Source organism: Streptomyces sp. NPDC001617, from assembly GCF_053596855.1.
Map to the genome: position 1 here is coordinate 1 of NZ_JBSFHA010000082.1, position 50287 is coordinate 50287.

Sequence of the window (50287 nt, forward strand, 5' to 3'; positions counted from 1 at the left end):
ACGCCTCGGCCGGCGTCACCACGGTGCCCGTGCCCATGGACGACGAGGGACTCCTCCTCGCCCCGCTGCGGCAGTCGGGCGTACGGGCCGTGGTGCCCGATCGGGAGCGCCCCCGGCGTCGTATGCGATGAACCGTCAGCCCATGAACTTCTTGAACTCGTCCGGCAGCTCGAAGTCCTGCGGGGCCTGCTGGCCCGGCACGCCGAACGCGTTGCCGCCCTGAGCGGCGGCGGCGCGGCGGGCGGCCTCCTCCTGCTCCTGCTGCTTGCGCTTCATCGGGTTGCCGGAGCGCTGCTTGCCCTTGGCCTGCTTCGGCTGCTTCTTGGCACGGCCGGGACCGCCGCCCATGCCCGGCATCCCGGGCATCCCCGGCATGCCGCCGCCCTGGGCCATGCGGGACATCATCTTGCGGGCCTCGAAGAACCGCTCGACCAGGTTCTTGACCGCGCTGACCTCGACGCCGGAACCCTTGGCGATACGGGCGCGGCGCGAGCCGTTGATGATGTTCGGGTCCTGGCGCTCGCCCGGGGTCATCGACTTGATGATCGCGGCGGTGCGGTCGACGTCCCGCTCGTCCAGGTTGTTGATCTGGTCCTTGATCTGGCCCATGCCGGGCAGCATCCCGAGCAGCTTGGAGATGCTGCCCATCTTCCTGACCTGCTCCATCTGGGCCAGGAAGTCGTCCAGGGTGAAGTCCTGGCCCTTCTTGGACGCCAGCTTGGAGGCCATCTTCTGGGCCTCTTCCTGGCTGAACGTCTTCTCCGCCTGCTCGATCAGGGTGAGCAGGTCGCCCATGTCGAGGATGCGGGAGGCCATCCGGTCCGGGTGGAAGGCGTCGAAGTCCTCGAGCTTCTCGCCGTTCGACGCGAACATGATCGGCTTGCCGGTGACCTGGCGGATCGACAGGGCGGCACCACCGCGGGCGTCACCGTCGAGCTTGGAGAGCACCACGCCGTCGAAGCCGACGCCGTCGCGGAAGGCCTCGGCCGTGGTGACGGCGTCCTGACCGATCATCGCGTCGACGACGAAGAGGATCTCGTCCGGGCTGACCGCGTCCCTGATGTCCGCGGCCTGCCGCATCATGTCCTGGTCGATGCCCAGGCGGCCGGCGGTGTCCACGATCACGATGTCGTGGACCTTGGACTTCGCGAAGTCGATGGAGTCCTTCGCGACCTTGACCGGGTCGCCCACGCCGTTGCCCGGCTCGGGCGCGTAGACCGCGACGCCGGCGCGCTCGGCGACGACGCTCAGCTGGTTCACGGCGTTCGGGCGCTGGAGGTCGGCGGCGACGAGCAGCGGCGAGTGGCCCTGCTCCTTCAGCCAGCGGCCGAGCTTGCCCGCGAGGGTGGTCTTACCGGCACCCTGCAGACCCGCCAGCATGATCACGGTGGGCGGCTGCTTGGCGAAGCGCAGACGGCGGGTCTCGCCGCCGAGGATCGTGACGAGCTCCTCGTTCACGATCTTCAGGACCTGCTGGGCGGGGTTCAGTGCCCTGGAGACCTCGGCGCCCATGGCGCGGTCCTTGACGTTCTTGATGAACGTACGGACGACCGGCAGGGCGACGTCCGCCTCCAGGAGCGCGATGCGGATCTCGCGCGCGGTGGCGTCGATGTCCGCCTCGCTCAGACGCCCCTTGCCGCGCAGATTCTTGAAGGTCGCTGACAGGCGATCGGAGAGAGTGTCGAACACGGCGGCGTCGGTCCTCGGAGTCGGGAGCAGTGTGAGCGTCTTCCAGGGTATCCGGCCGCGCAAGACAATCGTCCCCGCCCTGCGTACGGCGGGCGGGGACCGTGTCCCGCGTCAGCCGCGCAGCGTCTCTTCCAGCTTCCGCGCCACGGAGGCCGCCTCCTCGCCCGGCAGGGGCGCGCCCTCGGGGCCGGTCACATAGAAGGCGTCCACGGCGTTGGCACCCAGCGTCGACACATGCATGCTGCGCACCCGCACCTTCGCGTCGTCCAGCGCCCGTCCGATCCGGTGCAGCAGGCCGGGCGCGTCCTGGGCGCGCACCTCGATGACCGTGGCGTGCCGGGACGCGGCCGACGCGACCGCCACCCGGGGCGGCGGCGCCACGACACCCCTACGGCGCGGATAGGCGGCGTCGCGCTCGGCCAGGCGCCCCGCGATGTCCAGGGAGCCGTCCAGGGCTCGTACGAGATCGGCGCGCAGACGCGCGGCCTGCGGCAGGGAGCCGTACTCCGCCGCGACCCGCCAGTCCAGCAGCAGGACGGAGCCGTCGACCCCGTCCGGCAGGTCCAGGGCCCGAAGCTCGGCAGTCCGTACGGTCAGTCGGTGCATCGCCAGCACACCGGCCACCGCGGGCAGCACGCCCGGCTGGTCCGGTACGGCGATCAGGAGCTCCACGCCGAGCGGTTCCGGGTCACCGGAGGGCTGGTCCTCCGTCGGCGGCTCGGTCTGGGCGCGCAGGGAGAGCACCGGGCTGCCGGTGGCGACCGCCTCGATGGCGAGCCGTTCCTGCTCGGCGGTGGGCGCGGCGGGCTCGGGTTCGTCGAGGACGTCCCCGGCGAGGGCGGCAGCGACCCGCTTGACCAGGTCGGCGACGAGCGAGCCCCGCCAGGACGACCAGGCCGCCGGGCCGGTGGCCAGGGCATCCGCCTCGGTCAGGGCGTGCAGCAGCTCCAGCGTGCCCTGCGAGCCGACCGCCTCGGCGACCGCGTGCACGGTGGCCGGGTCCTCCAGGTCACGCCGGGTGGCGGTGTCGATCAGCAGCAGATGGTGTCGTACCAGCGTGGCGAGTACGGCGACGTCGTCCCGGTCGAAGCCGATGCGCGCGGCGACGTCCTTGGCGATGATCTCGCCGGCCACCGAGTGGTCGCCGGGCCAGCCCTTGCCGATGTCGTGCAGCAGGGCGGCGACGAGCAGCAGGTCGGGGCGGTGGACGCGGCGGGTGAACTCCGAGGCGCGGACGGCCGTTTCGATGAGGTGCCGGTCGACGGTCCAGATGTGCACGGCGTTGCGCTGCGGGCGGCAGCGGACCCGCTCCCAGTCGGGAAGCAGGCGCGTGATCAGGCCCTCGGCCTCCAGGGCCTCCCAGACCTCGATGGTGGGGTGGCCCGAGCCGAGCAGGGTCACCAGCTGTTCGCGCGCCTCGGCGGGCCAGGGCGTGGGCAGAGGGCGCGCGATGGTCGCCATGCGCCGTACGGCGTGCAGAGAGAGCGGGAGGCCGGCCTGTGCGGCGGCGGCCGCGGCGCGCAACGGCAGCACCGGGTCGCGCTCGGGGCGCGCGGCGCGGGCGAGCACCACCTCGCCGTCCTGCTCCACCACGCCCTCGGCGAGCGGAGACCGATCGACGACCGGCTTGCCGCCGCCCAGCATGGCGCGCAGGCGCGGCCGCACGGCGCGCGAGCGCAGCACGCGCCCCACCTCGCGCCAGGTGACGTCACTGGCGTACGAGATGACGCGCGCGGCCTCGTAGACCTGGCGCAGGAGCGTGTCGGCGTCCAGCAGTCCGAGCTCGGCGGCGACCTGGTCCTGTTCCTGGAGCGCGAGCCGGTCGGTCGCGCGCCCTGTGGTGAGGTGGAGCGCGTCACGTACGTCGAGCAGTCGGCGGCGGGCGTCGTCGAGGCCCTCGCGCGGGGCGTCCGCCAGCCAGGAGGCGGCGACGGCGCGCAGGGCGGTGGCGTCGCGGAGGCCGCCGCGCGCTTCCTTGAGGTCGGGTTCGAGGAGGTACTGGAGCTCGCCCTGGCGTTCGGCTCGCTCGGCGCACAGCTCCTGGAGTTCGGGGAGACGTTTCGGCGCCTGGTTGCGCCAGTCGGCGAGGACGGCCGTCCGCAGTCCGGCGGTCAGCCCCAGGTCGCCGGCGATGTGGCGGGCGTCGAGCAGGCCGAGTTGGACCTTCAGGTCCTCTCCGGCCGTCTTGCGGGCCTCCGCCGGTGTGCGCACGGAGTGGTCGAGGGCGAGGCCCAGGTCCCAGACGGGGTACCAGATGCGGTCGGCCAGGGCGGCGACCGCCTTGGGGTCGCTGCCGTCGTGGAGGAGGAGCAGGTCCAGGTCGCTGCGCGGGGACAGCTCACCGCGGCCGTAGCCGCCGACGGCGACCAGGGAGGCGCCGCGCAGGCCCCCGGAGCCGGCGGCGAACAGGCCGGTCAGCCAGTCGTCCGTCAGCTCGGAGAGGGCGGCACGGCGCGGCGGCCCGGACTGCGCCCCCTCGGTGAGGAGACGCAGCCGGGCCGCCGCATAGCCGCTGGGTCCCGAGTCTTCAGCTTCGTCACGCACGTCCGTACTCGACACCCAGCGACTCCTGTCCTTCTTCTGTTTAGAGCGCGTCCGGGCCGCGCTCGCCGGTCCGGACCCGGACGGCCGTCTCGACCGGGAGGGACCAGACCTTGCCGTCACCGATCTTGCCGGTGCGGGCGGCCTTGACGATGACGTCGATCAGCTGGTCGGCGTCGTCGTCCTCGGCCAGGACCTCGATGCGGATCTTGGGGACCAGGTCGACGGTGTACTCGGCACCGCGGTAGACCTCGGTGTGGCCCCGCTGACGACCGTAGCCGCTCGCCTCGGTGACCGTCAGGCCGTGGACCCCGAAGGCCTGGAGGGCCTCCTTGATCTCGTCGAGCCGGTGGGGCTTCACGACGGCGGTGATGAGCTTCATGCGTCCACCTTCTTCGTCTCCGTCGCGGCGACGGACGGGGAGCTGCCGAGGCCGCCTCCGGCTCCGCTGAAGTCGTATGCGGTCTCGGCGTGCTCGGCCTGGTCGATGCCGGAGATCTCTTCGTCCTCGGTGACCCGCATACCGATGGTCTTGTCGAGGAGGAAGGCGAGGATCGCGGAGACGATGAGGGAGTAGAACAGGACCGCGAAGACACCGGCGCACTGGATCCAGAACTGGTGCATGCCGCCGCCGTAGAAGAGGCCCTTCACTGCGGACTGGCCCTTGCCGCTGGCGAAGAGGCCGATCAGCAGGGAGCCGGCGATACCGCCGACCATGTGGACGCCGACGACGTCGAGGGAGTCGTCGAAGCCGAACTTGTACTTCAGGCCGACGGCCGCGGCACAGGCGACACCGGCGATGACGCCGACCGCGATCGCGCCCATCGGGGAGACCGCACCACCGGACGGGGTGATGGCGACCAGACCGGCGACGGCACCGGAGGCGGCGCCCAGCGTGGTGAACGCGCCGTGGCGGATCTTCTCGTAGGCGAGCCAGGCCAGCATGGCGGCGGCGGTGGCGACCTGGGTGTTGACGAACATCAGCGCGCCGACGCCGTCGTCGTTACCGAGCCACGAACCGGCGTTGAAGCCGAACCAGCCGAACCACAGCAGACCGGCGCCGAGCATCACCAGCGGGAGGCTGTGCGGACGCATCGGGTCCTTCTTGAAGCCGACGCGCTTGCCGATGACCAGGATGACACCGAGGGCGCCGGCACCGGCGTTGATGTGAACCGCCGTACCACCGGCGAAGTCGATCACACCGAGCTTGTAGGCCCAGCCGTCGGCACCCCACACCCAGTGGGCGACCGGGACGTAGACGAGCGTGAGCCACAGGGCGACGAAGAGCGACCAGGCCGAGAACTTGACGCGGTCGGCGAGGGCACCGCTTATCAGTGCCGGCGTGATGACCGCGAACATCATCTGGAAGACCATGAAGACGAAGATCGGGATGGTGTAGCCCGGCCAGAGATCCGTCAGACCGACCTTGCTGAGGCCGAACCAGTCGGAGTCCCAGCCGATGAGGCCGTTGTGCGTGCCAAAGGCAAGCGAGAAGCCGTAGAGCACCCACAGGATGGTGACGATCCCGATGCTGATGAAGCTCATCATCAGCATGTTCAGGGTGCTCTTGACCCGAACCATGCCTCCGTAGAAGAAGGCCAGGCCCGGCGTCATGATCAGCACCAAGGCGGATGCGATAAGCATGAACCCTGTGTTTGCGGAGGACAGTTTGGGTGCCTCCGCCGCAAGCGTGATGGCGGCTGATGCCATCGGCGTCTCCTCGTCGGTTGTACGGCCCCGTGCGGGTCGGAGCGTGTGAGCGGTCCGGTCTTGAGGGGTGGGCCGGTTATGCGCCATGAGATTGGCGCAGCGCGGTTTCGATGGAAGCCCCTGGTTGTTTCACCGGCGTGACGAAGGCGCTCTGCGTGTTACGGGTCGATGAACTGCGAGATGTCCGGCTGCGCGATCGTTATCGTGGCGCAACCTTCCCGGGAGGCCGAAACCGGCCACGGGCGGCCTTCCGATGACCTGGCACGGGGGAGCCGAGTCGGGCAGTTCGGGAGGGCCGGCCGCGGCCGGGGCTCAAGGGATTCAGACCGCCTCGGCGGTCTCCGGGAGCTCGATCGCGAGCTTCTCGGTGAGGTCCACGACCGCGGCGAGATCCCCGAAGTCGCGTACAGCCGTGTCGACGGTCTTTCGAATACGAGTGTTCACCCGCTCGGAGCGGACCTTCTTGGCGACACGCATGGCCTGCTCCGCCAGCACCGCGCTCCGCTCGGGCTCGCGCCGCAGCAGGTGAACGGTGGCCATGCCGATCAGGTTGAGTGCGTACGACCGCTGGTGCTCGGAGTCCTTGGCGAACAGGTCGACGGCCTGCTGCATCACGGGCTCGGCCAGGGAGGCGTACGCCGGGCTGCGGCCCGCGACATAAGCGAGGTCGCGGAAGGAATGGCTGTTCTCGCCGTGCAGCTCGGCCTCGGAGAAGAAGCGGATCCAGTCGGGCTCCGGGTCGTCCCACTCGTCGATGTCGGCGTAGGTGTCCTCGGCCATCCGCACGGCCCGCTTGCACTTGCCGGGCTGCCCCATGTTGGCGTAGGCGCGGGCCTCCATCGCATACAGCATCGACTGGGTGCGCGGGCTCGCGCAGTCCCGGCTGCCGTACTGCGCGAGGTGGATCAGTTCCAGGGCGTCGTCGGGCCGGCCGAGGTGGATCATCTGGCGGCTCATGCTGGAGAGGACGTACGAGCCGAGCGGCCGGTCGCCGGCCTCCTTGGCGGCGTGCAGCGCGAGGACGAAGTACTTCTGGGCGGTGGGCTGCAGCCCCACGTCGTACGACATCCAGCCCGCGAGTTCGGCCAGCTCGGCGGCGACCTTGAACAGCTTGCGGGTGGTGGTCTCGGGCTGGGATTCCTGGAGGAGGTCGGTCACCTCGTGCAGCTGGCCGACGACCGCCTTGCGGCGCAGGCCGCCGCCGCACTGGGCGTCCCACTGGCGGAACATCACCGTGGTGGACTCCAGGAGGTCCAGCTCCGGCCTGGACAGACGCCCGCCGCGGCGGCTCGCGGCGGCCGACTCGGGCTCCGGCTGCGGGGCCCCGGGGCCGGGCACCAGCCAGCGCTGCATCGGCTCGATGAGGGACGGGCCCGCCGACAGGACCAGCGAGGTCCCGAGGAAGCCGCGCCGCGCCAGCATCAGGTCGCTGCGCGAGAACTCGCTGAGCAGCGCCACTGTCTGCGGGCCCGTCCAGGGCAGGTCGACGCCGGTCGCGGAGGGTGACTGGCGTGCCGCGCGCAGGCCGAGGTCCTCGACGGAGACCACGAGGCCGAAGCGCTCGGAGAACAGCTCGGACAGGATCCTGGGGATGGGCTCGCGGGGGTTCTCGCCGTCCAGCCAGCGGCGCACCCGGGAGGTGTCCGTGGAGATGTGGTTGGCACCCAACTGGCGTGCCCTGCGGTTGACTTGACGGGCGAGTTCGCCCTTCGACCAGCCGCTGCGCACGAACCACGAAGCGAGCAGCTCGTTCGGGCGCTTCTCCGTGCTGGTCGCGGTCGCCCCGCTTCCGCCGTTGCCGCTCACTGGAACGCCCCCATCCCTGAGACCACTTGTCGCTGAGTGCGCCAAGCCCTATCAGAATGCCGGTAAATAGGTCCGCCCGTCCGGTAGTTCTCACCCTTCGAACGGAAAGCCGAGTTGCCTCCGGCATACTCACGAGTGCATGTGCCCCCAGGACTCGTGCACTCAAAGTAATCCTACGATCACGGGTCCGGCCATGGCGATCCCGGAAACGCCACCATTCGCCACCCCTTCGAATGAACTCACGGTGGCCTCCACGCGATTCACTTGACATAGGACGGCCGGGAGTAGGCGGAGCGATGCACTCAGGGGCGCGCGCCGCCGAGTTCACCACCCGGGGCACTTCGGAGCGCCGCCTGGGCCGAGCGGAGCCGGTGAGCCCGGAACACACAGGGTCACGTTCCGCATTCGTGTCGTAACCACCGACGCGTCGGACACGTTGGAGGGGGCATGGGCTTCACGATCGGCGGCATCCGGGAGATCCGCTCCGGCACGCGCAGGCGCGGCCGCTCCTCGGAGTGCACCGCCGTCGCCGAGTTCACCGGCCTGTGGGGCTGGGACGTCGTGGCGGGCGCACGGGCCGCCGGGGGCGCGTGTTCCTGCGGTGACAGGAAGTGCCCCGCGCCGGGCGCGCATCCGCTGGACTTCGCGCCCCAGGTCAAGGCCGGCGCCACCCTCGACGAAGTGACCAAGACCTGGGGCGAGTACCCCGGCGCATCGGTCATGCTCACGGTCGGCCGCGCGTTCGACGTCATCGAGGTGGCCGAACCGGCCGGCCGCAACGCGCTGGCCCGCCTGGAGCGCATGGGCCTCCCCCTCGGCCCGGTCACCGCCACCCCCGACGGCCGCGCCCAGTTCTTCGTCGCCCCCGACGCCGCCGCCGAGCTCCCCGACCTCCTCTACCGCATGGGCTGGGACGACCCGAGCGCCCTCGACCTGCGCGGCCTCGGCCCCGGCGCGCACATCACGGCTCCGCCGTCCGACCGGGGCGGACTGGGGCCGGCGCGATGGCTGCGCCCGCCGTCCCTGGACACGGCGACGAAGCCGCCGGCGGCGAGGCTGCTGCTGGGGACCTTGGCCTACGTGGCGCACAGGTCACGCGCATAGACCCGTAGCCGTACACAAAGAAGCGCCCGTCTCCCAACTGCACCTTGGGAGAACGGGCGCTTCTTTGACCACATGGACCACATGGACCACATACCAATTTTGGTAGGTGGGGTCACTCTCCGATAAGGGCGTCAACGAACGCCTCCGGCTCGAACGGCGCGAGGTCGTCGGCGCCTTCACCCAGGCCGACCAGCTTGACCGGCACGCCCAGTTCGCGCTGGACCGCGATCACGATGCCGCCCTTCGCCGTACCGTCCAGCTTGGTGAGGACGATGCCGGTGATGTCGACGACCTCGGCGAACACACGGGCCTGGACGAGACCGTTCTGCCCGGTGGTCGCGTCGAGGACGAGCAGGATCTCGTCCAGCGGGGCCTGCTTCTCCACGACCCGCTTCACCTTGCCGAGCTCGTCCATGAGCCCGGTCTTGGTGTGCAGCCGCCCGGCGGTGTCGATGAGCACCACGTCGGACCCCATCTCCTTGCCCTCCTTCACCGCGTCGAAGGCGACGGAGGCGGGGTCGCCGCCCTCGGGGCCGCGCACGGTGTAGGCGCCGACCCGCTCACCCCAGGTCTGCAGCTGGTCGGCGGCGGCGGCACGGAAGGTGTCGGCGGCGCCCAGGACGACCGAGCGGCCGTCGGCCACCAGGACACGGGCGAGCTTGCCGGTGGTGGTGGTCTTGCCGGTGCCGTTGACGCCGACGACCATCACGATGCCCGGCTTGCTGGTCTCGGGCTCGGTCTTCACGGTGCGGTCGAAGTCGGTGCCGAGCAGCTTGAGCAGCTCCTCCCGCAGGAGGCCGCGCAGCTCCTCGGGGGTCCGCGTACCGAGCACCTTCACGCGCTCGCGCAGGCCGTCGACCAGCTCCTGGGTGGGGGCCACACCGACGTCGGCGGTGAGCAGGATGTCCTCGATCTCCTCCCAGGTGTCCTCGTCGAGGTGCTCGCGCGACAGCAGCGTGAGCAGCCCCTTGCCGAGGGCGTTCTGGGAACGGGAGAGACGGGCACGGAGGCGCACGAGCCGGCCGGCGGTCGGCTCGGGGACCTCGATCTCGGGGACTTCGAGGGGTGGCTCCTCGACGGCGACCGGCGCCGAGCCGTCCGGAAGATCCACCTCCTCTATGGTCCGGCGCGGTTCGTCGCGCGGCGTCTCGGCCTCGTCGCCGACGTGCGGCTCGGCCGGAGGGGCGGTGATGTCGGGCGCGGTGGGGGGAGGCGGGGGCAGCGACTTCTTGCGCCGACTGCCGACGACGAGCCCGCCGAGCGCACCGAGCACGACCACGGCGATGACTACAGCAAGGATGACGGTTTCCATAACGGGTCCAGTATCAGTCATGGAGTCCCGCGACACCCCTCTGGATGTCTGACACACCGTCAGCTAACGTCCCCCTCCACACCCGCCCGGTGAAGGGGGCCCCATGCCCGTCACGGTCGTACGTTTCAACCTCGTCGAACCCGGCGCCACCCCCGCCTCGCTCGGCGACCGCTACCAGGCCGCCCTGGAAATGGCCGCCTACGCCGACGAGCACGGCGTCACCACCATCCAGACCGAGGAGCACCACGGCGTCGACAACAACTGGCTGCCGTCACCGTTCGCCTTCGCGGGCGCGGTGTTCGGGGCGACCCGCCGGATCGCGGTGACCGTGTCCGCGGTCATCGGCCCGCTGCACGACCCCCTCCGCCTGGCCGAGGACATCGCGGTGCTCGACCTGCTCAGCGGAGGGCGGCTGGTGACGGTCGCCGGGATCGGGTACCGGCCCGACGAGTACGCCCAGTTCGGGGTGGACTGGAAGCGGCGGGGCCGGCTGCAGGACGAGCTGCTGGAGACCGTGCTCAAAGCCTGGACCGGCGAGGAGTTCGAGTACCGGGGCCGTACGGTACGGGTCACCCCGCGCCCCTTCACCGACCCGCACCCCCTGCTCCTGGTCGGCGGCTCCTCCAAGGCCGCCGCCCGCCGGGCCGCCCGCCTCGGCCTGCCGTTCTTCCCCAGCGCGCATCTGCCGGAGCTGGAGGCGTACTACAAGGAGCGGCTCGTCGAGTACGGGACGGAGGGGTGGACCATGATGCCCACCGCGGAGACGCCGTTGCTGCACCTCGCCGAGGAACCGGACCGGGTGTGGGCCGAGCACGGGGAGCACTTCCTGCACGAGGCACGGACCTACGCCTCCTGGCAGTCCGGCGACATCCGGTCGGCGGTGAAGTCGGCGGCGACGACCGTGGACGAACTGCGCGCCGAGGGCGTCTACCGGATTCTGACGCCGGACCAGTGCGTGGATCAGGGGCTCGACAACCTCGTACTGCATCCGCTGGCCGGTGGGATGCCGGTGGAGGAGGGGTGGCGGAGTCTTCGGCTGTTCGCGGAGCGGGTGCTGCCGCGGCTCGGGGAGTGAGGCTCGGCGCGCGTCGGGGAGGCTGTCGAGAACGGCCGGCACCCCGTCGGCGAGCGTGCAGCGGGTGCCGCCGGCATGGGGCTCCATGCGGTGGACGACCTCCGTGGTGCTCCCTCCCCCGTCCCCGCCGGTCCAGGAGTAGCGCAGCAGGTGGGACGCGTCCGCCTCCCGTGCGACGCAGTCGACGATGCCGTTCCAGCCCGGCCTCGGCTTGGCCCGGTACGGGAAGCGGGTGCCGGACACCGGACACACGCCGGACGCACCGCCGCCCCGACGCGGTCGGTGACCACGTCGGGGCGGCGGAGGGTGTCGAGGAGAGGGGCAGCGGGGACTTGGCCCGTCTCCTCGAGTCCGAGGGGCCTCTTCCACGAGACCTCACGAGGACGTTCGGGGGTTTACCGGGCTCAGCCCATCTCCTCCAGCGCCTTGCCCTTCGTCTCCTTGACGAACTTGAGGACGAACGGGATGGAGAGCGCGGCGAAGACCGTGTAGATCACATAGGTCGCGGAGAGGTTCCAGTCGGACAGGGACGGGAAGCTCGCGGTGATGGCCCAGTTGGCGATCCACTGCGCGGAGGCGGCCACACCGAGGGCGGCGGCGCGGATCTTGTTGGGGAACATCTCGCCGAGCATGACCCAGACGACCACACCCCAGGACAGGGCGAAGAAGAGGACGAAGATGTGCGCGGCGATCAGCGCGGTCCAGCCCTGCGCGGCCGGCAGCTTGCCGTCCACCAGGTCGTACGAGAAGGCCCAGGCTTCGAGCGCGAGACCGATCACCATGCCGACCGAGCCGATCAGGGCCAGCGGCTTACGGCCGATGCGGTCCACGAAGATCATCGCGATCACGGTGCCGACGATGTTGATGATCGACGTCGTGAAGGAGTAGAAGAACGAGTCCGTCGGGTCGACGCCCACCGACTGCCACAGCGTCGAGGAGTAGTAGAACGCGACGTTGATGCCGACGAACTGCTGGAAGACCGAGAGGCCGATACCGATCCAGACGATCGGCTTGAAGAAGAAGCCGCCGCCGAGCAGGTCCCCGAAGGTGGACTTGTGCTCGCTCTTCATGGCGTGCTCGATCTCGGCGACCCGGGCGTCCAGGTCGTTGTGCTCGCCCTCGACCTCGGCCAGGATCTCGCGGGCGCGCTCACGCCTGCCGACGGAGATCAGGAAGCGGGGCGACTCGGGGATGGCGAAGGAGAGCAGGCCGTAGAGGATGGCCGGGACCACCATGACACCGAGCATGACCTGCCAGGCCTCGAGACCCATCAGCTTGCCGCGCTGGTCGCCGCCCGCCGCGTTCAGCAGGCCCCAGTTGACCAGCTGCGAGATGGCGATGCCGATGACGATCGCGGCCTGCTGGAAGGACCCGAGACGGCCGCGGTACGCCGGCGGGGCGACCTCGGCGATGTAGGCGGGGCCGATGACGGAGGCCATGCCGATGGCGAAACCGCCGATGACCCGCCAGAGGGCGAAGTCCCACAGCGCGAAGGGCAGCGCCGATCCGACGGCACTGACCGTGAAGAGGACGGCGGCGATCTGCATGACCCGGATGCGGCCGATGCGGTCGGCTATCCGTCCGGCGTAGGCGGCGCCGATGGCACAGCCGATCAGGGCGATGGCGATGACCTGGGCCAGGGCCGCGGAGCCGATGTCGTAGCGGCCCCGGATGGCCTCGACGGCGCCGTTGATCACGGAGCTGTCGTAGCCGAAGAGGAAACCGCCCATCGCGGCCGCCGCCGCGATGAAGATGACGTGCCCGAGATGATCGGGATGAGCCGCTCCGGCTCCTGACTTCTGTGCCTGCGCTGTGCTGGTCACGTTCAACTCCTCGGGCCACCGGCAACGCTGCCGGGTGGGGGACCCTTCCAGATAGGTGGTACCTGAAGGTAAAAACGACATCGCCGAGACTATGCCTTCAAGTTTCGAAGTCAAGGGGGCCCGGGTGTGAGTTTTCAGCACAGGGGTAACGGGAATGCGTTCAAGTTTTGAAGACAATGGGGGTGACTCTTGAAGAGGGGAGGTCAGCGGAGCCGCTGACTGATGACCTTCGACACGCCGTCGCCCTGCATGGAGACCCCGTACAGCGCGTCGGCGACTTCCATGGTCCGCTTCTGGTGCGTGATCACGATGAGCTGTGAGGCCTCCTGCAGCTCCTGCATGATCCGGATGAGCCGCTGGAGGTTGGTGTCGTCGAGGGCAGCCTCGACTTCGTCCATGACGTAGAAGGGGCTCGGCCGAGCCTTGAAGATCGACACCAGCAACGCCACCGCGGTGAGTGACCGCTCGCCGCCGGAGAGCAGGCTCAGCCGCTTGACCTTCTTGCCCGGCGGACGCGCCTCGACGTCCACGCCGGTGGTGAGCATGTTGTCGGGGTCGGTCAGGATGAGCCGCCCCTCACCGCCCGGGAACAGTCGGCTGAAGACGCCCTCGAACTCCCGGGCCGTGTCCCGGTAGGCCTCGGTGAAGACCTGCTCGACGCGCTCGTCGACCTCCTTGACGACCTGGAGCAGGTCGGCGCGGGTCTTCCTCAGGTCTTCCAGCTGTTCGCTGAGGAACTTGTGGCGTTCCTCCAGGGCGGCGAACTCCTCCAGGGCGAGCGGATTGACCTTGCCGAGCTGCTGGTAGGCACGCTCGGCGGCCTTGAGGCGCTTCTCCTGCTCGGCCCGGTGGAAGGGCTTGGGCTGGTTGCGCGGGTGCTCGGGGTCCTCGGGCAGCTCCTCGCCCTCGGCCGGCAGGGAGGGCGGTACGAGCTGGTGCGGGCCGTACTCGTCGACCAGGCCGGCCGGCTCGACGCCCAGCTCCTCCAGCGCCTTGGTCTCCAGCTGCTCGATCCGCATCCGCTTCTCGGCGCCGAGGACCTCGCCGCGGTGGACGGAGTCGGTGAGCTTGTCGAGTTCGGACTTGAGGTCGCGGCCGGTGCCGCGGGCGGCGGTGAGGTCCTGCTCCCGGCGTGCCTTGGCGGCCTCGGCGGCGGCACGTTCCTCCTCCGCGCGGAAGAGCGACACCTCGACGTGCGCGAGCAGCTGGCGTGCGCCGGAGGCGACGGCCTCGGCCACGGCCGCCTCATGGCGCAGCCGCGCCCGCCGCTGCTCGGCACGTGCGCGTGCCTCGCGTTCCGCGCGGGCGGCGCGGTCGAGCGAGTCGGCGCGGCCGGCCAGGCCCTTGACGCGTTCCTCGTGCGTACGGACCTGGAGGCGGGCCTCCATCTCGGTCTGGCGGGCGTTGGCGCCGTCGGCGGCGAGACGGTCCCGTACGGAGGTGTCGGGCTCCTCCTCGACCGGCATCTCCTCGGCGACGGCCAGGCGCTCGGCGAGTTCCTCGACGTCCTGGAGGGCCTTGTCGAGGGCTTCCTGCGCGCGGGCGGCGGCTGCGACCGAGCGCTCGGCCTCTCCTGCCGCGCCCCTGGCCTGTCCCGCGAGGCGGCCGAGCTGCTGGGCCACGGCGGACTTCTCACGGTCGGCGGCCCTGCGGCGCTCCCCCAACTCCTCTACGAGTACGGCACATTCCTTGCGGCGGTCGGTGGCCGCGTGCTGGGCCTCGGTGAGTTCCTCACAGCGGACTGCCAGCTCCTCGAGTTCGGCTGCGGCCTCGTCCACGGAGGCCTGTACTTCGAGGAGGCTGGGGGCGCCGGCGGAGCCGCCGTGGGCGAAGTGGGCGCCGAGGAGGTCGCCTTCTGCGGTGACGGCGGTGAGGTCGGGGTGGGAGTAGACGAGGTCTTCGGCGTCTTCGAGGGTGCCGACCACGACGATGCCGTGGAGGAGACGGCGGATGGCGGGTGTGAGGTCGGAGGGGGCGCGGACGAGATCAGCCGCATAAGGTCGTTGGACGTCTGCTGGTCCATCGTGGCTGGTCGCGCAGTTACCTTCTCCCGCCAGCAACAGAGACGCTCGGCCTCCATCCTGCTTACGGAGCAGGCGGATCGCGTCCGCCGCCGCGGACGGGGACGTCACCGCGATCGCGTCCGCCGCCGCGCCGAAAGCCGCCGCCAGGGCCGCCTCGTGGCCCGGTGTCACCGTCAGGAGTTCCGCCGCCGGGCCCAGAAGCCCGCTGAGACGATCCTTCGCCGCGAGCAGCGCGCCCGTACCGTCCTTGCGGCGCAGGCCCAGTGCCAGTGCCTCGTGCCGGGCCTGGGTCGCCGCGCGCTTGCGCTCCGCTGCCGTGGCCGACTCTCGCGCCGCGGACAGGGCTGCTTCCGCCTCGGCCAGCTGCTGCTTGGCCGCGTCGTGTTGTTCGGCGAGTGCGGCGTCGCCGGCGTCGAGTCCGTCGACCTCGGCCTGCAGGGCCTCGTACTCCGCCTGGGCGGCCACGGCGCGTTCCTGGGCCTCGTCCCTCGTCGCGGCCAGACGGTCGATCTCGGCCTGGGCGGAGGATGCGCGGGAGCGGGCCGCGTTGACCTGGCCGCCCAGGCGGGCCAGGCCCTCTCGGCGGTCGGCGATGGCGCGGGCCACGTCCTTGAGGCGGCGTTCCTCCTGGGTGAGCTCGCGCTCCAGCTCGGCGCGGTGGGCGACCGTGTCCTCCAGGGCGTGCTCGGCCGCTTCGAGGGCCGCTTCGAGCTCGGCCTCCTGCTCGCGGATGCGGTGGGCCTCGCGCTCCATGTCCTCGGGGTCGCGTCCGCGCCGCTCCTCGGGCGGTACTGAGGTCGCGCTCTTCACGCGCGCGTCGGCCAGCGAAATGGTGCCTCGGACGCGCTCGGCGAGCTGGGAGAGCTCGTACCAGGTCTGCTGGGCCCGCTGGAGGCGCGGGGTGAGGCGGCGGACCTCGTCCTCCAGGAGGGCCTCGCGCTGCAGGGCCTTCTTCAGCTCCTGCTCGGCGGCTTCCTTGCGTTCCTTGAGCGCGGCCTCGTCGGCGATCTCGGTCCGCAGCGCCTGGCGCAGTCGTACGAGATCGTCGGCGAGGAGTCGGAGGCGGGCGTCCCGGAGGTCTGCCTGGATGACGGCGGCCCGTCGGGCTACCGCCGCCTGGCGGCCCAAGGGCTTGAGCTGGCGACGGAGTTCGTCGGTCAGGTCCTGCACGCGCGCGAGGTTGGCCTGCATCGCGTCGAGCTTGCGGAGGGCCTTCTCCTTGCGCTTGCGGTGTTTGAGGACGCCTGCGGCCTCTTCGATGAAGGCTCTGCGGCCCATCGGGTCGGCGTGCAGGACGGAGTCGAGCTGGCCCTGGCCGACGATGACGTGCATCTCGCGGCCGATGCCGGAGTCGGAGAGGAGTTCCTGGATGTCCAGGAGGCGGCAGGTGTCGCCGTTGATCTGGTACTCGCTGCCGCCGTTGCGGAACATGATCCGCGTGATGGTGACCTCGGCGTACTCGATGGGCAGCGCGCCGTCGGAGTTGTCGATGGTCAGGGACACCTCGGCGCGGCCCAGCGGGGGACGCCCCGTGGTACCGGCGAAGATGACGTCCTCCATCTTGCCGCCGCGCAGCGACTTGGCACCCTGCTCGCCCATGACCCAGCTCAGGGCGTCCACGACATTGGACTTGCCCGAGCCGTTCGGTCCCACGACACACGTGATGCCCGGCTCGAACCGGAGCGTGGTCGCCGAGGCGAACGACTTGAACCCACGGAGGGTCAGGGCCTTGAGGTGCACGCCGCTGGACTCTACCTTCCGCCGGTATCTCACTCCATGAACCCGCGGTTTCACCCTTGAACGTGCAGGGCACACCAAACGTTAAGAGAGTGAAAGGGTGCGCGGGGGCAAGAAAGAAGGGACGCCGAAGCGTCCCTTGCAAACTCTGACAACTTAAGCGGTTGACACGGGCAGCCCAACCACTGCTGTCGTTGTTCGAGCAGTGATCAGGTGAGCGCAGGCTCCGCCTGGTGTGCGTCGATGCTCTCCAGAAGCGAGTCGTGAGAAGCGGCAGCCGCGAGCGCGTCGTTCTCGGCCTGGATCCGTACGAGCTCGGATTCGAGGTCCTGTACGCGCTGCTGGAGCCGTCGCATCTCGGCAATGAGTCGCGGGTCGGAGCCGCCGACGTAACCGAGAAGCGCCTTTGCCATGATGGATGGTCCTCCACACTGAGTGACCGACCGAAGCGGTGTGGGTCGTGAGGGATTCGCACCCGCGATGCTTGGCACTGTTGAGTTTGTGCTGCCGTTCATCCATGCCAAACAGCTAAGGTGCGCGGGGTGCATTCAGCGTCTCACCAAAAAGTTTGACGGTCAACACGATCACGCCCCGCATTGGCGGGCAACCCGGGGGCAGACGGCCTGAAACCGGCGGTGCTGCGACTCCTGCGGGCCCCTCAGGGCGTCACGATCATCCTTGCGTGCGGAGCCTGCCAGAACAAGCGGTTCTTGGCAACCACCAGCACATTTCTGCTCGGGGCACCTGCCAGTGGCATGTCCCTCCGCTTCCGCCGGGGTCGTTTTACAGAAAGACCTCAGCGGATGGCGAAGCCGTCGTAACCCCCCCGGGGTGTGTCCCAGATCTCGGTGACACCCTCCACACGTCCGGGCGTGTCGTCACCCTGGAGCCAGTCCAAAAGTCCCTCACAGCGCTCCCGTGGACCCTCCGCGACCACCTGGACCCGTCCGTCCCCCAAATTGAGAGCAAAACCACTCAGGGAGCCGAGCTCCAGGGCCTTGGCCCGCGTGAACCAGCGGAAACCCACACCTTGCACGCGTCCACGCACCCAGGCGACCAGTCGCACATCCTCGCTCATGGGGGCAACCTAACCGGCCAATGTCTCTCTGGGCACTTCCCCCTCTGGCGCCATGCGGTACCGTCCCCTGCCAATGAATCTCATACGAAACTCACTCGAAGGTGTGGGTTTCGTGATCATGGTTGACCCGGGGGGACGTGTCGACCGCCATGACGAGGAAGGCCAGGACACATGGGACGCCACCGACGCTCCGCCGCCGGCCGCGCCGCCACGGGCCGCGCCACGGGGGTCACAGGTACGGACGGCTCGTACACGGGCAGCTACATCCCCCAGCAGAACTCGCACACCTATGACTACAGCTACGACCCGCCGCAGGCGTTCGGCGGCGTCAACCGGTCCGGGACGGGCAGCGCCCCGTATCTGAACCCCCCTCCGAACCCCGACGGGTACACCGAGGCCTCCGCGCGCAGCGCCGCGTACCTGTTCGCCACGGAGGAGGACTACACCACGGTCTTCCCCGAGCACGGGCTCGCCCGCGGCAGGGACGGGCGGGGCGGTGGTTCCCGCCGGCGCAAGAAGAGGGTCGCCACGCCGGTGAAGACCGGGCTGCTCGGGGTCTCGGCGGCCGTCGCGATCGGCACGGTGGCGGTGGCCACCGGCGCGGTACCGGGGCTGCAGAACTACAAGCTCGGTGGCGGTGACGGCGGCGACAAGGTGCAGGCCGCGAGCTCGCCGACCAACTCGGCGAGCGAGCAGGGCGGCACCGCGGGCAGCGTCCAGGGCCGGGACGACGGCTCCTCGACGAGCCGTGACTCCGACCGCGCGTCCTCTCCCTCACCTTCGCCGAGCGTGTCCGCCTCCACGGCCGCGCCGAGCGAGGCGCCGACGAAGAAGCCGAAGACGACGCCCAGCAAGAAGCCGAAGACGACGCCCTCGAAGAAGGAGACCTCGGCTCCGCAGACCTCCGCGGTGGCGGTGACCGCGCAGGCCGCCGCCGAGGCCGAGGTGCTGAAGCTGGTGAACGACGAGCGGGCCAAGGTCGGCTGCAGCCCCGTCGCCGCGAACAGCTCGCTGTCGGAGCTGGCGGAGAACTTCAGCGACGCCATGGCCGCGCAGGACTTCTTCGACCACACCGACCCGAGTGGGGCGACCCCGTGGGACCGGGCGGCGAAGCTCGGCATAACCAACCTCGGGGGCGAGAACATAGCCCGGGGGCAGGCCGACGCGGCCGCGGTGATGGATGCCTGGATGAGCAGCCCCGGGCACAAGGCCAACATACTGAACTGCGACTTCAAGACCCTGGGGGTCGGCGTGCACTTCGGGTCGGGTGGCCCCTGGTGGACGCAGGACTTCGGCTACTAGCCGACCTGGGCGCGTCCCGCTCCGAACACCTTCGCCGTCTCCGTGACCCTGCGGCCCAGGTGTTCGGCGGTCTTGATGTCCGCCTTGTGGACGGCGTCCGGGCCCTCGTCGACGTTGGTCGAGGCCGCGGCGCCGGCGAAGACACCGAGGCGGTTGAGGTCGTGCTCCGAGCCCTCGCTGTTGTTCCAGCCGGGGTGCAGGCCGAGGTTGACCCAGTGCATGCCGTGCTGACCTGCGAGGATCTGGAAGAACTGCAGGGTGTGCAGCTTGTCGCCGCTCTTGGAACCCGAGTTGGTGAAACCCGCGGCCAGCTTGTCCTTCCAGTCCTGACCGAACCAGCGCTTCGAGGACGCCTCGGCGAAGACGTGGAAGGCGCCGGACGCGGTACCCATGTAGGTCGGTGAGCCGAAGACGATGGCGTCCGAGCCGTCCAGCACCGCCCACTGCTCGTCGGTGATCTCGTCGACCTTGATCAGGTGGACCTCGGCGCCGGCCTCGACGGCACCGGCACGGACGGCCTCGGCGAGAACGGCGGTGTGGCCGTAGCCGGAGTGGTAGGCGATGGAGACAACAGGGGTGGTCATGGTGCGTACTCCTGGGATGGATAAGCAGGTCACGAGCAATAACCAAAGGGAAGCACTAACTTCTGGTTAGTGCAACCTGTTGGTTAGCGCTGCGTTCGAGTACGCTATGCGACATGGACACCACGCAGGGGCTCCCGGAGGTACAGGACCTCCCGTTCAACGTGTTCGCCAAGGCCTGTCCCTCGCGCGGCACGCTGGAGCACGTCACGGGACGCTGGGGCACGCTGACGCTGGGCGCCCTGCACGAGGGTTCCCTGCGCTTCAACGAGCTGCGCCGCCGCGTCGACGGCGTCAGCGAGAAGATGCTGTCCCAGACACTGCACGCGCTGGAGCGCGACGGCCTGGTCCACCGCGAGGCCCAGCCGACGAACCCGCCCCGCGTGGACTACGAGCTCACCCCGCTCGGCCATGAGGTCGCCGAGCGGCTACTGGACCTGATCCACCTGCTGGAGGGGCGCATGGACGACGTCCTCGCCGCCCGGATGCGCTACGACGAGACGCGCGGCGCCCTCTGACACTGCGGGCAGAAGTAGCTGGAGCGGTTCATCCAGGGCCGCCTGCGCATCGGCGTACCGCACCTCTTGCACGGCAGCCCCTCACGGCCGTACGCGTCGAGCGACCGGTCGAAGTACCCGGACTCTCCGTTGACGTTGACGTAGAGGCTGTCGAAGCTGGTGCCGCCCACGGCGAGCGCCGCGTCCATCACGTCCCGTACGTGGCCCAGGAGTTCGGCCGTGCGCGGGCGCGTGAAGCCGGCCGTCGGACGCTCGTAGTGCACGCGGGCGCGCCAAAGGGCCTCGTCCGCATAGATGTTGCCGACTCCACTGATCAACGACTGGTCCAGCAGGGCCCGTTTGATCGTCGTCCGCTTGCGGCGCAGGGCCTGGTGGAAGGCCTCGTCGTCGAACAGCGGGTCGAGGGGGTCGCGGGCGATGTGCGCGATGACGTCGGGCAGACCCTCGGGGGTGTTGTCGTGCAACGACAGGCCGCCGAAGGTGCGTTGGTCGACGAAGCGGAGCTCGGTGTGCAGTTCGTCCGCGAAACGGACGCGGATCCTGAGGTGCTTCTCGTCCGGGGCCGTGTCCGGCTGGACCAGCAGCTGGCCGCTCATGCCGAGGTGCGCCAGAACCGACTGGTGGGTGTCCTCCAGGGGCAGCCACAGGTACTTGCCGCGACGGCTCGGGACGCCCACCCGGTGGCCCTTCAGACGGTGCGCGAAGTCATCGGCGCCGGCGATGTGACGCCGGACGGCACGCGGGTGCAGCACCTCGGCGTCGGCGACCACGCGATGGGCGACCCACCGCTCCAGTCCACGCCGGACGACCTCGACCTCGGGCAACTCGGGCACTTCTCTCCTTCTGCTCGGCCTGCTGGTTCCGGGCATCGGATGCTGGATCCGGGAACGCGTGTCCGCAGCCTAACCCGGTCCCGCCGTCACTCCGCCGATCCGTTGGGCAGGACGCGGCCGCCGGCGGTGAGCCCCCTGGTCAGCAGGGTGCCGGCCTCCTCCAGAGCCCCCCGCCACTCGTCCGTCCGGTCGGCACTGCGCAGGAGTTGGCCAGCTCACCGCGGACGTGACCGCCCTCGTCGGCGAGCGGGGTCAGGAGCTCGATCGCCCGCTCGACGTCCGCCGCCCCAGCTCGACCGGAGGGGACAGCGTCCCCTGCCTTACGCACTGTGGATGGACCGAGCGCCCGCCCCGGGGTCGGGGCGGGCGCTCAGGATGCGCTGTTCATCAGGCAGAGACGGATGTAGGGCCTTCTTCGTCGGCCTCGGCGGCCTTCTCGGCCGCCGCCTTCTTGGCTCGCTCGTCCGCCGCGGCCCGGATGGACCGCCAGGCGGACTCGGCGGCCTGCTGCTCCGCCTCCTTCTTGCTGCGGCCGGTGCCGGTGCCGTACGAGACGCCTCCGACGCGGGCGGCAGCAGTGAAGGTCTTCTCGTGGTCGGGGCCGGTCTCCGAGACCAGGTACTCGGGCACGCCGAGGCCTTCGGTCGCGGTGAGCTCCTGGAGGCTGGTCTTCCAGTCCAGGCCGGCTCCGAGGTTCGAGGACTTCTCGATGAGCGGGTCGAACAGGCGGTGCACCAGTTCGGAGGCCGCGTCGAGGCCCTGATCGAGATAGACCGCGCCGATCACCGCTTCCAGGGTGTCGGCGAGGATGGACGCCTTGTCCCGGCCCCCCGTGCCCTCTTCACCCCGGCCGAGCCGGATGAAGGAGCCGAGTTCCAGGCCGCGACCGACCTCCGCCAGCGCACGCGAATTGACCACCGCGGCCCGCAACTTGGCCAGCTGGCCTTCGGGCAGGTCGGGGTGGGTGTTGTACAGCGTGTCCGTGACGACCAGGCCGAGCACGGAGTCCCCGAGGAACTCCAGCCGCTCGTTGGTCGGCAGACCGCCGTTCTCGTACGCGTACGAACGGTGGGTCAGCGCTCGCACCAGAAGGGCGGACTCGAGCTTGTACCCGAGCCGCCCTTCCAGAAGCGTGTGGGACGAGGCCGTGTTGTCCGCTTTCTTCTTGGCGGGTGGGTCCGCCATGGCGTCATCCGCCTTCTTGGCAGTGGACACGGTGCCTCTCACCAGCCGCTCAGACCTCGAGGACCTGGCGCTTGTTGTAGGTGCCGCAAGACGGGCACGCAATGTGCTGCTGCTTGGGCTCGTGGCAGCGCTCGCACGCAACCAGGGTGGGGACCGCAGCCTTCCACTGCGACCGGCGGTGGCGCGTGTTGCTGCGCGACATCTTCCGCTTCGGAACAGCCACGGCTACTTCTCCTGCTTCTCGTCGACGCCCGCTTCGGCGCCGCTCATCTCGTCCTTCTCGCCGTCTTCGAGTGAACCGGCGAGTCCCTGCAGTGCCGCCCAACGGATGTCGACGGCGTCGTGGTGGTGGTCCGGGTCGTCCGTGAGCCGCGCTCCGCACTCGGAGCACAGGCCCAGACAGTCGTCCTGGCACACCGGCTGCATCGGCAGTGCGAGCACCACCGCATCACGCAGCACGGGCTCGAGGTCGAACAGGCCGTCCTCGATGAAGAGCCTGTCCTCGTCTTCCTCGGCGTCGTCGACCGGCTCCGCCTTGGGGCGGCCCCGGTCATCGGCGTCAGGGTACGAGAACATCTCCTGGAATTCCGCTTCGACGTCCAGCTGAAGCGGCTCCAGACACCTTACGCACTCCCCCTCGGCCTGCGCACGGGCGGTGCCTGTGACAAGCACACCTTCCATGACCGACTCGAGTCGGAGTTCGAGCTCCACCGGGGCGCCTTCCGGCACTCCGATGACTCCCTGGATACCGAGGTCCTTGGGAGCGTCGATCGAGCGGGTCAGCCGCTGCAGCGCACCAGGACGCCGACCCAGCTCGTGTGTGTCGAACACGAGAGGGTTTCGATGGTCGAGGCGAGCGTTGGGGGCCATGCCTGCTTTCGATCTTTGAACTCAGAGGGACACTGCCCTTCGGTGTCCCCGGGCAGCGTTGATCGCGGACGTACGCGCGACCGAAGAGCCAGGATACTGGACCTTTCGCTGACGGCCCAATCCGGTGGTCCCTTACTGGCCGCGCCCCTGCTCGTAGGCCTTCAGCTGCTCGGGCGTGATCATGCCGGTGTCGAAGAGGCTGGTCTCGTCGAGGGCGTACGACTGCTGTGCCTGATGTGCCTGATGTGCCTGCTGCGTCTGATGGGCCTGGTTCGGGTCGTACACGGCGTGCTGGCCGGTGTCGTAGCCCTGGTAGGCATACGGGTCGGCCTGCTGGTAGCCGTACGCGTCCTGCTGTGCGTACGCCTGCTGCTGGTAGCCGCCCGCGTAGGCGTCGCTCTGCTGCTGGTAGCCGTACGCCGGCTCCGGCTGGGCGTAGTCCTGCTGCTGGGCGGGTTGCTGCTGCTCGGCAGCGGCGGCAGCGGTGTCCTGCTCGGCGAGCGCCGTGAGGTCGGCCAGGTAGTCGGCGTCGCTGGAGTGCTGGAAGGACGTGGTGTCGTCGGCGAGGGCGCTGAGGTCGTCGGTGGCGATACGGCCGTGCAGCTTCTGCCGGCCGCGGCCGACCGCCTCCAGGGTCTTGGCCAGAACCGCCTCGAAGGCGCCCAGTTTGACATCCACGTAGGCGTCGGCGTCCTTGCGCAGGGTTTCCGGGTCATGGCTGCGCTCCGGGGCGTCCTCGTCCTCGTAGCCCTGCTCGTCCAGGCCCGGACCCGTGCCCAGCAGCTTCTCGCGGCCGCGGCCGACCGAGCCGAGGGTCTTGGTGAGGACCACCTCGAAGTTGGCGAGCTTGGAGTCGACGTAGTCGTCGGCCTCGGCCCGGATCTCCTCGGCCTCCTGGCGGGCCTCGGCGAGGATCCGGTCGGCCTCCGTCTGGGAGCGGCGGGCGATCTCGGTGTCGGAGATCAGCGAGCCGCGCTGGGCGTGCGCGCTCTGGATGATCTGCTCGGCCTCCTGGCGGGCCTGCTCGACCATCTGCTCCCGGCCGCCGATCAGTTCCTGGGCCTGCGCGAGGGAGCCCGGCAGCGCCTCGCGCACCTCCTCCAGCAGGGCGAGCAGTTCCGCGCGGTTGACCACGCACGACGCCGACATGGGCATCGACCGGGCGCTGGAGACCGCCGCGACGATCTCGTCGAGCTTCTTCTGCACGTCCACCGTGTGCTCGCCACTCTCTACCGATGTGTCGGACTACCGACGTGTTGGAGACGGACGGGACGACTGTAGCCCCATCGGCATCAGTGGACCGTCAGTCGCCCATCAGTCCCCGCGCAGGCGCTTGTTGAGGGCCTCCAGGACCAGCGGCGGCACCAGGTGGGAGACGTCTCCGCCCCAGGTCGCGACCTCCTTGACGAGCGAGGAGGACAGGAAGCTGTAGGTCGGGTTGGTCGGCACGAAGAGCGTCTCGACGCCCGACAGGCCGTTGTTCATCTGGGCCATCTGCAGCTCGTAGTCGAAGTCGCTGACCGCGCGCAGGCCCTTGACGATCGCCGGGATGTCGCGCTGCTTGCAGTAGTCGACGAGCAGGCCGTGGAAGGCCTCCACGATCACGTTGCCGTACTCGGCGGTGACCTCGCGGATCAGGTCGATCCGCTCGTCGATCTCGAACAGGCCCTTCTTGGACTTGTTGATCATCACCGCGACATAGACCTCGTCGTACAGACGGGAGGCGCGGGAAATGATGTCGAGGTGTCCGTTGGTGATCGGGTCGAACGACCCGGGACAGACGGCGCGGCGCACTTGTGATCCCTCGCTCTCCGGTCCGGTCATCGTGCGTCTTCGCACGTAGAGGCGGCGCGACCGTACCAAAACGTTCCCTCGCCGTAACGCCGGGCCCGGATCGCTTCGAAGCCGTCCGGCCACCGGAAATCACCGCCTCTGGTGCTGCGCTCCACGGTGACGAGAGCCTCCGGCGCGAGCCAGCCCCCAGAGCGGAGTGTGAGGAGAATCTCCCGAAGATCGTGATCTGGGACAACGTACGGGGGGTCGAGGAAGACGATGTCGTACGGGTCTGTCGGCGCCGGCGTGTGGATGATCTGTTCGGCTTTGCCCGCCCTCACCTCGGCGCCGGGAAGGCCGAGTGATTTCACGTTCTCCCGGACTGTCCTGGCCGCTCTTGCGTCCGCCTCGACGAGGAGGGTGTGGCTCGCGCCTCGGGAGAGGGCTTCGAGGCCGACTGCTCCCGAACCGGCGTAGAGGTCGAGGACTCGTTCGCCGTTGAGGGGGGCGCCCAGGAGGGACTGCCAGGTGGAGAAGAGGCCTTCGCGTGCGCGGTCGGAGGTGGGGCGAGTGCCGGTGCCTGGCGGCACGGCCAGTCGACGTCCGCCGGCTGCGCCGGCGATCACGCGGGTCATCTTTGGTCCTTGGTGGTGGGCGGCTTCAGGTATCAGTGTGGCTGGTCGCGCCCGCGCGACGGTAGCCGCATATGGATTACCGCCCCGCGCCCCCGGGTGGGTCCGGTTCAGCCCTTTTCCAGGTACTGCTCCCTTTCCTCGTCCAAGAGGGCGTCCAGGGCAGTTCGCAGGCCTGGAAGGTTGGTCAGCTCCGGATCTGCCGCCACGACCGCTGCCGCCTCCTCTCTCGCCTCCGCGATGACCTCCTCGTCCTCGATGACCGCAAGTACTCGCAGGCTGGACCGGGCCCCCGACTGGGCCTGGCCCAGGACGTCGCCCTCGCGGCGCTGTTCCAGGTCGATGCGGGAGAGTTCGAAGCCGTCCAGCGTCGACGCCACCGCGTTCAGGCGCTGGCGGGCCGCGCTCGCCTCCGGCATCTCGGTGACCAGGAGGCAGAGGCCTGCCGCCGAGCCCCGGCCGACCCGGCCTCGTAGCTGGTGGAGCTGGGAGACGCCGAAGCGGTCGGCGTCCATGATGACCATGGCGGTGGCGTTCGGGACGTTGACGCCCACCTCGATGACCGTGGTGGCGACCAGGACGTCGGTGTCTCCGGCGGCGAAGCGGCGCATGACCGCGTCCTTGTCGTCGGGGTGCATGCGGCCGTGCAGGACTTCTACGCGGAGGCCGTTGAGGGGGCCCTTGGCGAGTTGGTCGGCGATGTCCAGGACGGCCAGCGGGGGGCGCTTCTCCGCCTCGTCCTCCGGGGACTTCTTCTTGCCGGACTTCTTCGGGTCGTCCTCCTCGTCACCGATGCGGGGGCAGACGACGTACGCCTGATGGCCCTTGCCGACCTCCTCGCGGACCCGCTCCCAGGCGCGGGCCAGGAAGTGGGGCTTGTCGGCGGCCGGGACGACATGGCTGGCGATCGGAGAACGGCCGGCCGGGAGTTGGTCGAGGACCGAGGTCTCCAGATCGCCGAAGACGGTCATGGCGACGGTGCGGGGGATGGGCGTCGCCGTCATGACGAGGAGGTGGGGTGGCTGCTTGCCCTTGCCTCGTAGGGCGTCCCGCTGTTCGACGCCGAAGCGGTGCTGTTCGTCGACCACGACCAGGCCGAGGTCGTGGAACTGGACCTTGTCCTCGATCAGCGCGTGCGTGCCGATCACGATCCCGGCCTCGGCGGTGGCCAGGTCGAGCATCGCCTGCCGGCGTGCGGCCGTCCCCATCGAGCCGGTCAGCAGCACCACCTTGGTGGCGTGGTCGGCGCCACCAAGCATCCCGCCTTCGGCCAGCTCCCCCATCATCTCGACGATGGAACGGTGGTGTTGCTGGGCAAGCACTTCGGTGGGCGCGAGCATGGCCGCCTGACCGCCCGCGTCGACGGTGGCGAGCATGGCGCGCAGGGCCACCATCGTGTTGTGGGTCACCGCGAAGTTGTCGGTGATGTACGCGTGGCTGGGATGGTCCACGCTGATGCACTGGACCGGCTTGCGGCCCACGTACTCCACCGCGCGGATTCCGCGTCGGAATGTGTCGTCTTTCGGGCGGGACCGTACGCGGTCGGCCTTTGGGGGCAGCCGGAACGGCGGGTACTCGTCGGGGAGCGCCACCGAGACGTGGAACCCGGCACGGTTCGGGAGCACTCGCGCGCGGCCGCCCAGCGAACGCACCAGCCAGGCGACGTCGTCCGCGAGCCTGCGCGAAGCCGGACAGAGCGAGATGCTCAAGCCGTCCGCGTGCACGGTGCCTTCGGTGTCCAGGAGACCTTGCAGCAGAGCCAGACGATTCTTGACCGAGGTGTTCTTGAACTCGTCCGGCACGAACTTTCCGTGTGACGTGACACCCCACAGGTTCAGGTCACGCAAGGTCTGGATCACGGCCGCACGCATCTCGTCGTCCATGGTGGACAGACGCAGGTCGTGCCGGAATGAACCGTCCCCGAGGAGGAGTCCGAACACGTACGGATCCAGAGGGAGCCCAAAATCGCCCCCGAGGTCCACCGGCGTCGCGGCTGGGATGTACCACTTCGAGGATCCGTTCGCCTCGAACGTGTCGAGACGGATCTCTCGAGTGGTCATGACTTTGGGGGGCCGGCCTCGATGCCACCCACGGCTCGTGCCGACGATCCAGAGGTGCTCGTCGTCGCATTCGACGGAACTCCCGTCGGACAGCAGCAGCCGCCAGACGTCACGCTCTCCCTGCGGGAAGACGCCGTCGATGAACGCGGTCTCCCCGTCCGGCACGACCACTTCGTCCCCCACCCTCAGGTCGCCCATCCGGCGGAATCCGACAGGGGTGAGCACGAGCGCGTCGAGGGGCTGGGCCTTGCCCGAACCGACCTCTCCCTGCAGCAGCCGGTGCATCGGATGTTCCGTCGCCAGGTCGTCGAAGATTTCCTTCGAGACCTTCTGCTGGCCCTCGGTGAGGGTGAAGGGGAGGCGGTCGTCGAAGGCGGTGAGGAGGCCGTCGGGCTTGGGTTTGCGGGCGACCGCCGGGAGTTGGGCATCGGCGTGGCGGCGGCGGGCGAGGGCGACCTGGAGGACGAAGGCCTCGTCCCACTTGAGGCGGGAGCGGGCGTCCTCGATGTCGGCCTTGGTGTGCGGGCGGTGGATCTTGAGGAGGGCCTCGGGGAGGGTGACCAGGCCGCGGCCCTCGCGGAGGGTGGCGGGGAGGGGGTCGACCGCTTCCTGGGCGCTGGGCAGGACCGTCTGGATCGCCTTGCCGATCTTCCAGGACTCCAGCTTGGCGGTGGCGGGGTAGATGGGGATGAGGGCGCCGGCCCAGGTCTCGACCGTCTCGTCGCTGTCGCCTCGTAGCAACTCGTAGGCGGGATGGGCGAGTTGCAGGCGGCGGTTGAAGACGGAGACCTTGCCCGCGAACATCGCGCGTGTGCCCGGCAGGAGCTCCTTGTGGGGCTTGTGGACGCCGTGGCCGAAGAAGACCAGCTGGAGACGGCCGCTGCCGTCGGTGATGGTGACTTCCAGGCGCTGGCCCTTGCCGCGCGGGGCCTTGGCCGAGGCGAAGGTGTGCAGGCGGGCGTCGGCGACCATCGCGACCACCGTGACGTGCTCGTCCAGGGGGAGGTCGGCGAGGTGGGTGAGCTGGCCGCGCTCCTCGTATCTGCGCGGGTAGTGGTGCAGGAGGTCGCCGACGGTGTGCAGGCCGAGGTTCTCGGCCATCACCTTCGCGGTGGGTGGTCCGAGCACCTTCTTCAGTGGTTCTTCCAGTGCGGGCACGAGATCCATTGCACACCACACCACTGACAATCCCGTATACGTCTCGGGAAACCCCTGGTCAGGCGGGCTGTTCCGGCCCTAGGATGGCGCGCTCCGGCCATCCCCCGCGGTCACCGCCCCACCAGGGACCGCCCGACCCCGCGCCGACCGCAAGTCCCCCCACCGGCGCTGCGACGATGGACTCCCAGACCTCACAGTCATCCCAGACACCTCATACGTTCCAGGTCGACCTGCGCGGCCTGGTGGACCTCCTCTCGCACCACCTCTACTCCAGTCCCAAGGTCTATCTGCGCGAGCTGCTGCAGAACGCCGTGGACGCCATCACCGCCCGGCGCGCCGGGCAGCCCGACGCCCCGGCCCGGGTGCGGCTGTACGCCGAGGCCGGCTCGCTGCGTGTCGAGGACACGGGGATCGGGCTCACCGAGACGGACGTGCACAACCTGCTCGCCACCATCGGGCGCAGTTCCAAGCGGGCCGAGGGGATTCAGGAGGTTCGCTCGGACTTTCTCGGGCAGTTCGGCATCGGGCTGCTCGCGTGTTTCGTGGTGGCCGAGCGGATCCGGGTGGTCAGCCGCAGCGCGCGGACTCCGGACGCGGCGCCCGTGGAGTGGACGGCGAGCGACGACGGTTCGTACACCGTGCGGACGCTGCCGCACGAGGCCCGGCCCGAACCGGGCACCACCGTGCACCTGGTGGCGCGGGCGGGGGCCGGGGAGTGGCTGACGCCGGAGCGGGTGCTCACGCTGGCGCGGGACTTCGGGTCGCTGCTGCCGTACGACGTCCGGGTGGGCGAGGAGGCGGTCACCGATCTGCCGGCGCCCTGGGACCGCTCGTACCCCTCCCCCGCCAACCGGCGCGTGGCGCTGGCCCGGCACTGTCACGAGCTGTTCGGCTTCACCCCGCTGGACTCGATCGAGCTGGACGTGCCGCTCGCCGGGATCCGGGGCGTGGCGTACGTGCTGCCGTCGGCGGTGAGTCCGGCTCAGCGGGCGACCCATCGCGTGCACCTGAAGGGCATGCTGCTGACCGAGCGGGCCGAACAGCTGCTGCCCGACTGGGCGTTCTTCGTGCGCTGCGTGCTGGACACGGACAGTCTGCGTCCCACGGCCTCGCGCGAGTCGCTGTACGAGGACGAGACGCTGGCGGCCGTACGGGAGGCGCTCGGCGAAAGGATTCGGTCCTGGCTGACCGGGCTCGCGGCCGGCGATCCGGAACGGCTGGGGGCCTTCCTGTCGGTGCACCACCTGGGCGTGAAGTCCCTGGCGCGGCACGACAGGGAGATGCTGCGGACGATGCTGCCGTGGCTGCCCTTCGAGACCACCGACGGGCGGCTGTCGCTGGAGGAGTTCGCGCAGCGGCACCCGGTGGTGCACTTCACGCGGACCGTCGAGGAGTACCGGCAGGTCGCGCCGATCGCGTCCGCGCAGGGCGTCGGGGTGATCAACGGCGGCTACACGTACGACAGCGAGCTGATCGAGGCGCTGCCGTCGGTGCGGCCGGGAACCGTGGTCGCCGAGCTGGACGCGGACACCGTGACGGCGCACCTGGACGCCGTGGACCCGGCCGAGGAACTGGCGCTGTCCGGCTTCCTGGCGGCCGCGCGGGCGAAACTCGATCCCCTGGGGTGCGATGTGGCCCTGCGGGCCTTCCATCCGCTCTCCGTGCCCGCGCTGCACCTGGACGACCGGTCGGCCCGGCACGAGCAGGCCCGCGCGGAGGCGGAGGAGCAGGCCGACGACCTGTGGGCGGGGATTCTGGGCTCGCTGCGGGGCAGCGCTCCCCGCGCGCGTCTGGTGCTCAACCATCTCAACCCGCTGGTGCGCAGGATCAGTTCGCTGGGTGACGCGGAACTGATCGGCACCGCCACGGAGTCTCTCTACGGGCAGGCGCTGCTCATGGCCCAGCGGCCGCTCAGGCCGGCGGACACGGCGCTGCTGAACCGGGCGTTCATCGGGTTGCTGGAATGGGCGACCCATGGCGAATCCGACGCGACGGGCAACTCCTCGGGGGGCGTTCACTGATGAGCGAGATCACGGACTTCGACTCCCTGCGCCGGGCGATGGCGGAGAACGGCGAGCGTCCGGAGGGGCCGGCCCGCAACGCGCGCGCGGAGCAGCTGCTCGCCGAGGCCGAGAAGCTGGGCATCCCGCTCGCCGTGATCGAGGCGCTCGGGCACCAGCTGAAGGTCTACAACTACAGCTCCGAGAAGGACAAGATGTTCGTCCCCTTCGCGCGTCTGCTGCGCATGTGGGACGAGCGGCCCGAGGAGTTCGACGAGTACGAGACGCACTCGCTGCACTGGGTCTTCAAGTGGATGTCGGCCGGCATGCTCGACCAGCCGCACATCCCACTCGCCTCGATCGAGAAGTGGCTCGGCGAGATGGAGCACCGCTACCGGCTCGCCGGGCACTCCGAACGTGCCGTGCGCAGCGCCGAGTTCAGTGTGGCCGCGCATGTCGGTGACGTCCCGCGCGCGGAGCGGGCGTACACGGCGTGGCTGGCGGCGGACCGGGACACCATGGCCGACTGCCACGCGTGCGAGCTGCACGGGCAGGGCTGGTGGCAGGTGGAGCGGGAGCGGGACGCGGAGGCGCTGCTGCTGTGGCGGCCGGTCCTGGAGGGCGAGTTCACCTGCGCGCACGAGCCGCACACGGTGCTCGCGTCGTCGCTGACGCCCCTGCTGCGGCTGGGCCGCACGGACGAGGCGCGCGCCCACCATCTGCGGGGCTTCCGGCTGGTGCGGTCCATGGAGAGCATGCGGGGCGCGTACGCGGACCACGTGGAGTTCTGCGCGCTGACCGGCAACGAGGCGCGCGGCCTGGAACTGCTGGCGGAGCGGCCCGCGTACTTCACGGACACCGGGCATCCGCGCAGCCGCCTGGACTTCCTCGGCGTGGTGACGCTGCTCATGGAGCGCCTGGTCGAGCTGGGCCTGGGCGACCGCGAGGTGCCGGGACCGGCCGGCCGTACATGGGCCGCGCGCGAACTCGCCACGCACGCGCGTGCGGAGGCCCTCGCGCTGGCGGCGCGCTTCGACGAGCGCAACGGGACGTCGCACGTCAGTGAGCGCGCACGCGCGCGTATGGAGCAGCGTCCGCTGGTGGACCGGCTGCCGCTCGGGGTCCGCGCGGTACGCCGGGTCTCCGCGCCGCCGGTGGCACCGCCGCCGCCCGTCAGTGAGACCGGGCCCGACCTCTCCGCCCTGCTGGCCGAGGCCCGGCGGCTTTCGGACACGCTGCAGCCGAACGCGGTCGAGGCGTGGGCGGCGGTCTCCCGGGCCGCCGCGGGCGTCGAGCTGGACGCCCGCGACCGCGCGGAGATCGTCGACCACGAGGCGATGGACCGGGGCCCCGAGGGCGCCGAGCTCTTCGAGCGGGCCGCCGGGCTGTACGCGCAGGCAGGCGACCTGGGAGAGGCGCTGGCGGCCCGCACGCGTGCGGCGTACGTACGGGCCCTGACGGGCCACGTGGCCGAGGCACTGGCGGCGGTCGCCGAGCCCTACGACGAGGTCCTGGCGCTGTACGCCGACGACGCGACGGGGGTGCGGCAGACGGCGTCGGTGCTGATGGGGCGGGCGCGGGTTCTGATGCGGCGCGTGCAGGAGGCGGGCGGGACACCGGAGGACGGCGGCCTGAACAACGGCTGGGAGGACGAGGCGGATTCGGCCGACGGCGGCTTCCCGGGGGCACTCGCGGCGGACGGCTCACTCCCGGACGGACTCGGTGCCGAGAGCACCTCCGAAAGCGCGGCTCCCAGTGGCGACTCAGCGGGCGCACGCTCGATCGGCCGGCCTTCTGCGGAAACGGTTCTCGACGACGCAGAGAGCGCCGTCCGTGAGCTGCTCGCGCTCGTCGGCGGGTATGCCGGGAACGATGTGCGGATCGCCTCGCGGGAGGCGGAGGCGCGGGCCATGCTGGCCGAGTTGGCGGTGCGGCGGGGGGACCTGGAGGGGGCCGTCGAGTTGTTCGGGCGGGCCTCGGCCGGGTTCGTGGGGGCCGGGCTGCCCTGGTTCGCGGTGGAGTACGAGGCCCGGCTGGCCGGATTGGCGCACCACCTGGGCGACATCGCGGAGGCGGAGCGGGCACTACGGGCGGCTCTGGAGCACGGCGGGGCGCAGTTGGAGGCCGTCGGGCGGGCCCAGCTGCACCTCCAGCTCGCCGAGGTGATCGGTGGCCGGGGACTGGCCGTGGAGGCCGCCGAGCACGCCCTGGAGGCGGCGCACTGGGCCGACGAGGCGGGCGAGAGCCCGACGCTCGGCGCCTGGGCCCGGCACCAGCTGGGCGGGCTGCTGCTGCGGCAGGGGCGGTGGGCCGAGGCCGCCGAGGTGCTGGAGTCGGCGCTGCCCGACCTGAGCGCCGACACGCACGGCGACGGCGCTGTCGTACAGGCGCAGTGGTGGCTCGGCGACTGTCTGAGCGAGCTGGGCGAGCACCGGGAGGCGGCCGAACGGCGTCTGCAGGCCGCCGAGATCGCCCGGCACTGGCCCGAGCAGCACGACCACGCGACGCTCGCCCACCTCGCCGCGGAGTCGTTGGGATCAGCGGGGCTGCCCGGCGAGGCGGACCGGGCGTACGCGCGCGCGGGCGAGCTGTGGCGCTCGCTCGGCAACGTCCACGGGCTCGTACGGTCCCTGCGCGCACGCGCGTGGCTGGCGCTGCGGGCCGAGGACGGGGCCGACGCGGCACGGGAGTTGATGGCGGCCGCGGTCGGCGAGTGCGCGACGGTGCTGGGCGCCGACGAGGCCGACGAGGAGGCCCGGGAGCGGCTGGTCGCCGAACTCGGCCACACCCACCGCCAGTTCGGCGACCTGCTGGCCCGCTCGGCCGCGGAGGACGCCGACGACGACGCCATCCGGGCCACGCTGGAGGAGGCTCTGGCGCAGATCGACGAGGCGGTCGTGGTCTTCGCCGCCCTCGGCGAGGACGCCCTCGACAGCCGCACCGGCGCCGAACTCGCCGCGGGCTGGCTGGAGTCCGACCTCAGCCGCCCCGCCCACGCGGCGGCACGCGCGCGTGCGGTGCTGGCGGCGTACGACGGCGCCGGGGACTCCGACGAGACGGCACAGGGGCGCCGCGCGGAGGCGGAGCAGCTGCTGCAGGTGGTGGAGGAGCAGGGGGTGCTGTAAGGGCCGGGCTGTACCCGTTGGCCGGCGTCCGCTCTCTGGCGGCTACTCGACACCGATCAGCAGCAGTGCCCCCTGCCGTCCGCCCCGGTACACGACCGTGTCGACGGCGAGGTACGCCTCGCGTACGCGTGCCTCCAGATGGGCGGCCGCGGACTCGGGGGCCTCGTCGCCGAGGACGATGGTGACCAGTTCGCCGCCGGCCTGGAGCATGCGGTCCAGGACGGTCTCCGCGGCCGCCGTGACGTCCGAGCCGATCACGGCCACGTCGCCGTCGATGAGGCCCAGCACGTCGCCGGCCTGGCAGATGCCGGCCATGGTCCAGGACTGGCGCTCGGCGACGACGACCTCGGCGTAGCGCGTCGCGCCGGCCGCCGAGGTCATCGACACGACGTCCTCGTCGAAGCGGCGCTCCGGCTCGTGCACGGCGAGCGCGGCGATGCCCTGGACCGCCGAGCGGGTCGGGATCAGGGCGACCCGGATGCCCTCGGCGCGGGCCTGCTCGGCCGCCGCGGCCGCGGTGTGGCGCAGGTCGGCGTCGTTGGGCAGCAGCACCACCTCACGCGCGTGGGCCCGCCGTACCGCCTCCACGAGCTCGCCGCTGGCGGGCGGCTCTCCGGGGCGCGCGAGCACGGTGGTCGCGCCGGCCTCGGTGTACAGCCCGGCCAGGCCCTCGCCGGGCACGACGGCCACCACGGCGCGCTGGACCCTGGGCCGGGGCGGCCGCCCGGCGCCGGTGGTGTGGACGTCGCCGGCCCCGAAGTGGGTGATCCGGATGCGGTACGGCCGCCCGGCCTCGACGCCCGCCTCGACGGCGGCGCCCGCGTCGTCCACGTGCACGTGCACGTTCCACAGCCCGTCCCCGCCGACGACGACCAGCGAGTCCCCGAGCCCGTCGAGCCGCTCGCGCAGCCGGTCCACGGCGGCGTCCTGGGCCTCCAGGAGATAGATCACCTCGAAGGCGGGGCCGCCCACCTGCGGGGAGGGGACGCACTCCTCTTCGAGGAGGGTGTTCCCGGGCGCTGCTTCGTCGCCCTCCACGCGCGTGTATCCCGCAGCACCCGCGACCGCGCCCGGCGCCTCCCCCGTGAACGTCTCCACCAGCGCCCCGAGCACCGCCACCAGCCCCCGTCCGCCGGCGTCCACCACCCCGGCGCGCCCCAGCACGGCCAGCTGCCCCGGGGTCGCGGCGAGGGCGACACGCGCCCCTTCGTAGGCGGCGCGTGCGACCGTGCCGCAGTGGCCCCGCGCTCCCTCGGCGGCGTCCGCCGCGGCCGAGGCGACCGACAGGACCGTGCCCTCGACGGGGTGCGCGACGGCCTGACGGGCCGAGTCGGCCGCGTGCCGCAGGGCGAGACCGAGGCCGGAGCCGTCGGTGTGAGGCGTCTCACCGTCGGCGGCGAGGACCTGCGCCATGCCGCGCAGCAGCTGGGCCAGGATCGTCCCGGAGTTTCCCTGGGCGCCTATGAGGGCCCCGTGCGCCATCGCGCGCACGGCGTCGGCCAGCGCCGGCTTCCCCGTGGCCCGGGAGTCGACTTCATGGGCCGCGAAGACGGCCTCCACCGCGGCGACGGCGGACTCCACGGTCAGATACAGGTTGGTGCCGGTGTCCCCGTCGGCCACGGGGTAGACGTTGATCGCGTCGATCTCCTCGCGCGCGCGTCCCAGCGCCTCCAGCGCGAGGCCGCACCAGGTGCGCACCGCGAGAGCATCGAAGAATGTCTGCGGCACCTGCGCCACCTGCGCCTCCTCGGGCTGCTGGACTGGACGCAGCGTAGACCCCGGGCCGGTGTCCGCCGGAAGAGGGCCGGGGGCGGGGCCCTGATCAGCCATGGTAGTTTCGTTGTACTGGTGCAGTCGTTGTATGCTGCTCCGGTTGCCCGATCCCATCGGGCTCTCCCCCTGGCACCGCCACTCAGATCTCTGATCCTGCGATCTCGATCCCGGCATGCCGGGATCCGACCGTAAGTGCATCTGAAGTCTTTGGAGTGACCCGTGGCTGCCAACTGCGACGTCTGCGGCAAGGGGCCGGGCTTCGGCAACAACATCTCGCACTCGCACCGCCGTACGTCCCGTCGCTGGAACCCGAACATCCAGCGCGTCCGTACCGTGGTCGGCGGGACGCCGAAGCGCGTGAACGCTTGCACCTCGTGCATCAAGGCCGGCAAGGTCTCGCGCTGACGCACTGCTGAGCGCGCGGCCACTGCTGGTTCGCTGCACTGAGCCGGTCCACCTCAGGGTGGGCCGGCTTTTTGCCGTGCCGGAAAAGTCCCGTCCGGCGAGCCGGCCGACCTGCCAGAATCCGGGCATGCGCTTCGGCATCCTGGGCCCCTTGGAGGTACGCACCGACGACGGCACCCCCGTCGACCCCGGCGGCCCCCGCCCCCGCGCCCTGCTCACCCTCCTGGTCCTGGACGCCGGTCGCGCGGTCTCCACGCAGCGCCTCACCGACGGCCTGTACGGCGCCGAGCCGCCCTCCGGGGTGGCCAACGCCCTCCAGTCCCAGATCTCCCGCCTGCGCCGCCGTCTGACCCCGCACACGGACATCGAGGCCGGCCCGGCCGGCTACCGCCTCGCCGCCTCCCCCGAGACCGTCGACGCCCACCGTTTCGAGCGCCTGGCCACGGCGGGGCGGGAGGCACTCGACGCCGGTGATCACACGCAGGCCGTGACCCTGCTCCGCGAGGCCCTCGCCCTCTGGCGCGGACCGGCCCTGCCCGACCTCCCGGACGCCCATGCCGAGGCCACCCGGTTCGAGGAGCTGAGGCTGGCCGCCGTACAGGACCGCATCGACGCCGAGCTGGCGCTCGGCGGCGGCCCGGGACTCGTGCCGGAGCTGCGGGCGCTGCTGTCGGCCCACCCGCTGAGCGAGCGGCTGTACGGGCAGCTGATGCGGGCCCTGCAGGCCGGCGGACGGCCCGCGGAGGCGCTCACGGTGTATGAGGAGGCCCGGCGCGCGCTCGCGGACGAGCTGGGCGCCGATCCGTCGCCCGAACTGTCCGCCCTGCACCTGGAGCTGCTCCAGGGCACGGAGCCCGAGCGGCGCCGCCTGCCGGGGCAGCTCACCCGCTTCGTGGGCCGCGAGCCCGAACTCACCCGCATCGGAACCCTCTTGGCCGACGCTCGGCTCGTCACGCTCACCGGCCCCGGCGGTGCGGGCAAGACGCGGCTGGCGATCGAGGCGGTGGACGCGCTCACGGCCCGCTCCGCCGGGGCCGGCACAAGCGCTCGGGTATCCCTCGCGGCACCCATCACAGACCCGCGCCCCGCCCCCGACGTCTGCTTCGTCGAGCTGGCCCCCCTCACCGACGGCCGGCGCGTCGGCGCGTATGTCCTCGCCGGTGAACTCGCCCTCGCGGGCGGCGACTTCCGCACCGCCTTCGCCGAGTACGAGTCCCGGATCCGGGACTTCGCCAAGGGCTGTCAGAAGATCTCCGGGAACGCGGGCCCGTTCTTCGCCCCGGCGACCGAGCGGCGCATCCGCAGCCGCGACCGGATGTACCGGGTCCTCGCCTCGCGCCCGCTGGCCCGTTTCTTCAAGCGGCTGACCGAGAAGGCGGCCACGGACATCAGGCTGCGGGAGTACCCGGCCCTGCGGGAGGCCTGAGGGCCCAGGCGTGGTCCACGGGCCCGATCCCGCCGCCGAGTGCGAACCCGGCCGCGATCGCCCCGGTGACGTACTCCTTGGCCACCGCCACCGCCTCCGGCACGGACTGCCCCTTCGCGAGCTGCGACGCGATCGCGGACGCGAGGGTGCAGCCCGTGCCGTGCGTGTGCCGGTTGTCGAGGCGGGGGGCACGGAACCAGTGCTCCTCGGCGCCGTCGGTGAGCAAGTCGACCGCGTCACCGGGAAGATGACCGCCCTTGACGAGCACCCACTTCGGTCCGTACGACAGCACGGCCGCCGCGGCTTCCCCGAGCTGCTCCGCCGACTCGAGCTGTACGCCGGTGAGTTGGGCGACCTCGTCGAGGTTCGGGGTCGCCACGGTCGCCACCGGCAGCAGCTTCCCGCGCATCGAGTCCAGGGCCGAATCCGCCAGCAGCGAGTCCCCGTGCTTCGAGACGCCCACCGGGTCGACGACGGCCGGCGCGTCCGTCGTGGCGATCAACTCGGCCACGGCCTCGACGAGTTCCGCGGACGCCAGCATCCCCGTCTTGACCGCCTGTACGCCGATGTCGTCGACGACACTCCGGTACTGGGCCCGCACCGCCTCCACGGGCAGCGGCCAAGCGCCCTGCACGCCAAGGGAGTTCTGGGCCGTGACGGCCGTGACGACGCTCATGCCGTGCACGCCGAGTGCCAGCATCGTCTTCAAGTCGGCCTGGATTCCGGCCCCTCCACCGGAGTCGGAGCCCGCGACCGTCACAACCCTCGGCGGGGCACTCACGACTCGATGTCCCCGAAGTGGTCCCAGCCGCCCTTGCGGGTCCACGGCGCCCCGTCGACCGTGACCTGGGGCAGCGCCGACGGGTTGAGGACCTCGCCGATCACCTTCCAGCGGGCCGGGAGCTTCACGTCCGGCGGGAAGGTCGCCACGATCGCGTGGTCCTCTCCCCCGGTCAGCACCCACTGCATGGGGTCGACGCCGACGGCCTGCCCGATGTCGTTCATCTGGGACGGGATGTCGATCGCGCCGGAGCGGATGTCGATACGGACCTTGCTGGCCTCGGCGATGTGCCCGAGGTCGGCGATCAGCCCGTCGCTGACGTCGCACATCGCGGTCGCGCCGAGTCCGGCGGCGGCCGGTCCCGCGTGGTACGGCGGCTCCGGGCGCCGGTGCGCCTCCACGAAGGCGCGCGGCGAGCGGAAGCCGCGGGAGAGCACCGCGTACCCGGCCGCGGACCAGCCCAGCCAGCCGGTGACCGCGACGAGGTCGCCGGGCTGGGCGCCGCCCCGGGTGATCGGCTCCTGGTTGCGCAGATCGCCGAGCGCGGTGATCGACACCATGATCGTGTCGCCTCGTACGACATCCCCGCCGACCACGGACGCGCCCGCCACCTGGCACTCGTCGCGCAGCCCGTCCATCAGCTCGCTCGGCCAGGTCACCGGGAGTTCGGCGGGGACGACCAGGCCGAGCAGCAGGGCGGTCGGTACGGCGCCCATGGCGGCGATGTCCGCGAGGTTCTGTGCGGCGGCCTTGCGGCCGACGTCGTAGGCCGTGGACCAGTCGCGGCGGAAGTGCCGGCCCTCCAGGAGGATGTCGGTGCTGGCCACGACCCGGCGGTCGGGCGCGGCGACCACCGCGGCGTCGTCGCCGGGGCCGACCCGGACCGCCGAGGTGGTGGTGAGACGGGAGGTGAGCTCCCTGATGAGCCCGAACTCGCCGAGCTCACCAACAGTGCCCTTCATTACCCTTGCTCCCCTTCTGTCCCTTGCCGTTCCCAGTCGCGCGTCAACAGTGTCCTCGATACGGTCGAGGTGTCCGTCAACCTGTGTCGCCCCCGCAGCCCGCCGCGGGGGCCCCGGGTCTCCCCGCGGCGCGCGGCGACGCGATACCGTGGCGTTCCTTTTCCCCACATGATCCTCGTGGCCGCCCTGGAGGTTCCGTGGTACAGGCGTACATCCTGATCCAGACGGAGGTCGGCAAAGCGTCGACCGTCGCCGAGACGATCAGCAAGATTCCTGGGGTGATCCAGGCCGAGGACGTGACAGGACCTTATGACGTGATTGTGCGCGCCCAGGCCGACACCGTGGACGACCTCGGCCGCTTGGTGGTCGCGAAGGTCCAGCAGGTGGACGGCATCACGCGCACCCTGACCTGCCCGGTCGTGCATCTGTAGCCCCCGTCTACCCTTGGCCGGTGAACTTCTTTCGTCACCGGCCTGTCGGTCTGCCCGTGCTCGCCCTGCTGATCACCGCTGTGGGCTGCTCCTCAGCAGACGACACCGTGTCGGCGGCGGTTCCCTCGCCGGGTGCGAAGGTCTCCGAGCTGTGCAAGGACCTGGACAAGGCGCTGCCGTCCAAGGTCGACGGTCAGGATCGCCGGGACCCCACACCCGCGTCGGCGCTGACCGCGGGCTGGGGGAACCCGGCGATCATACTGCGCTGCGGCGTCGAGCGGCCCTCGAAGATGAACGACCCCGAGGCCGACGGGGTCGAGGTCAACGGGGTGGGCTGGCTGCTGGAGAAGCAGAAGGACGGCTCGTTCCGGTTCACGACGACGCTGCGGAAGGCGTACGTCGAGGTGACGATCCCCAAGGACCGCACGGGGGACGGGATGGCTCCGCTCGTGGACCTCGCGAAGTCCGTCAAGAAGGCGATCCCCGCGGGGATCGCCGACTAGCGGCGGTTGCGAAAGTCCCGTCGTCCGCCCGTAGGGCGGGACTTTCGCAGCAGCCCCTGGCTAGCGAAGGCCCGTCGAGCGGCGCAGGGCCGCCTGGATCAGCCGGTCCACCAGCTCCGGGTAGCTGACTCCGCTCGCCTGCCACATCTGCGGGTACATCGAGATCGGCGTCATGCCGGGCATGGTGTTGATCTCGTTGATCACGAACTCGCCCTCCTCCGTGAGGAAGAAGTCCGCGCGGACCAGGCCCTCGCAGGAGGCCGCCTCGAAGGCGTCCACGGCGAGCCGCTGGACCTCCGCCGTCTCCTCCGGGGTCAGGGGCGCCGGCACGATCCCCGGGGTCGAGTCGATGTACTTGGCCTCGAAGTCGTAGTACGCGTGCGTGTCCGGCGGCGGGATCTCGGACGGCACCGAGGCGCGCGGTCCGTCCTCGAACTCCAGGACGCCGCACTCGATCTCCCGGCCGCGCAGCGCCGCCTCGATCAGGATCTTCGGGTCGTGCCGCTGGGCCTCGGCGATCGCCTCGTCCAGGCCGGACAGGTCGTCGACCTTGGTGATGCCGATCGACGAACCCGCGCGCGCGGGCTTCACGAACAGCGGCCAGCCGTGCTCGCCGGCGAAGTCGACGATCTTCTTGCGGGCCGCCGACTCGTCCCGCTCCCACTCGCGCGGCCGGATCACCACGTACGGGCCGACCTTGAGCCCGAAGGAGGTGAACACCCGCTTCATGTACTCCTTGTCCTGGCCGATCGCCGAGGAGAGCACACCCGCACCCACGTACGGGACGCCGGAGAGCTCCAGCAGACCCTGCAGGGTGCCGTCCTCGCCGTACGGGCCGTGCAGGACGGGGAAGACGACGTCGACCTCGCCGAGCGCCTTGGGCACCGATCCCGATTCGCTGACGACGACTTCGCGGTTGCCGGGGTCGAGGGGGAGCACCACGGCGCCCTCGCCCGACTCGGCGATGTCCTCGACCTCGGGCGTACGGCGGTCGGAGATCGCCATGCGTTCCGGTTCGTCGACGGTGAGGGCCCAGCGGCCTTCGCGCGTGATGCCGATCGGCAGGACGTCGTACTTGGTCCGGTCGACGGCCCGCAGGACGGCGCCGGCGGTGACCACGGAGATCCCGTGTTCGGAGCTGCGCCCGCCGAACACGACGGCCACGCGCGGCTTGCGAGACGGCTGCTCAGGGCTCTGGGAAAGGTTCTCGGTGCTCATATCGCGTTGAGAGTACCCGGTGGTAGGGCCCTGATACAGCGTGCGCCCCTGCGGCGAACGAGGCAAAAACGGCGCCGTCGCTCAGCGTCGTTCCGGCTTCGCGCTGCGCGACATGAGTTCCTTGACGGCGACCACCGGCGGCTTGCCCTCATGGACGATGGCGACCACCGTCTCGGTGATCGGCATGTCGACGCCGTGCCGGCGGGCCAGATCCAGCACGGACTCACAGGACTTGACGCCCTCGGCGGTCTGCTTGGTGACCGCGATGGTCTCCTGCAGGGTCATGCCCTTGCCGAGGTTGGTGCCGAAGGTGTGGTTGCGGGACAGCGGCGAGGAGCAGGTCGCCACCAGGTCGCCGAGGCCCGCGAGTCCGGCGAACGTGAGGGGGTTGGCGCCGAGCGCGACACCGAGCCGCGCGGTCTCGGCGAGGCCGCGCGTGATGAGCGAGCCCTTGGCGTTGTCGCCGAGGCCCATGCCGTCCGCGATGCCGACGGCGAGACCGATGACGTTCTTCACGGCGCCGCCCAGCTCGCAGCCGACGACGTCCGTCTCCGTGTACGGCCTGAAGTACGGGGTGTGGCAAGCCGCCTGGAGCGTTCGGGCCACGGCCTCGTCGGTGCAGGCGACCACCGCGGCGGCCGGCATCCGGGAGGCGATCTCGCGTGCGAGGTTGGGTCCGGTCACGACGGCGATACGGTCCTGGCCGACCTTGGCGACGTCCTCGATGACCTCGCTCATCCGCATGGTGGAGCCGAGTTCGACCCCCTTCATCAACGACACCAGGATCGTGTCGGGCGCGAGCAGCGGGGTCCACTCGGCGAGGTTGGCGCGCAGGGTCTGGGACGGCACGGAGAGGACCGTGAAGTCGGCGCCCGCGGCGGCCTCCGCCGGATCGATGGTGGCCCGGACGTTCTCCGGGAGTTCGACGCCCGGCAGGTAATCGGGGTTCGTACGGCCGGAGTTGATGGCCTCGGCCACCTCCGCACGGCGTGCCCACAGGGTGACCTCGCACCCCGCGTCCGCCAGCACGACCGCGAACGCCGTACCCCACGAACCGGCGCTGAAGACCGCCGCCTTGACGGGCTTGCTCACGTGCCCTGCTCCTCTTCCTGCTGTTCCCGCGGTGCCTGCACCTGTCCCTGCGCCTGGGTCCTGCGACGCTGCTCGATCCGCTCCTTGCGCGGGTCGTACGGCGTCGCGGGCGCCTTCTCGCCGCGGATCTCCTCCAGCTGGGCGGTGACGGCGGCCATGATGACCTCGGTGGCCTCCTTCAGGAGGTCCGGGGTCATCTCCTTGTCGTAGAAGCGCGCGAGGTCGACGGGCGGGCCGGCGAGCACGTGATGGGTCTTGCGCGGGCGGAGGTTGGGCTTCTTGGCGTACGGCGGCAGCAGTTCGTTGGCGCCCCACTGGGCGACGGGGATCACCGGGCACTTGGTGGTCAGGGCGACGCGCGCGGCCCCCGTCTTGCCGGTCATGGGCCACTGGTTCGGATCCCGGGTGATGGTGCCCTCCGGGTAGAAGGCCACGCACTCACCGCGCTCCACGGCGTCGATCGCGGCCCGGAAAGCGTCGAGCGCGTCCGTGGTCTCGCGGTAGACCGGGATCTGTCCGGTGCCGCGCATCATGACACCGACGAATCCCTTCCCGAAAAGGCCGCTCTTCGCCAGGAATCTCGGAACCCGCCCGGTGTTGTACTGATAGTGCGCGTACGCGAGGGGGTCCACATGCGAATTATGGTTCACCGCGGTGATAAATCCACCGTCGGCCGGAATGTGTTCCATTCCGCGCCAGTCCCGCTTGATCAGAACCACCAGCGGCGGTTTGGCGATCACCGCTGCGAGGCGGTACCAGAAGCCGATTCTGCGGCGGGGCACGCGGACACCTTCCTCTAGGGCCTGGGGGGCCGCACAAGTGTCGCCCCAGGCCGACGGTCTGTCGAGAACACCGTACGCCTCGACGGCCCGACCGCCAGATGGCCCAGGTGACGGCTGAGTGACAATGGCCGCGACAAGAGAGGGACGGAACACTCGTGCAGTGGACGTTGGTCATACCCCTGAAACCCCTGGCGCGGGCCAAGAGCAGGCTCGCGGACACCGCCGCGGACGGGGTTCGCCCGGGCCTCGCCCTCGCCTTCGCCCAGGACACCGTGGCGGCCGCCCTGGCCAGCCCGTCGGTGAAGGATGTGGCAGTCGTCACGGACGACGCCCGGGCCGGCCGCGAGCTGGCCGCACTGGGCGCCCGTATCGTCACCGACGAGCCGCGCGGCGGCCTGAACACGGCACTGGCATACGCGGCAGCCACCGTACGCGCCGACCACCCGGAAAGCCCCGTGGCAGCCCTGAACGCCGATCTCCCGGCCCTACGGTCCCTGGAATTGGCGCGTGTGCTCGACGCGGCGGCGGAATTCCCCCGTGCTTTTCTCGCCGATGCGGCCGCAATAGGCACCACCCTGCTGGCCGCGGCCCCGGGCCGGGAATTGCTCCCGGCATTCGGCCCGGATTCGCGCGCGCGACACCGCGCCTCGGGGGCCGCGGAGCTGGCTCTCACCGAGGTGGATTCCGTACGACAGGACGTGGACACCGGCGAGGACCTGCGCGCGGCACTGGCGCTCGGGGTGGGTCCCCGGACGGCCGCCGTGGCCGCGCAGTTGCTGATTCCGGGGCAGTAGGCTGCCGGATATGCAGGCGACCGCGTACACGTACGACCCCGAGACCCGCAGTGGGCAGGTGCTGCTCGACGACGGCACCCCGATGCCCTTCGACGCGCCGGCGTTCGACGCGGGTGGGCTCAGGCTGCTGCGGCCCGGGCAGCGGGTGCGGATCGAGGTCGAGGGCGCGAAGGACAGTGCCCGCATCACGCTGGTGACGCTTCAGACGTTCTGAACACCCCCTGAGGGGACTTGCACACGCCGCGGGCCGGACTCCACGGGGAGTCCGGCCCGGTGCGTGAGTGACCCTGCGCCCTTACCTCTTGCGGGCGGTGGCCTTCTTGGCGGTGGTGGTGCGAGCCGTCGACTTCTTGGCGGGGGCCTTCTTGGCGGTCGCCTTCTTCGCCGGGGCCTTCTTGGCCGTCGCCGTCTTGGCGGTGGTCTTCTTCGCCGCGGCGGTCTTGGCCGCGCCCGTGGCCTTCTTGGCCGTCGTCTTCTTGGCCGTCGCCTTCTTGGCGGTGGCCGTGGTCTTCTTGGCCGTCGTCTTCTTGGCGGTGGTCTTCTTCGCCGCGGCCGCCTTGGTGGTGGCCTTCTTGGCGGCGGCCTTCTTCACCGTCGCCGTGGCGGTGCCGGACAGGCTGCCCTTGGGCGCCTTCTTGACGGCGACCTCGCCGCCGCGCGGGAGCTTCTTCGAGCCGCTCACCAGGTCCTTGAAGCCCTGGCCCGCGCGGAAGCGCGGCACGGAGGTCTTCTTGACCCGAACCCGCTCGCCCGTCTGGGGGTTGCGGGCGTAGCGGGCCGGACGGTCGACCTTCTCGAACGAACCGAAGCCGGTGACCGAGACCCGGTCCCCCGCGACGGTCGCACGGACGATGGCGTCCAGGACCGCGTCGACAGCCTCGGCGGCCTGCTGGCGGCCGCCCAGCTTGTCGGCAATCGCTTCTACGAGCTGCGCCTTGTTCACGTCTTCCCCTTCGGAGACATTGCCAGAACGAAAGTGTTCAAGCTTTTTCGCACGTTAGGCAGATATATACCGCAAATCAAACACGAAACGGGCTAATCACCCGTGCGCCGCAACGAACTCGGCTGCCCCGGCTGCCTTCAGCGGTCCTCTTCGGGGATTCGCCCCGCATCGAGGTCCGCGGTGAACGCCTCCAGTCGCCTTGCCGCGTCGGCGAGATCGTGCTTGGCCGCGGCCGTAATGACCAGCAGCTTCCGGGTCAGCGCCATCCGTACGCCCTCCGGGACTTGCAGTGCGCGCACCCTTGTGTGCGCTTCCTTGAGTTGGTCCGCGACTGCCGCATAGAGCTCGAGTTGGCCGTCGTGTTCCATGCACAGATTGTGCCATCTGGGGCGAGTTGTCGCCTGCGGGGGTCGCAACTGGGCCCTCAAACGGCCTTCCGGGCACATGTGGAAGTCGCGCCTACAGCCTTCGGCTACCCCCACAACAGCCGTCCTAACGTGGGAAGTTGGGGGAACGTGCGAGCGCCCGCAGGGCCGTTCGGGTGCAGACATGGCCGTACCCCCGATCGGGCCGATCGGGGGTACGGAGGGGGTGTTCAGTTGGCCGAAACCAGACTGGTTTCGGTGCTCCGGATCAGGTCTGGAGCGTCTTCGGCTTGTACGACGGCCGCTTGGCCTCGTAGGCGGCGATGTCGGCCTCGTTCTGGAGGGTGATGGAGATGTCGTCCAGCCCGTTCAGCAGCCGCCAGCGTGAGTTCTCGTCCAGCTCGAAGGAGGCGGTGATGCCCTCGGCGCGCACCTCGCGGGCCTCCAGGTCGACGGTGATCTCGGCCTGCGGGTCGTTCTCGGAGAGCTCCTGCAGCGCCTCCACGATCTTCTGGTCCAGGACCACCGTGAGCAGGCCGTTCTTCAGCGAGTTGCCGCGGAAGATGTCGGCGAAGCGGGAGGAGATCACGGTCTTGAAGCCGTAGTTCTGCAGCGCCCACACGGCGTGCTCACGGGAGGAGCCGGTGCCGAAGTCGGGACCGGCGACCAGGACGGTCGCACCCTTGCGCTCGGGCCGGTTGAGGACGAAGTTCTCGTCCTTGCGCCAGGCCTCGAACAGCCCGTCCTCGAAACCGTCCCGGGTCACCTTCTTGAGCCAGTGAGCAGGGATGATCTGGTCGGTGTCGACGTTCGAGCGGCGCAGCGGAACGGCCCGGCCGGTGTGCTTGGTGAATGCTTCCATGACTCTCAGACTCCAGCGGCGACAGGGGCGTCGGACAGGTCGGCGGGCGAGGCCAGGTGGCCCAGCACGGCGGTCGCGGCGGCGACCTGCGGCGAGACCAGGTGCGTACGGCCGCCCTTGCCCTGCCTGCCCTCGAAGTTGCGGTTGGAGGTGGACGCGGAGCGCTCGCCCGGGGCCAGCTGGTCCGGGTTCATGCCCAGACACATCGAGCAGCCCGCGTGCCGCCACTCGGCGCCGGCCTCCTTGAAGACGACGTCCAGGCCCTCGGAGACGGCCTGCAGACCCACGCGCGCGGAGCCCGGGACGACCAGCATCCGTACGCCGTCGGCGATTTTGCGGCCCTCGACGATGGCGGCGGCGGCCCGCAGGTCCTCGATGCGGCCGTTGGTGCACGAGCCTACGAAGACGGTGTCCACCTTGATGTCGCGCAGCGGCTGGCCGGCCTCCAACCCCATGTATTCCAGGGCCTTTTCGGCGGCGAGGCGCTCCGAAGCGTCTTCGTACGAAGCAGGGTCGGGGACGGTCGCCGAAAGCGGCGCGCCCTGACCGGGGTTGGTGCCCCAGGTGACGAACGGCGAGAGCGACGCGGCGTCGATGACGACCTCGGCGTCGAACTCGGCGTCCTCGTCCGTCTTGAGCGTCTTCCAGTACGCGACGGCCGCGTCCCAGTCCTCGCCCTCGGGGGCGTGGGCGCGGCCCTTGATGTACGCGAAGGTGGTCTCGTCGGGGGCGATCATGCCCGCGCGGGCGCCGGCCTCGATCGACATGTTGCAGATGGTCATGCGGGCCTCCATCGAGAGCTTCTCGATGGCGGAGCCGCGGTACTCCAGGATGTAGCCCTGGCCGCCGCCCGTACCGATCTTGGCGATGATCGCCAGGATCAGGTCCTTGGCGGTGACGCCCTCGGGCAGTTCGCCGTCGACCGTGATCGCCATGGTCTTGGGGCGGGCCAGCGGCAGCGTCTGGGTGGCCAGCACATGCTCCACCTGGGAGGTGCCGATGCCGAACGCCAGCGCGCCGAAGGCGCCGTGGGTGGAGGTGTGCGAGTCACCGCAGACGACGGTCGTGCCGGGCTGGGTCAGGCCCAGCTGCGGGCCGACGACGTGCACGACGCCCTGCTCGACGTCGCCCAGCGAGTGCAGTCGGACACCGAACTCCGCGGCGTTCTTGCGCAGCGTCTCCAGCTGGACCCGGGAGACCGGGTCCGCGATGGGCTTGTCGATGTCGAGGGTCGGGGTGTTGTGGTCCTCGGTGGCGATGGTCAGGTCGAGCCGGCGCACCGGGCGACCGCTCTTGCGCAGACCGTCGAAGGCCTGCGGGCTGGTCACCTCGTGCAGCAGGTGCAGATCGATGAAGAGGAGGTCGGGCTCGCCCTCGGCGCGCCGGACGACATGGTCGTCCCAGACCTTCTCCGCGAGTGTCCTACCCATCGCTTTCCCTCCGGCCGGCAAAGGTGCGCCGGCCCAACTAGAGATCTTGTGGAGGCGACGCCCACGGCCCCTGTTCCCGGGCACCCGCCGCCAGGCCCGTTGGTCTGCGGGCCGCTGTGCCTACAAGGGTTGCGCGTCTCACGAAAAAAGGAACTTGCGTTTCACAGAGTGAGACATGAGTATCGTTGCATGGACAACAGTAGCGGCGTCGGCGTTCTGGACAAGGCAGCCCTTGTCCTGAGCGCCCTGGAGTCCGGTCCGGCCACCCTCGCGGGTCTGGTCGCGGCGACCGGGCTGGCACGGCCCACGGCCCACAGACTGGCCGTGGCTCTGGAACACCACCGCATGGTGGCACGCGACATGCAGGGCCGTTTCATTCTCGGCCCGCGCCTCGCCGAGCTGGCCGCGGCCGCCGGCGAGGACCGCCTCCTCGCCACGGCGGGCCCGGTGCTCACGCACCTGCGGGACATCACGGGCGAGAGCGCCCAGCTCTACCGCCGCCAGGGTGACATGCGCATCTGCGTGGCCGCGGCGGAGCGCCTGTCCGGCCTGCGGGACACCGTCCCGGTCGGCTCGACCCTCACCATGAAGGCCGGCTCCTCCGCGCAGATCCTGATGGCCTGGGAGGAGCCCGAGCGCCTGCACCGCGGCCTGCAGGGCGCCCGCTTCACGGCGACGGCCCTGTCCGGCGTACGGCGCCGCGGCTGGGCCCAGTCCATCGGCGAACGCGAGCCCGGCGTCGCGTCCGTCTCGGCGCCCGTACGCGGCCCGTCCAACCGCGTGGTGGCCGCCGTGTCGGTCTCCGGCCCCATCGAGCGCCTGACCCGCCACCCGGGCCGTATGCACGCCCAGGCCGTCATCGACGCCGCCGCCCGTCTCTCCGAGGCCCTGCGCCGCTCCGGCTGACGCGCGAACCGTCCGGGAACGTCAGAGGGAAGGGCCCGCCCCAACGCCGCGGCAGGCCCTCCCCTCTCCCCGTCCCCCTGGGTCCCCCCTGGTCAGCCGGTCTTCTCGGCCGCCGCCTCCCGCCTGGAGCGGTACGAGAACCGGTCCTTCGCGTACCGGCCCCGCTTCTCCAGCGGGATCTGCCCGTGCGCGGCCGCGAGGCCGAACGCCGGCATGTCCCCGTAGATCGCCTCGTACGACCCCTCCGGCACGACATACGCCTCGTGCCAGATCCCCACCTGCCCCCGCAGCTTTCCGTCGCGCTCCTTGCGGTTGAGCGCGGCCCACGCCTTGTGGTGGAACGCGTCCGTCGCGGCCGCGTAGGCGTACAGCTTCTCCTTGGACTCCCAGTACTGGACGACGTAGTACGTGCGGGGCGACGCCGTCAGCAGGACACGGCTGAGCAGGCCGCGCGCGGGGTCCTTCTCCAGCTCTCGCAGCATGCGGAACATCCCGAGCATCACCGGCAGCCACAGATGGACGGCCCAGAAGCGGTTGACGCGCATGCCGATCAGCAGGACGACGACGTCACCCTGCGCATCGGCTGTCGTACGGGACACCATGACTACTTCCCCCTTGTTGGTGAGCAGCGCTATCCGAGTGGTGATGCTTGGATAGTGACGGTATCCGAGAAGGAGCGCAAGACATGCGGCTCGCCGAACTGAGCACCCGCAGCGGGGTGTCCACCGCGACGATCAAGTACTACCTGCGCGAAGGGCTGTTGGCGCCCGGCCGCCAGATCAACGCGACGACGGCCGAGTACGACGAGGAGCACCTGCGCCGCCTGAAGCTGATCCGCGCGATGATCCAGGTCGGCCGGTTGCCGGTGGCGACGGTCCGGGAGGTGCTGGGGCATGTCGACGACGACTCCCTGCCCCGGACGATCCGCCTGGGTGCGGCCCTGTGGGCCCTGCCGCAGGTGCCGGAGCCGGACGAGGACGACGAGTTCGTCCGGGCCGCGCACCAGGAGGTCGACACACTTCTGGACCGGCTCGGCTGGGAGAACGCCAAGCGGCTCGCGACCATCTCCCCCGCGTACCGCTCACTGGTCGTGTCGGTGGCCGCGTTCCGCCGGCTCGGCTACGGATGGGGGGCCGAACTGATGGCGCCGTACGCCGAGTTGATGCACCGGACAGCCGTCCTCGACCTGGACAACATGGAGACGCACCCCTCCGAGGAGGAGCGGATCGAGTTCGCGATCCTGGGGGCGATCATCAACGAGCCGATCCTGCAGTCGCTGCACCGGCTGGCCCAGGAGGAGGAGACGGCACGGCGGTACGGCTTCGACGCGTAGCCGACGGGCACGACGAAGGCCCTCCGCCGAAGCGAAGGGCCTTGTCTCTGTACCCCCGACCGGATTCGAACCGGCGCTACCGCCTTGAGAGGGCGGCGTGCTAGGCCGCTACACAACGGGGGCGAGGATCTTACGTTTCCGCAGATCCGAGCTGGTCTACCTGGACTCGAACCAAGACTAACTGAACCAGAATCAGTCGTGCTGCCAATTACACCATAGACCAATGTGGTTTAGACCAGTTTGTACCCCCGACCGGATTCGAACCGGCGCTACCGCCGGGTGGGGATCGCCAGGGCCCCCGTTGTGTAGCGGCCTAGCACGCCGCCCTCTCAAGGCGGTAGCGCC

Annotated in this window: 43 protein-coding genes, 2 tRNA genes and 1 pseudogene; 14 read left to right on the forward strand and 32 right to left on the reverse strand. The window is 70.5% G+C overall.

Annotated features, from left to right (window positions below):
- Positions 1 to 135 precede the first annotated feature (135 nt).
- The 5 genes from ffh to nsdA form a co-directional block, all read right to left on the reverse strand.
- Positions 136 to 1689, reverse strand: a complete 1554-nt coding sequence (gene ffh / locus ACWC09_RS41005) for a signal recognition particle protein (protein ID WP_450856141.1) — start codon at positions 1687 to 1689, stop codon at positions 136 to 138.
- Positions 1690 to 1800: 111 nt separating this feature from the next.
- Entirely contained in the window at positions 1801 to 4248 is a 2448-nt protein-coding gene (locus ACWC09_RS41010) for a [protein-PII] uridylyltransferase (RefSeq protein ID WP_450856142.1), read from the reverse strand.
- Between the two features lie 25 nt (positions 4249 to 4273).
- The gene (locus ACWC09_RS41015) at positions 4274 to 4612 is read right to left on the reverse strand and encodes a P-II family nitrogen regulator (protein WP_383551999.1); all 339 of its coding nucleotides are present in this window, start codon (positions 4610 to 4612) and stop codon (positions 4274 to 4276) included.
- Positions 4609 to 5940 (reverse strand): ammonium transporter, encoded by a 1332-nt coding sequence (locus tag ACWC09_RS41020; protein ID WP_450856143.1) that lies wholly within the window; start codon positions 5938 to 5940, stop codon positions 4609 to 4611. Before ACWC09_RS41020 ends, ACWC09_RS41015 begins: the two co-directional genes overlap by 4 nt.
- Positions 5941 to 6261: 321 nt before the next feature.
- Positions 6262 to 7746, reverse strand: a complete 1485-nt coding sequence (gene nsdA / locus ACWC09_RS41025; protein WP_450856144.1) for a transcriptional repressor NsdA — start codon at positions 7744 to 7746, stop codon at positions 6262 to 6264.
- 447 nt (positions 7747 to 8193) lie between these two features.
- Between nsdA and ACWC09_RS41030 the strand changes: the two genes are divergently transcribed.
- A complete protein-coding gene (locus ACWC09_RS41030) occupies positions 8194 to 8850 on the forward strand; it encodes a bifunctional DNA primase/polymerase (protein WP_450856145.1) in 657 nt (218 codons plus the stop codon).
- 112 nt (positions 8851 to 8962) lie between these two features.
- Here the strand turns inward: ACWC09_RS41030 and ftsY are convergent, their stop codons facing one another.
- On the reverse strand, positions 8963 to 10162 hold the full coding sequence (gene ftsY / locus ACWC09_RS41035) for a signal recognition particle-docking protein FtsY (protein ID WP_450856146.1): 1200 nt from the start codon (positions 10160 to 10162) through the stop codon (positions 8963 to 8965).
- Positions 10163 to 10265: 103 nt separating this feature from the next.
- Here ftsY and ACWC09_RS41040 point away from each other — a divergent pair, with 103 nt between their 5' ends.
- Positions 10266 to 11237, forward strand: a complete 972-nt coding sequence (locus tag ACWC09_RS41040; RefSeq protein WP_450856147.1) for an LLM class flavin-dependent oxidoreductase — start codon at positions 10266 to 10268, stop codon at positions 11235 to 11237.
- A 404-nt stretch (positions 11238 to 11641) separates the two neighbouring features.
- Here ACWC09_RS41040 and ACWC09_RS41045 read toward each other — a convergent pair whose 3' ends face one another.
- From ACWC09_RS41045 to ACWC09_RS41060, 4 genes are all read right to left on the reverse strand, one after another.
- Complete coding sequence (locus tag ACWC09_RS41045) at positions 11642 to 13060, reverse strand: sugar porter family MFS transporter (RefSeq protein ID WP_450856148.1); 1419 nt, start codon at positions 13058 to 13060, stop codon at positions 11642 to 11644.
- 203 nt (positions 13061 to 13263) lie between these two features.
- Positions 13264 to 16824, reverse strand: coding sequence for a chromosome segregation protein SMC (smc, locus tag ACWC09_RS41050; protein WP_450856149.1), 3561 nt, complete (start codon positions 16822 to 16824; stop codon positions 13264 to 13266).
- A gap of 206 nt (positions 16825 to 17030) precedes the next feature.
- Positions 17031 to 17234, reverse strand: coding sequence for a hypothetical protein (locus ACWC09_RS41055; RefSeq protein ID WP_037649730.1), 204 nt, complete (start codon positions 17232 to 17234; stop codon positions 17031 to 17033).
- A gap of 383 nt (positions 17235 to 17617) precedes the next feature.
- Positions 17618 to 17899, reverse strand: a complete 282-nt coding sequence (locus tag ACWC09_RS41060) for an acylphosphatase (protein WP_360838033.1) — start codon at positions 17897 to 17899, stop codon at positions 17618 to 17620.
- A gap of 171 nt (positions 17900 to 18070) precedes the next feature.
- On the opposite strand from ACWC09_RS41060, the gene ACWC09_RS41065 reads away from it, so the two are divergent.
- Positions 18071 to 19201: a CAP domain-containing protein gene (locus ACWC09_RS41065; RefSeq protein WP_450856150.1), complete on the forward strand. Its 1131-nt coding sequence runs from the start codon at positions 18071 to 18073 to the stop codon at positions 19199 to 19201.
- Here the strand turns inward: ACWC09_RS41065 and ACWC09_RS41070 are convergent.
- The gene (locus ACWC09_RS41070; protein WP_450856151.1) at positions 19198 to 19785 is read right to left on the reverse strand and encodes a flavodoxin family protein; all 588 of its coding nucleotides are present in this window, start codon (positions 19783 to 19785) and stop codon (positions 19198 to 19200) included. The two genes, ACWC09_RS41065 and ACWC09_RS41070, sit on opposite strands and share 4 nt — an antisense overlap.
- A 113-nt stretch (positions 19786 to 19898) precedes the next feature.
- Here ACWC09_RS41070 and ACWC09_RS41075 point away from each other — a divergent pair, with 113 nt between their 5' ends.
- Positions 19899 to 20300, forward strand: a complete 402-nt coding sequence (locus ACWC09_RS41075; RefSeq protein WP_450856152.1) for a winged helix-turn-helix transcriptional regulator — start codon at positions 19899 to 19901, stop codon at positions 20298 to 20300.
- On the opposite strand, the gene mutM is transcribed toward ACWC09_RS41075, so the two are convergent.
- From mutM to ACWC09_RS41115, 8 genes are all read right to left on the reverse strand, one after another.
- Positions 20273 to 21133, reverse strand: coding sequence for a bifunctional DNA-formamidopyrimidine glycosylase/DNA-(apurinic or apyrimidinic site) lyase (gene mutM / locus ACWC09_RS41080; protein ID WP_450856153.1), 861 nt, complete (start codon positions 21131 to 21133; stop codon positions 20273 to 20275). The genes ACWC09_RS41075 and mutM overlap by 28 nt on opposite strands.
- A gap of 387 nt (positions 21134 to 21520) precedes the next feature.
- Entirely contained in the window at positions 21521 to 22360 is an 840-nt protein-coding gene (rnc, locus tag ACWC09_RS41085; protein ID WP_450856154.1) for a ribonuclease III, read from the reverse strand.
- A gap of 7 nt (positions 22361 to 22367) precedes the next feature.
- Positions 22368 to 22541 (reverse strand): 50S ribosomal protein L32, encoded by a 174-nt coding sequence (rpmF, locus tag ACWC09_RS41090; protein WP_003951102.1) that lies wholly within the window; start codon positions 22539 to 22541, stop codon positions 22368 to 22370.
- Positions 22542 to 22543: 2 nt separating this feature from the next.
- Entirely contained in the window at positions 22544 to 23188 is a 645-nt protein-coding gene (locus tag ACWC09_RS41095) for a YceD family protein (protein WP_450856155.1), read from the reverse strand.
- 132 nt (positions 23189 to 23320) lie between these two features.
- Positions 23321 to 24400, reverse strand: coding sequence for an ATP synthase F0 subunit B (locus ACWC09_RS41100; RefSeq protein WP_450856156.1), 1080 nt, complete (start codon positions 24398 to 24400; stop codon positions 23321 to 23323).
- 102 nt (positions 24401 to 24502) lie between these two features.
- On the reverse strand, positions 24503 to 24982 hold the full coding sequence (gene coaD, locus ACWC09_RS41105) for a pantetheine-phosphate adenylyltransferase (RefSeq protein WP_450856157.1): 480 nt from the start codon (positions 24980 to 24982) through the stop codon (positions 24503 to 24505).
- A 26-nt stretch (positions 24983 to 25008) separates the two neighbouring features.
- Entirely contained in the window at positions 25009 to 25629 is a 621-nt protein-coding gene (gene rsmD, locus ACWC09_RS41110; protein ID WP_450856176.1) for a 16S rRNA (guanine(966)-N(2))-methyltransferase RsmD, read from the reverse strand.
- Between the two features lie 74 nt (positions 25630 to 25703).
- The gene (locus ACWC09_RS41115) at positions 25704 to 28820 is read right to left on the reverse strand and encodes a helicase-related protein (RefSeq protein WP_450856158.1); all 3117 of its coding nucleotides are present in this window, start codon (positions 28818 to 28820) and stop codon (positions 25704 to 25706) included.
- Between the two features lie 167 nt (positions 28821 to 28987).
- On the opposite strand from ACWC09_RS41115, the gene ACWC09_RS41120 reads away from it, so the two are divergent.
- Positions 28988 to 30832 carry an HSP90 family protein gene (locus ACWC09_RS41120; RefSeq protein WP_450856159.1) on the forward strand — a complete coding sequence of 615 codons (1845 nt, stop codon included), beginning with the start codon at positions 28988 to 28990 and terminating at the stop codon, positions 30830 to 30832.
- On the forward strand, positions 30832 to 33936 hold the full coding sequence (locus tag ACWC09_RS41125; protein WP_450856160.1) for a tetratricopeptide repeat protein: 3105 nt from the start codon (positions 30832 to 30834) through the stop codon (positions 33934 to 33936). Before ACWC09_RS41120 ends, ACWC09_RS41125 begins: the two co-directional genes overlap by 1 nt.
- Positions 33937 to 33978: 42 nt before the next feature.
- Here ACWC09_RS41125 and ACWC09_RS41130 read toward each other — a convergent pair whose 3' ends face one another.
- Complete coding sequence (locus ACWC09_RS41130; RefSeq protein WP_450856161.1) at positions 33979 to 35673, reverse strand: DAK2 domain-containing protein; 1695 nt, start codon at positions 35671 to 35673, stop codon at positions 33979 to 33981.
- A 255-nt stretch (positions 35674 to 35928) separates the two neighbouring features.
- Here ACWC09_RS41130 and rpmB point away from each other — a divergent pair, with 255 nt between their 5' ends.
- Positions 35929 to 36114, forward strand: a complete 186-nt coding sequence (gene rpmB, locus ACWC09_RS41135; protein WP_003993230.1) for a 50S ribosomal protein L28 — start codon at positions 35929 to 35931, stop codon at positions 36112 to 36114.
- Between the two features lie 127 nt (positions 36115 to 36241).
- Positions 36242 to 37273: pseudogene (locus tag ACWC09_RS41140) on the forward strand (BTAD domain-containing putative transcriptional regulator); the annotation flags it as partial.
- A 229-nt stretch (positions 37274 to 37502) separates the two neighbouring features.
- Here ACWC09_RS41140 and thiD read toward each other — a convergent pair.
- Entirely contained in the window at positions 37503 to 38321 is an 819-nt protein-coding gene (thiD, locus tag ACWC09_RS41145) for a bifunctional hydroxymethylpyrimidine kinase/phosphomethylpyrimidine kinase (protein ID WP_450856162.1), read from the reverse strand.
- Complete coding sequence (locus tag ACWC09_RS41150; protein WP_450856163.1) at positions 38318 to 39283, reverse strand: thiamine-phosphate kinase; 966 nt, start codon at positions 39281 to 39283, stop codon at positions 38318 to 38320. Before ACWC09_RS41150 ends, thiD begins: the two co-directional genes overlap by 4 nt.
- 197 nt (positions 39284 to 39480) lie before the next feature.
- On the opposite strand from ACWC09_RS41150, the gene ACWC09_RS41155 reads away from it, so the two are divergent.
- Complete coding sequence (locus ACWC09_RS41155) at positions 39481 to 39714, forward strand: Lrp/AsnC family transcriptional regulator (protein ID WP_020121007.1); 234 nt, start codon at positions 39481 to 39483, stop codon at positions 39712 to 39714.
- 20 nt (positions 39715 to 39734) lie between these two features.
- On the forward strand, positions 39735 to 40217 hold the full coding sequence (locus ACWC09_RS41160) for a DUF3515 domain-containing protein (protein ID WP_450856164.1): 483 nt from the start codon (positions 39735 to 39737) through the stop codon (positions 40215 to 40217).
- A 60-nt stretch (positions 40218 to 40277) separates the two neighbouring features.
- Here the strand turns inward: ACWC09_RS41160 and ACWC09_RS41165 are convergent, their stop codons facing one another.
- The 3 genes from ACWC09_RS41165 to ACWC09_RS41175 form a co-directional block, all read right to left on the reverse strand.
- Positions 40278 to 41435 carry a D-alanine--D-alanine ligase family protein gene (locus ACWC09_RS41165; protein ID WP_450856165.1) on the reverse strand — a complete coding sequence of 386 codons (1158 nt, stop codon included), beginning with the start codon at positions 41433 to 41435 and terminating at the stop codon, positions 40278 to 40280.
- Between the two features lie 81 nt (positions 41436 to 41516).
- Entirely contained in the window at positions 41517 to 42527 is a 1011-nt protein-coding gene (locus ACWC09_RS41170; RefSeq protein WP_450856166.1) for an NAD(P)H-dependent glycerol-3-phosphate dehydrogenase, read from the reverse strand.
- On the reverse strand, positions 42524 to 43309 hold the full coding sequence (locus tag ACWC09_RS41175; protein WP_450856167.1) for a lysophospholipid acyltransferase family protein: 786 nt from the start codon (positions 43307 to 43309) through the stop codon (positions 42524 to 42526). The genes ACWC09_RS41170 and ACWC09_RS41175 overlap by 4 nt, the downstream gene beginning before the upstream one ends.
- Before the next feature lie 155 nt (positions 43310 to 43464).
- Between ACWC09_RS41175 and cofC the strand changes: the two genes are divergently transcribed.
- Positions 43465 to 44103, forward strand: a complete 639-nt coding sequence (gene cofC / locus ACWC09_RS41180; RefSeq protein ID WP_450856168.1) for a 2-phospho-L-lactate guanylyltransferase — start codon at positions 43465 to 43467, stop codon at positions 44101 to 44103.
- A 10-nt stretch (positions 44104 to 44113) separates the two neighbouring features.
- Positions 44114 to 44317 (forward strand): hypothetical protein, encoded by a 204-nt coding sequence (locus ACWC09_RS41185; protein WP_450856169.1) that lies wholly within the window; start codon positions 44114 to 44116, stop codon positions 44315 to 44317.
- 81 nt (positions 44318 to 44398) lie between these two features.
- Here the strand turns inward: ACWC09_RS41185 and ACWC09_RS41190 are convergent, their stop codons facing one another.
- From ACWC09_RS41190 to leuC, 4 genes are all read right to left on the reverse strand, one after another.
- A complete protein-coding gene (locus ACWC09_RS41190) occupies positions 44399 to 45046 on the reverse strand; it encodes an HU family DNA-binding protein (RefSeq protein WP_450856170.1) in 648 nt (215 codons plus the stop codon).
- Positions 45047 to 45183: 137 nt separating this feature from the next.
- Positions 45184 to 45414, reverse strand: a complete 231-nt coding sequence (locus tag ACWC09_RS41195) for an SCO5555 family protein (RefSeq protein ID WP_450856171.1) — start codon at positions 45412 to 45414, stop codon at positions 45184 to 45186.
- Between the two features lie 265 nt (positions 45415 to 45679).
- The gene (gene leuD / locus ACWC09_RS41200) at positions 45680 to 46273 is read right to left on the reverse strand and encodes a 3-isopropylmalate dehydratase small subunit (protein ID WP_450856172.1); all 594 of its coding nucleotides are present in this window, start codon (positions 46271 to 46273) and stop codon (positions 45680 to 45682) included.
- A 5-nt stretch (positions 46274 to 46278) separates the two neighbouring features.
- Positions 46279 to 47703: a 3-isopropylmalate dehydratase large subunit gene (gene leuC / locus ACWC09_RS41205; protein WP_450856173.1), complete on the reverse strand. Its 1425-nt coding sequence runs from the start codon at positions 47701 to 47703 to the stop codon at positions 46279 to 46281.
- A gap of 189 nt (positions 47704 to 47892) precedes the next feature.
- Between leuC and ndgR the strand changes: the two genes are divergently transcribed.
- Positions 47893 to 48609, forward strand: coding sequence for an IclR family transcriptional regulator NdgR (gene ndgR, locus ACWC09_RS41210; RefSeq protein ID WP_189188940.1), 717 nt, complete (start codon positions 47893 to 47895; stop codon positions 48607 to 48609).
- A 92-nt stretch (positions 48610 to 48701) separates the two neighbouring features.
- Here the strand turns inward: ndgR and ACWC09_RS41215 are convergent, their stop codons facing one another.
- Positions 48702 to 49211 carry a DUF4188 domain-containing protein gene (locus ACWC09_RS41215; protein ID WP_450856174.1) on the reverse strand — a complete coding sequence of 170 codons (510 nt, stop codon included), beginning with the start codon at positions 49209 to 49211 and terminating at the stop codon, positions 48702 to 48704.
- 83 nt (positions 49212 to 49294) lie between these two features.
- Between ACWC09_RS41215 and ACWC09_RS41220 the strand changes: the two genes are divergently transcribed.
- Positions 49295 to 49942: a MerR family transcriptional regulator gene (locus ACWC09_RS41220; RefSeq protein ID WP_450856175.1), complete on the forward strand. Its 648-nt coding sequence runs from the start codon at positions 49295 to 49297 to the stop codon at positions 49940 to 49942.
- A gap of 50 nt (positions 49943 to 49992) precedes the next feature.
- Here the strand turns inward: ACWC09_RS41220 and ACWC09_RS41225 are convergent.
- Positions 49993 to 50065: transfer RNA gene (locus ACWC09_RS41225), tRNA-Glu, on the reverse strand.
- A 28-nt stretch (positions 50066 to 50093) separates the two neighbouring features.
- Positions 50094 to 50165, reverse strand: a tRNA-Gln gene (locus tag ACWC09_RS41230).
- Positions 50166 to 50287: the final 122 nt, after the last annotated feature.

What these genes read in the sequence shown, in the direction of transcription:
- ACWC09_RS41095 (WP_450856155.1), bottom strand. Translation starts at nt 23,188, where the DNA reads ATGGCCCCCAACGCTCGCCTCGACCATCGAAACCCTCTCGTGTTCGAC.
- ACWC09_RS41185 (WP_450856169.1), top strand. Translation starts at nt 44,114, where the DNA reads ATGCAGGCGACCGCGTACACGTACGACCCCGAGACCCGCAGTGGGCAG.
- ftsY (WP_450856146.1), bottom strand. Translation starts at nt 10,162, where the DNA reads ATGGAAACCGTCATCCTTGCTGTAGTCATCGCCGTGGTCGTGCTCGGT.
- ACWC09_RS41120 (WP_450856159.1), top strand. Translation starts at nt 28,988, where the DNA reads ATGGACTCCCAGACCTCACAGTCATCCCAGACACCTCATACGTTCCAG.
- leuC (WP_450856173.1), bottom strand. Translation starts at nt 47,703, where the DNA reads ATGGGTAGGACACTCGCGGAGAAGGTCTGGGACGACCATGTCGTCCGG.
- ACWC09_RS41150 (WP_450856163.1), bottom strand. Translation starts at nt 39,283, where the DNA reads ATGAAGGGCACTGTTGGTGAGCTCGGCGAGTTCGGGCTCATCAGGGAG.
- ACWC09_RS41060 (WP_360838033.1), bottom strand. Translation starts at nt 17,899, where the DNA reads ATGAGCGAGGATGTGCGACTGGTCGCCTGGGTGCGTGGACGCGTGCAA.
- ACWC09_RS41020 (WP_450856143.1), bottom strand. Translation starts at nt 5,940, where the DNA reads ATGGCATCAGCCGCCATCACGCTTGCGGCGGAGGCACCCAAACTGTCC.
- ACWC09_RS41215 (WP_450856174.1), bottom strand. Translation starts at nt 49,211, where the DNA reads ATGGTGTCCCGTACGACAGCCGATGCGCAGGGTGACGTCGTCGTCCTG.
- ACWC09_RS41125 (WP_450856160.1), top strand. Translation starts at nt 30,832, where the DNA reads ATGAGCGAGATCACGGACTTCGACTCCCTGCGCCGGGCGATGGCGGAG.
- ACWC09_RS41075 (WP_450856152.1), top strand. Translation starts at nt 19,899, where the DNA reads ATGGACACCACGCAGGGGCTCCCGGAGGTACAGGACCTCCCGTTCAAC.
- ACWC09_RS41015 (WP_383551999.1), bottom strand. Translation starts at nt 4,612, where the DNA reads ATGAAGCTCATCACCGCCGTCGTGAAGCCCCACCGGCTCGACGAGATC.
- ACWC09_RS41115 (WP_450856158.1), bottom strand. Translation starts at nt 28,820, where the DNA reads ATGGATCTCGTGCCCGCACTGGAAGAACCACTGAAGAAGGTGCTCGGA.
- ACWC09_RS41055 (WP_037649730.1), bottom strand. Translation starts at nt 17,234, where the DNA reads ATGGCAAAGGCGCTTCTCGGTTACGTCGGCGGCTCCGACCCGCGACTC.
- ACWC09_RS41030 (WP_450856145.1), top strand. Translation starts at nt 8,194, where the DNA reads ATGGGCTTCACGATCGGCGGCATCCGGGAGATCCGCTCCGGCACGCGC.
- ACWC09_RS41220 (WP_450856175.1), top strand. Translation starts at nt 49,295, where the DNA reads ATGCGGCTCGCCGAACTGAGCACCCGCAGCGGGGTGTCCACCGCGACG.
- ACWC09_RS41195 (WP_450856171.1), bottom strand. Translation starts at nt 45,414, where the DNA reads ATGGAACACGACGGCCAACTCGAGCTCTATGCGGCAGTCGCGGACCAA.
- ndgR (WP_189188940.1), top strand. Translation starts at nt 47,893, where the DNA reads ATGGACAACAGTAGCGGCGTCGGCGTTCTGGACAAGGCAGCCCTTGTC.
- ACWC09_RS41040 (WP_450856147.1), top strand. Translation starts at nt 10,266, where the DNA reads ATGCCCGTCACGGTCGTACGTTTCAACCTCGTCGAACCCGGCGCCACC.
- leuD (WP_450856172.1), bottom strand. Translation starts at nt 46,273, where the DNA reads ATGGAAGCATTCACCAAGCACACCGGCCGGGCCGTTCCGCTGCGCCGC.
- ACWC09_RS41065 (WP_450856150.1), top strand. Translation starts at nt 18,071, where the DNA reads ATGGGACGCCACCGACGCTCCGCCGCCGGCCGCGCCGCCACGGGCCGC.
- ACWC09_RS41070 (WP_450856151.1), bottom strand. Translation starts at nt 19,785, where the DNA reads ATGACCACCCCTGTTGTCTCCATCGCCTACCACTCCGGCTACGGCCAC.
- ACWC09_RS41165 (WP_450856165.1), bottom strand. Translation starts at nt 41,435, where the DNA reads ATGAGCACCGAGAACCTTTCCCAGAGCCCTGAGCAGCCGTCTCGCAAG.